Here is a 57,243-nt window from a genome sequence, read left to right as displayed (position 1 = left end):
CTGCCCTTCAGAGACGGCCTCGCCTTCCCCGGAGCCCAGCTGCTCCGGTTGTCCATGGACCTTGCCACGGGGAGTGCCGGAGTGCTGTTCGCACTTGGCGCCGCGCTGCACGACCGGCCGGTGCGCCTCCCCTTCTTCGAGCCCCCCGGACGGAGTCATGCGCAGGGGCCCCTGCGCCGGCCCGCCGGGTCCACCATCCCGACGAGTAGTGGAAGGAGGTGTTCGTAATGGCACTTCTCGACCTTCAGACGCTCGAGACCCCCGGTGGTCACGGCGGCGGTCACGGTGGAGGCGGCGGCAGCAACCTGAGCCTGCTGGCCTGCACCCCGCACGAGAACAGCAGCCTGAGCCTGCTCTGCGGCTGATGACGATTTAGCACGACAGACCTGGGCGGCCCTCGTGGCCGCCCAGGCTCTCGTTTCTCCGGGGGTCCTCCGTCCGAGGCCCCATGCCGGTTCAGGGAGGTTCAGGGAGGAGCCGATGTCCTCACGAGCTGCGGACGCGCTGATCAGCACGGCCGCCAGGCACAGCGGCCGGTGGCTGTGGCTCCTCGCCGCCACCGCGCTCGCCGGCTCCGTCGCGGAGCTGTTCCTCCCGATGGCGCTCGGCCGCACTCTCGACGCCCTCACGGGGGCCACGTCGGACGGCCACGGGTGGCTTCCCGCGACCGTGCTCCTCGTGGTCTTCCTCGTGGCGTGCGACGCGCTCGGCGTGTTGTCGTCGGGCGCGAGCGGGGCGCACGCGGCCCTGTGGCTGCGCCGCCGCGTCGTCGGCCACATCCTCGCCGTCGGGGCGGCCATGACCAGGCGTTTCACGACCGGCGACCTGGTGACCCGCGCGGGAGTGAACGTGGAGGAGGCCGCACGCGCGCCCGAGGCCGTCGTCACCGCCGCGTCACTGGTCATCCCCTCCGCCGGGAGCGTGGTCGCCCTCGCCCTCATCGATCCGTGGCTGGCGGTGACGCTCGTCGTGGGCCTGCTCGCCATCGTCGGCGTCGTCCGGGCGTTCATGCGGAAGACCACGGCCGCCGCGGGCGGCTACCAGCAGGCTCAGGGCGAGATCGCGGCCCGGCTCGTCGGCGCCCTCTCGGGTGCGAGCACCATCACCGCGGCGGGCACCCAGGAGCAGGAGGTGCGCCGCGTCCTCATGCCGCTCCCCCGGCTCCGCTCCCACGGGCTGGCGCTGTGGCGGCTCCATGCGCGGGCGGGCGTGCAGGCAGCCGTGGTGATCCCCCTGCTGGAGACGGCCGTGCTCGCCGTGGGCGGGCTCAGGCTCGCGAGCGGCGCCCTCACCGTCGGCGAACTGCTCGCCGGAGCCCGCTACGCCGTACTCGGCGCGGGTCTCGGCTCCGCGATCGGCTACGCGGGCCGGCTCGCCCGCGCGCGGTCGGCCGCCCACCGCCTCGAACGTCTGCTGGCGGAGCGCCCCCTCGCGTACGGCTCCCGCCCCCCGGCCGGCGGGCGCGGGCGGCTGGAGTTCCGCCGGGTCACCGTCCGGGCGAACGGCACGCCCCTGCTGAGCGACATCGACCTGGTCGTCCCCGGCGGGTGCTGCGTGGCGGTCGTCGGCCGGTCGGGTTCGGGCAAGTCGTCCCTCGCGGCGGTGGCGGGCAGGCTGGTCGACCCTGACTGGGGGTCGGTGCTGCTCGACGGCGTCCCGCTGACGGAGATCGGGCGCGATCAGCTGCGCCGCGCGGTCGGGTACGCGTTCGAGCGCCCGGTCCTGCTCGGCGCGACCGTCGGCGACGCCGTCGCGTTCGGGCAGCGGTGGCCGGACTCCGCCCGGGTCCAGGCCGCGGCGCAGGACGCGTGCGCCGACGTGTTCATCCGCCGCCTTCCCCGGGGATACGCCACCCCGATGACGGAGGCGCCGATGTCGGGCGGCCAGGCCCAGCGCGTCGGGCTCGCCCGGGCATTCGCCCAGGCCGAACGGCTCCTCATCCTCGACGACGCCATGTCCAGCCTCGACACGCTGACCGAGCGCCAGGTCAGCCGCGCGCTCACCGGCAGGCTGGCCGACCGGACGCGCCTGGTCGTGGCCCACCGGGTCGCCACCGCCGCCCGGGCCGACCAGGTCGTCTGGCTGGAGAACGGGCGTGTGCGCGCACACGGCACGCACGAGTCGCTGTGGGCCGACCCGGACTACCGGGCGGTCTTCCAGGGGGCCTCATGAGGGGCGGGCTCGTGTGGCTCTTCCTTCGCCGCTCGTTGTCGCGGGAGCCGTACCGGATCGTCCGGCTGGGCGCCTGGTCGCTGGCCGAGGTGGTGCCCGCGTTCGCCGGGGGTCACGCGGTGGCGCGGGCCGTCGACGACGGGTTCGCGGCCGGGCGTCCCGGGGCCGGGCTCGCCTGGCTGGCCCTGCTGGCCGCCGCCTGGTTGCTGGCGGCCGTCGCGGCCCGCCAGATCCTGCTGAACATCGCCGCGGTGGTCGAGCCCTTCCGCGACGACCTGCTGACCCGCGTGGTCTCCGGCGCGTTGCGGGCGGAACGTGATGGCGACGCCTCGGCGGTTGCCCGGATGAACCATCAGGTCGAGCTCGCCAGGGACGCACTCGGGGCGATCATCACGGTGGTGAGGTCGTTCGTGTTCACGCTGGTCAGCGTCGCGATCGGCATGATGACGCTCGCCCCGGCGGTGGTGCCGCTCGTGTTGCCCCCCGTGTTGCTGGGGCTGGGCCTGTTCCTCGCGTCCCTGCCCGCGCTGGCCCGGCGGCAGCGGGACTTCATCGTGGCCGACGAGCGGACGGCCTCCGCGGTCGCCGTCATGGCGGGCGGCCTGCGCGACGTCGCGGCCTGCGGGGCGGAGGTCCGCGTCGCAGCCGGCGTGGGCCGCCAGATCGGCGACCAGGCCCGGGCCGCCCGCGCGCTGGCCCGGGTCACGGCCACCCGGACGTTGTCGCTCGCCGTGGGCGGCTGGCTGCCGATCCTCCTGCTGCTCGCGGGCACGCCGTGGCTGCTCGACCGGGGCTTGACGGCGGGCGTGGCCCTCGGGGCCCTCACGTACGTCATGCAGTCGCTCACGCCCGCGCTGTCCGGGCTCGTCCAGGGGCTCGGCGTCAGCGGCGTACGACTGGCCGTCACGCTGGAGCGGATCCTCGGCGACCAGGTTCCGCCGGAGTCGTCCGAGCCGCGGAGGCGGCCTGAGAGCACGGGGCTGGAACTGACGGGGGTCTCCTTCGCGTACGGGCCCGAGGCGGAGCCGGTGATCGACGGCCTGGATCTCGTCGTGCCGGAAGGCGACCACCTGGCCGTGGTCGGCCCGAGCGGGATCGGCAAGTCGACCCTCGCCGGGCTCGTCGCCGGGGTGCTCCGCCCCGCTGAGGGCTCGGTGCTGATCGGCGGCGTCCCCGCGAGCGAGGCCCACGAGGCCGTCCGCGCGCTGATCCCGCAGGAGGCCTACGTCTTCCACGGGAGCCTCGCCGACAACCTCACCTACCTCGCCCCGGAGGCGCCGGCCGAGGCCGTCGACGAGGCGGTGGCCGCGTTCGGCCTGGCCGACCTGGTCCAGCGGTTCGACGGCTATCACACCGAGATCGACCCGGCCGAGCTGTCGGCCGGCGAACGGCAGTTGATCGCGCTGGCCAGGACCTATCTGTCGCCCGCGCGGCTGGTCGTGCTCGACGAGGCGACCTGCCATCTGGACCCCGCCGCGGAGGCCAGGGCCGAGGCCGCGTTCGCCGCGCGGGGCGGAACGCTGATCGTCGTCGCCCATCGGATCTCCTCCGCGCTGCGCGCCCGCCGCGTCCTGGTCATGGACGGCACCCGGGTCCTGGCCGGGACGCACGAGGACCTGGTGGGCGCCTCACCGCTGTACGCCGACCTCGTCGGCCTGTGGCTGGACCACCGCCCACCGTCCTTGGCGTGATCATGCACAGGCTCGTGATCATGCCCCCTCAGCTGCCCATTTCGCTTGCGTGATCATGCGCGCATTCACTGCGAGGGACGGCATGCATCGCTTTCCAGGTCGACAAGCAAGCTGCGCGCCGGGTCAGCGTCTGGGGCGCTGACGGAGGATGCCGATCTCACGCCCGTTCGCCGGCCACAACCACCCCGATTCCGAGGCGATCTGAATCGCCTCCACGCGCGATCGGGCGCCGAGCTTGGCGAGAATTCGCGACAGGTAGTTCCGGACCGTTCCATGTGAAAGCGAAAGCCGCTCCGCTATTTCGCCGACCGTTGCTCCGGAGGCGGCGGTCTCCAGGATGTCCAGCTCGCGAGCCGTCAGCGGGTTGCCGTCCGTGTCGAGCGCGGCCGCCGCGAGTTCGGGGTCGACCACACGCTCTCCGGCGTACACACGGCGGATGCAGTCGACGAGATGGCCGGGTTCTGCGTCCTTGACGATGAAGCCCCGTACGTTGGCGTCCAGCGACCGGCGCAGGGCGAGCGGGGTGCCGAGCCCGGTGAGGATCACCGTCTTGCAAGTGGGTAATCGCCGGTGCAGTTCCGAGGCCGCTGTCAGGCCGTCGACCCCGGGCATCCCGATGTCGAGCAGGGCGACGTCCGGCCGGCGTAGACAGGCGAGCCTGACGATCTCCTCGCCTCTCGCGGTCTCGGCGACCACCTCGAGGTCGTCCTCACAGGAGAGAAGCGCGATCAGCGCCTTCCGGATCAGATGCATGTCCTCGGCGAGCAGCAGACGAATCACCAGCGGTTCCCTCACGCTTCCTTGTCCCCGACGCCCGGGACCGTGACGGCCCGAGCTCACTCACTATTGACGCCGGACATCGTTTTCGGTTGCCCTCTCTACCCCACCTATTACCTTTTATTCGCGAGTCTTATCGGCGAAAGCCGTACGGGTCCGGAAATTGCGCGAACAACAGAAGAATGCCCGGCTCCATGGAGGAGCCGGGCACGAATGCACAGCTAGAACAGATCCGTCTGACGCCTATTGTTCAGGATAGACGGCACTTTGTCGCAATTTATGGGTGCTTGTCGGCACTGATCTCACCTGCGTAGTGACCGGTACCGGCGTATTCCGCACGCCAGACGCCGTCACCCATTCCGCGATGCCGGCTGCTGAACCAGCCGTTCTTGTCGGTGACGGCCGTGCCCATCGTGCGCCACGTCCCCGAACCGGAGGGCCGGAAGGCCAGCGCGATCTCCTGCCCCTCGAACGGACGGTAGTCCACCCGGCCGAGCGGGTCGACGCGCAGCAGGGTCCCGGTGATGCGGACCTGGTTGTCGCTGCGGACGACGTTCACCCCTTCGAGCGCGGTCTGCCGCTTGAGAAAGAAGATCGTCCGGTAAGTGACGACGTTCCCCTCCGCGTTCCGAGCCGTGGCCGTGACCGTCCACGGGCCGCTGGGATACCACCTCGACAGCGGCCTCTCCGGCAGGAAGAGCCAGGTCTCCCATTCGGACCGGTCACGACTCGTGCCGGGGACTTGCGCGGCCGTGGCCCGCATGGCTCGGTGCGGAGCGGCGTGGGCGTTCAACGCGGCAGCCGGCGGTGCCGCCGTCGGGGCACCCGCAGCCTGCGTTGGCGCTGGGATCTTGGCCGGTGCCTGCGCCGGCGCAGGTGTCTTCACCTGTGCCGGAACCTGAGCCGAGGCCTGACCCGGAACCTGCGCAGGCACCTTCGCAGGCACCTTCGCCGGGACCTGAGCGGGAACGGCAGGCTTCACCTGCGGGGGAACCTGGGACGGAGTCTGCGCCTGAGCCGGAGGCTTGGCCGGAGCCTGTGGAGGAGCGGATGCCTTCACCGGCGTAGGCACCTGACCGGACGCCTGGGCCGGCGCAGGCGTCTTCACCTGCGCGGGAACCTGGGACGGGGCGTGTGCCTGACTCTGCGGCCGGGCCGGAACCACGGCCTGAGGCGAGGCTGCGGGCGCCTGAGCGGGTACGTGCGCGGGGGTCTGAGCCGGAGCCTGCGCCGGCTGGGCGGGGGCCCCCGGCACCACGTTGCCCGGAGTACTGGGATTGACGGGCGGCTGCTGCACTCCAGGTGACGGTGGAGTCTCGGGGTCGTTCGGGGTCACCGGTCCGGTACGGCCGGGCTCGAGGCGAACGGAGACGGCTGTCGCACCCCGCGCCATCACCTCGACCACGACCTTGACCGAACCCGTGGGCCCCACGACGGGGGTGCCCGGCTTCACGGTGATGGACCTGATGGCCAGTTCGTCGGCGGCCGTCGCGGGGGCCCAGCCGGCTGCCAACGTAACCGCCATTCCGAGGATAGGCGTTGCAATCAAACGTCTCATCATGGCCAGTGACCGTACGCAGCCGGAGGTAATCCCCCCGCCCCTGACACACGCCCCAATGAGCAAAACCCGCCCCGACGCCCGACCTTCAGCCGTGATCATGCACATATTCCGGGTCATGCCCGATGAGCAGCCCAAACACCGTACGTGATCATGCATAGGGTCGGCGAGACCGGCGACGGCCTGCGTCTTCGCGTTTCGTGATCATGCACGACTTCGCACATCCGGTCGCCGACCAGCCTGATTACGTGGCGTAATCAGGTACGGCCACCAGGATGCCCGGCCGTACGTCGTTTGAGGAGGTCAGGGAACGGCCAGCGCGCCATCCGGCCGACGTCTACGACCCCAGTGCATGATCACGAATCACATATCCGCAGGCCAGCCCCCCTTTCGCCGCACCTGTGCATGATCACGGCAAGAGAAGGCGCTGGTCAGGGATCGATTTGCGACTCTGTGCATGATCACGGGACTGGACGGTCTGGTGGTTTGTCACTTTTGGCCCATGAGTAAACACACGGCTCTGCCGTTTACTGCAATTCATTCCCTAAGTGATGATTTGGCATAGAAACCAACTAAAACGCAAAGAACATCCTGTTTGGGGGTAACGTGCTGTGGGCAGTGAATCGGGGGAGAGCGCATGACACAGCCGCCCGTGCGGGGTAAGACCTTTTTCGGCCATCCGCGTGGCCTGGCCACCTTGTTCGGCACAGAGATGTGGGAGCGCTTCAGCTACTACGGCATGCGCTCGATCCTCGTGCTGTTCCTGTCGGCCCCGGCGATCCGCGGCGGCATGGGACTGTCGGAGACGACGGCGGTCGGCGTGTACGGGGTCTACATCGCCTCCGTGTACCTGCTGGCGCTCGCCGGCGGCTGGATGGCAGACCGGCTGTTCGGGCCGCGCAGGACCGTCCTGTACGGCGCGCTCGTCATCATGGGCGGCCATGTCAGCCTGTCGATCCCGTTCGGCGGGGCGTTCGTGTGGCTGGGGCTCGTCCTGGTCGCCCTCGGCAGCGGCATGCTCAAGCCCAACATCGCGGCGCTGGTCGGCGAGCTGTACCGGCACGAGGACGACGCCCGCCGCGACTCGGGCTACACGATCTTCTACCTGGGCATCAACCTCGGCGCCTTCGTGGGGATCATGGCCGTCCCGTGGCTGCAGCAGGGCGACCGCTGGCACCTCGCGTTCGGCACCGCCGCCGTCGGAATGGCCGTCGGCCTCGGCCAGTACATCCTGGGCCGCAGGCACCTGGGGGGCGTGGGCGAGGAGCCCGACCACCGGCTGACGCCCGAGGAACGGCGCCGTTTCCGCGCCATCGTGACGATCTCGCTGCCCTCAGTGGCGGTTGCCCTGGCCCTGTGGGCCCTCAGCGGCACCTTCACGATCGACAGGTTCTCCCTGGTCCTCGCGATCGGCACGGCCCTCGTCCCCGTGTTCTACTTCCTCTTCCTCTTCCGCTCGCGCGAGGTCACGCCGGACGAGCGCACCCGTCTGCACGCCTACGTGTGGCTCTTCCTCGGCGCGGCCGTCTTCTGGTTCATCTACGACCAGTCGGGCAGCGCCCTGACCCTCTTCGCGCAGAACAACACCCAGCTCGACGTCATGGGCTTCCACGTCCCGCCCGGCTGGATCAACAACGTCAACTCCCTCGCCATCATCTTCCTGGCCCCGGTCTTCGCCGAGGCGTTCCTGAAGGCCGGAGACAGGGTCAGCGCCCCGCTCAAGTTCGCCGTCGCGCTGCTGCTCGTCGGGCTGAGCTTCGTCGTCATGTCCGTCGCGTCCGGCATCGCCTCAGGCGGCGTCCGCGTGTCGATCATGTGGCTGATCTCGGTGTACCTGATCCAGACGATCGGCGAGCTGTTCCTGTCCCCCGCCGGGCTCTCGGTCACCAACAAGCTCGCGCCCCGCGCGTTCGAGAACCAGATGATGGGCGTCTGGTACCTCGCGATCTCCTTGGGCGACGCGGTCGGAGGCCAGACCTATCGGCTGACCAAGGTGATCCCCATGCCCGCCTACTACCTCGGCCTCGCCCTGGCCGCCATCGTCGCGGGCATCGCCATGATGCTGTTCGTCCGCCGGATCCGAACGCTCATGGGCGAGGGCGAGTCCCGGCCGGCGCACGTCACAGGGTAGGGGTGAGCGACGTCGCCGGGCGGTAGCCGTACTCGCCCGGCGGGGTGGCGATGCGGCGGATCGCGTCCTCCAGCACCGCGGGCGGCTGGGTGAACGGCAACCGCAGGTAGCGCTCCAGCGTGCCCTCCACGCCGAACCACCCGCCAGGCGCGAGCCGTACGCCGTTGGACGCCGCGGCCTCCACCACGGACGTCGCGACCGGGGCGTCGAGCCGCACCCACAACGAGCCGCCCCCCGCCGGCACCGTGAAGCTCCAGGAGGGCAGTTCCTCACGTAAGGCCGCGATGAGCGCCTCGCGGGAGGCCCCCAGGGTGCGGCGGCGCTCGGCGCGGGTGTCCTCCATGCGGCCGAACAGGCCGGTGACGACGAGCTGCTCGAAGACCGCGCTCGCGATGTCCACCGCGGCCCGCAGGGTGGCGAGGCGGCGCACCAGCGCGGCCGTGCCCCTGATCCAGCCGATCCGCAGGCCGCCCCACCACAGCTTGGACGCGGAGCCGATGCTGATCACCCGGCCGTCGGTGTCGAACGAGGCCAGCGGAGCCCGCGCGCCGACGTCGTCGATGGCGAGCTCCACCCACGTCTCGTCGGCGAGCAGGGTCGTGTCGTACCGGCGGGCGGCCGCCACGAGTTCGGCCCGGTCGCCGTCCGGCATCAGGTGGCCGGTCGGATTGTGGAAGTCCGGGATGACGTACGCGAGCCGGGCGGCCGACTGCCGCATCGCGCTGGTGACCAGGTCCATGTGCCAGCCGTCCGAGAGAAGGCCGACGGGCACCAAGCGGGCGCCGCGCATGCGGGCGACGTCGAGGATGTGCGGGTAGGTCGGCGACTCGATCACCACAGGGTCGCCCGGCCCGGACAGCAGCGTCATGAGCAGGTGGATGGCCTGCTGCGCGCCGGTGGTGACGATGATCTGGTCGGGCCGGGTGGCGAGGCCCCGGCTGCAGTATCTGTCGGCGATGGCCTCCCGCAGCGTGACCAGGCCGACCGGGTCGTAGCCCATCCCGAGGGCGTAGCGGTGATAGGCCTGCCCCGCCTCGGCGATCGCCTCCCCCAGGAACCCGGTCGCCGACGGCGCCGCGCTGTGCAGCGGAAGCAGGCCGTCGTCGTCCGGCGCGACCCACGGGTTCCCGAGCCCGAGCGCGGCCGGCCCGGGCAACGCGGTCCAGCTCCCCGACCCCTGCCGGCTCTCCAGATAGCCCTCCGCGCGCAGCCGGTCGTACGCCGTCGTCACGGTGGTCCGGCTGACTCCGAGGGCCTCGGCGAGGTGCCGCTCCGCGGGGACGCGCACCTTCACCGGCAGCCGCCCGTCCAGGATCAGGCCGCGTACGGCTCCCGCCAGCGCCTTGTAGTACGGCCGGGCACCGGGCGGGACCTCGACGAGTCTCGCCAGCTGGGACGCACTAAGATACCGGTTCATAAGGCCACTTTTCATGATTGGCTCTTTATTTGCAAGCAATTGGCCCGAAAGATGGAAACCACTATGACTGAGATCTCGCTACCGCGGTTTGGTTCCCTCTCGTCCAGGCTCGTCCGCCTGTACGCCGGGCTCGTCGTCTACGGCGCCGGCATCGGGCTGCTCGTGCAGTCCGGGCTCGGCCTCGACCCCTGGGAGGTCTTCCATCAGGGCCTGTCCTTCCGGACCGGCTGGTCGATGGGGTTCTGCATCAACCTGGTCGGCGCCCTCGTGCTGCTCCTGTGGATCCCGTTGCGGCAGCGGCCCGGCCTCGGCACGATCAGCAACGTCCTGATCGTGGGGAGCTGCGCCGACCTCGTGATGTGGCGCGTGTCCCCGCCTTCCCACCTCGTCGGCGAGTGGGCGTTCCTCCTCGGCGGGATCGTCCTGGTCGCCGCGGCGGGCGGTCTCTACATCAACGCCGGCTTCGGCCCGGGTCCTCGCGACGGCCTGATGACCGGGCTGGCCAAACTGGGTCTGTCGGTCCGGGTCGCCCGGACGCTGGTCGAGCTCACCGTGCTCGCGGCCGGTTGGGTGCTCGGCGGGACCGTCGGCATCGGGACCATCGTCTTCGCCGTCACCATCGGGCCTCTCACCCAGGTGTTCATGAAGATGTGGCGGCCCGCCGGGTAGCCTGGCCCGCATGCTGATCGAGGACTACGCCCTCATCGGGGACATGCAGTCAGCCGCCCTCGTCGGCCGCGACGGTTCGATCGACTGGCTCTGCCTCCCCCGCTTCGACTCCCCCGCCTGTTTCGCAAAGCTCGTCGGCGACGATTCCAACGGCTTCTGGCGGCTGGCCCCCTCGAAAGGGGAGACGGCGACCCGCCGGCAGTACGCCAAGGACACGCTCATCCTCGAGACCGTCTGGGAGACCCCCACAGGGACCGTCAAGGTCGTCGACTTCATGCCGCCCCGCCATGCCAACCCCGATCTGGTCCGGATCGTGGAAGGCATCTCGGGCACGGTGGAGATGACCACCGAGATCCGCATCAGGTTCGACTACGGGCGGATCGTCCCGTGGGTCCGCCGCGCCGACGGCGATCTCCACGCCATCGGCGGACCCGACTCCGTCTGGATCCACACCCCTGTCCAGCTGAGGGGCGGCGGATACCGGCACACCGGCACTTTCACGGTCACCGCGGGCGAGCGCGTGCCCTTCGTGTTCACCTGGCACCCGTCCCACCAGCCGCGGCCTGAACCCATCGACGCCGTCGAGGAGCTCGGCGCGACCAGGCTGATCTGGGAGGACTGGGTCTCCAGGTGCGGCTACACGGGCCCCTGGCGCGACGAGGTCGTGCGCTCGCTCATCACCCTCAAGGCGCTCACGTACGGCCCGACCGGCGGCATCGTCGCCGCGCCCACCACGTCGCTGCCCGAGCACATCGGCGGGATCCGCAACTGGGACTACCGCTACTGCTGGCTCCGCGACGCCGCCATGACGCTCGACGCGCTGACCGACTCCGGGTACATCGGCGAGGCCGGGGCCTGGCGCGACTGGTTGCTGCGCGCCGTGGCGGGCCGCCCGGAGGACCTCCAGGTCATGTACGGCGTTGCGGGCGAGAGGCGGCTCCCCGAGCTCACGCTCGGCTGGCTGGGGGGATATGAGGGCTCCAGGCCGGTGCGGATAGGCAACGGGGCGGCCGACCAGCTCCAGCTCGACGTCTACGGCGAGGTCGTCAACTGCCTCTACCAGGCTCGCAAGATGGGCCTGCCGCCCGACGACCACGCGTGGTCCATCGCGCGCAAGCTGCTGGACTTCCTCGATCGCAGCTGGGACCAGCCGGACGAGGGCCTGTGGGAGGTCCGCGGCCCGCGGCGGCACTTCGTCCACTCCAAGGTCATGGCGTGGGTGGCGGCCGACCGCATGGTGCGCGTCGTGGAGGAGCTCGGCCGCACGGGTCCGGTCGACCGCTGGCGGGCCATGCGCGACCGGATCCACGCCGAGGTCTGCGAGAAGGGCTTCGACGCCGAGCGCGGCACCTTCACCCAGTCGTACGGCTCTCGCGAGCTCGACGCCGCGCTGCTCCTGATCCCGATCGTCGGCTTCCTCCCGCCGGAGGACCCCCGGGTGACCGGCACGATCGACGCGATCGAGCGCGAGCTGATGCCCGACGGATTCGTGTTGCGTTATCCGATCGCCGACAGCATCCACGTCGACGGCCTCCCCGGCGCCGAGGGCGCGTTCCTCGCCTGCAGCTTCTGGCTGGCCGAGGCGCTCGCGCTGGTCGGCCGTAAGGACGAGGCCCTGGAGTTGTTCGAGCGGCTCCTGGCGCTGTGCAACGACGTCGGCCTGCTCGCCGAGGAGTACGACCCGGTCGAGGGGCGCCAGCTCGGCAACTTCCCGCAGGCGTTCACCCACATTCACCTGATCCGCACGGCCCAGGCGCTCAGCTGACGCTGTGGCGGGCGTCGGCGTCGCACCGGTGCAAATGGGCGCCGGTGCAGATGGGCGTACCGGGCTTGTAGAGCCCCTCCAAGCGAGATCTCAGACCGTGCGGCTCGCTCGCGGCCCGTCGAGCCCCCAAGTTATGATCTTGGTAGGCGTGACCCTGATGATCTCCCGGGAGAAGTACGGCAGGGGCGGCTCGCGGTCCGTCAGCGCCACCGCGGTGCCGCGGATCTCGATGCCCCGGGGCGCCCACGGATCGACCGTCGCCAGGTCGTCGACGACGAACGCGACCGTGCTGCCCCGCTGGACGTTCCGGAATTTCTTCGACACACCCAGCGCGTGCCCGCCGATGACGATCATGCCGCCGTCGACGAAGAAGTTGGTCGGGCTGTTCTGCACCTGCCCATCAGGCGAGACGGTGGCCAGCCGCCCGATGCGCTGCGTGGCCAGATAGTCGAGTTCTGCCTGGGTGAAGATCATGCACGTCAGTATGAAACCTTGACGCCGACGTCAGGCAAGCTGTGCCCGCCACCGGAAGCATGTAGGCGGACGGCTACCGACCTGGTCCGCTTCGGCCTCATGTGACCGCACACTGCTCCCCCGGGAGCCGGCGCGAGAAGCCCTACGGCCGCAGGCGGCGGACTCCACAGGGCACCGGTCACCCGCGGTCAGCCGGTCGTTCCCGCGATCCTGGCGAGCAGGCGGGCGAACTCCGGCGGCGGCGCCACGACCAGGCGGGTCTGCCCGTCGTGGGTGATCAGATCGGCCTGGATGCGGGTCAGCCTGCCGCGGTGCCACCAGTAGACGTGCGGGCTGATCCCGTCATCCCTGGTCTCGAACTCGCGCTGGGCGAACAGCCGCAGCCGCTCGATGGCCCGCACGACGCCGATGCCCGCCACGGGGTGGACGGCCACCGCCCCCCGGTGCGGGAGCACGGCGAGCGCTCCGTCGGACGGCACGAGCACGTGGTCGGACAGGCGGCGCAGGTGGGCGGCGGCGCTCGGGGCGGTCAGGAGCGACACGCGGGTGCCGCCGAGGTCGAGCCACTCGGTCATCGGCCGCTCGTCCGCCAGCGCGTTGTCCAGTGCGAGATTCAGCGCCTCGCCCGGGGGGATCGGCCAGCAGAACGCCTCCTCGGGGCGGACCGGCCGGGCGCCGATGGTGAGCACCTCGATCAGGTCGGCGCTCAGGTGGCGGCCGATGATCCGCGAGGGGTCGGGGATGGTCGGGTCGTCCGCGGCGTGGACCCTCGTGCGCAGCAACGGCCGGATGGGCGCGAGGTTGCAGGCGTCGAACGGCTCGCCCGACACGGCGTGGGCCAGGTGTTCGGAGACCAGCATCGGCCAGTCCTCGCGGGCACGCCGGGCGGCCTCCCTGCGCAGCCCCACGAGGTTGACCACGCGCCCGCTCTCCGGGGTCTCGTCGGTGGTGCCCAGCGTCAGCGAGGTCCCGTCGTCGGCGAAGACGCAGGTGAACCCCATCGTCTCGGCGACCAGCGCGAGGAGGGAGTCGAGGTCGGCGTCCTCCGCCGATCTCGACGCGGGGAGATCAGGTTGCGTCCGGCCGAGCAGTCGCCGCAAGAGTCGCAATGCACCATCCCTCCACCGCTGCCCGGATGATTCCAGACGGCTTTCAGGGTGCCCTGTCCGGATAGCGGAACATGCCAGTCAGAGAGCACGATTTGGTATCAATAACCCCATCTGTCTCCAGCCACACACCGAACTGTGGTGATCCATGTCCGACGGGAAGGCCCGCGATGACGGGAACGCCGAGGGGCGCGAGCCGTTCCGCCAGCACCGGAAGCGGGTCTCCGCAGTCCACCCACGACCCGAGCACGAAGCCCAGCGCGCCGTCGAGACAGCCCGCCTGGAGCAGCTGCGTCAGCATGCGGTCGATCCGGTAGGGCTCCTCGTCCACGTCCTCGAGCAGGACGATGCGGCCCTGGGCGCTCATGGCGTACGGCGTGCCGGCCAGAGCGGCGAGCAAGGTGAGGTTGCCACCCGTGACGGGTCCCGCGACCCGGCCCTCGGCCCCGATCGACGCGGTCCCGGTCACCGGCCCGGGGGTCGCGTCCTCGAACAGGGTGCTCTTGAGATGGGTGAGCGTCACCGGCTCCGGGCCCGGCTCGTCCGCCATCGTCGCGGAGGCCGGCATGGGGCCGAAGAGGGTGGAGATCCCGAGCCTGCGGGCGAAGGCCCGGTGCAACGCGGTGATGTCGCTGGAGCCGAGGAGGATCTTGGGCTCCGCCTCGCCCATCGCGTCCCAGTCGAGCAGGTCGAGCAGCCGCGTCGCCCCGTAACCGCCCCGGGCGCAGATCACCGCGGCCACGCCGGGGTCGCACCACGCGTCCTGGAGGTCGGCCGCCCGCGTGGCGTCGGGACCGGCCAGATACCCCTGCCTGTCCAGCAGGTGGGGCGGCGTCCGCACCTCGAGGCCGAGCTCGGTCAGGACCCGCGTGCCCCGGGCCAGCCGTCCGGGATCGACGGGGCCTGAGGGCGCCACCAGGACGACGGCGTCGCCCCGCCGCAGCCGCCTGGGGAGCCTAGCCACGGGCGTCCCAGCGGCCCGCACGGAGGACGGCCGGAGATCGGTGTGTTCGCGCAGGCAGGGGCAGGTAACGGACCGTTGTCGAGGCTTCTTCGGCCGCCCTGGCCGGGATGCGTCCTTTCACCCCCCAAAGGGTGTCAGACTTAGCCGTACCTATGCGACCTCCGACGCACATTCTCGTGGTCAACGGCGTGAAGGTCCGCCAGCCGGTGTTCGTGGTCGCCGCCCCGCACTCCGGAGCGGGCCTCCTCGGCCGTGCCCTGAAACGATCACCTGGATTCCACCTGACGATGGGCCGCGGGCCCGTCGCCCGGGTGGTCTACGCGTTCGCCCGCAGGCCCTCGATCGCGCGCAGCGGCGGAGCGCCGACCGTGATCCGCGACGTGCTGGCCGAGGCCTGGCAGGTCGTGCCCGGAGCCTGCACGGAGTGCACCGCGACCTGCCGGGAGGCCGGCGGCGTCATCGGCGCGGGCCCCTGCGTGGGAACGGCGAACATCAACAGGTTCGGGGACGCGAGCCCCGATCTCCTCTACAGCTCCCCCGTGCTGCTCCAGGCCTTCACCGACGCCCGGCTCATCCAGATCATCAGGGACGGCCGTGACGTCGTCGCCGACATGCTCGACGACCCGGCCTCCATGACCTGGTTCAAGCCCCACATGCTCAGCGAGGACGCGGAGTTCCCCAACCCGTTCCTCGGCGTCAAGTCGGCGGAGCATCGCGACCGGTGGAACGCCATGGCCCCCGCGGGCAAGTGCGCCCTGCGCTGGCGCAGCGCCGTACGGCTCAGCGCCGCGCTGCGCCGGGAGGTGCCCAGGGAGCAGCTGCTGACCCTGCGCTACGAGGAGATGCTCGAATCCCCCGCCGAGACGAGCAAGACGGTCTCGGAGTTCCTGGAGACCAGGATCTCCACCATCGCCCTGTACGGCACGGCCGCCCCGAAGCCCGGCAGGTGGCGCACGGTCCTGAACCCCGCGGACGCCGAACTCGTCGAGAAGGTCGCCCGCGAGGAGCTCACGCGCCTGGGCTACCTGTGAGGTCCGGGCTGCCGGTGAACTGGGTGCGGTACAGCTCGGCGTAGGCGCCGCCCCGCTCGAGCAGCGAGTCGTGGTCTCCGCGCTCGACGATCGTCCCGTCCTCGATCACGAGGATGACGTCGGCCTCGCGGATCGTGGACAACCGGTGGGCGATCACCAGGGAGGTCCTCCCGTGGAGGGCCGACTTCAGCGCCTTCTGCACGGCCGCCTCGGACTCGGAGTCGAGGTGGGCGGTGGCCTCGTCGAGGACCACGACCCGGGGCGCCTTCAGCAGGAGCCGGGCCAGGGCGATCCGCTGCTTCTCCCCTCCCGACAACCGGTAGCCCCGGTCGCCCACGACGGTTTCCAGCTCTTCGGGAAGGCCGCCGACCAGGTCGGAGATCTGCGCCGCGCGGAGCGCCTCCCAGATCTCCTCGTCGGTCGCCTCCGGCCGGGCGTACCGCAGATTGCTGGCGATCGTGTCGTGGAACAGGTGGGCGTCCTGCATGACGACGCCCACGGTGTCCCTGATGCTCTCCAGGGTGGCGTCGCGGACGTCCGTGCCGTTGATCCGGACGGAGCCCTCGTCGACGTCGTAGAGCCGGGAGACGAGCGAGGTCAGCGTGGTCTTGCCCGCTCCCGAGTGCCCCACCAGCGCAACGAGCTGACCGGGGCGCGCGGTGAACGTCACACCCTTGAGCACCTCCTGCGAGGGGCCGGTGTCGGGCCGCGCCACCGACTCCAGGGACGCCAGCGACACCTCCGAGGCCGCCGGGTAGCGGAACCGGACGTCGTCGAACTCGATCGTCACCGGCCCGTCCGGGACCGGCTGGGCGCCGGGACGCTCCGCGACCATCGGCTCGAGGTCGAGGACCTCGAAGACCCGGTCGAAGCTCACCAGCGCGGTCATCACGTCCACGTGGACGTTGGACAGGCTGGTCAGCGGACCGTAGAGCCGCATGAGCAGCGACGACATGGCCACCAGCGTGCCGATCGCGAAGAAGCCCGACACCGCCAGCTGGCCGCCGAGGCCGTAGACGAGCGCGGTCGCGAGCGCGGCCACCAGCCCCAGCGCGATCCGGAACACCGCGCCGTACATCGCGACCGTGATGCCCACGTCGCGGACCCGCCCGGCCCGCCGGCCGAAGTGGCCGGCCTCGTCCTCCGGCCTGCCGTACAGCTTGGCGACCATGGCGCCGGCGACGTTGAAGCGCTCGGTCATGACCGAGCTCATCTCCGCGTCGAGCTGCATCTGCTCCCGCGTGAGCGCCGACATCCGCCGGCCGACCCACTTCGCGGGGAAGATGAAGATCGGCAGCAGGACGAGCGCGACCACCGTGATCTGCCACGAGAGCACGATCATGGCGCCGAGCACCATGACCAGGCTCACCACGTTGGAGACCACGGACGACAGCGTGGTCGTGAGCGCCCGCTGGGCCCCGATGACGTCGCTGTTCAGCCGGGAGACCAGAGCGCCGGTCTGGGCGCGCATGAAGAACGCCACCGGCATGCGCTGCACGTGGTCGAAGACCTCGGTGCGCAGGTTGTAGATCAGGCCCTCGCCGATCCGCGCGGAGAACCACCGCTGGACCAGGCCGAGCCCGGCGTCGAGGACGGCGAGTGCGCCGATGGCGCCGGCCAGCCACATCACCACGTCGGCCCGCCTGGGGACGATGCCGTCATCGATGATCGCCTTCATCAGCAACGGGTTGGCGATCACGATCATGGCGTCGACGACGACGAGGACCAGGAAGCCGGCGATCTGCCTCTTGAACGGGCTCGCGTAGCCCGCGATCCGGCGGACCGTCCCCGGGGCGATCCGCTCCTTCACGACCGAGCTGTCACGCCGGAGAGACCGCATCACCTGCGGCCCGTAGCCACCACTCATCGCCATGTGTGTCGTACCTCCCGCTGCTGAAGCACCGGCGAGGTCACCTCCGATTCCCGCATCAGCTGGAGGCGAACAATGCTCTGACGCGCGCCGACTGCTCGGCGCGCTCGGCGGCGGACTGCTCCTCGAGCGTCCGCCCCGACGCCCCCTGCAGGAGCCGCTTGGTCGCCGTCGCGGCCGCGCGGTCGGTCGCCAGCAGCGCCGTCGCCAGATCCTGTACGGCCTGCGCCAGCTCGTCCCCGGGCACGGCCATCTCCGCCAGGCCGAGTTGGACGGCCTCGGCCGCGCCGACGGTGCGCGCGGTCAGGCAGATCTCGATCGCCCGCGGCACGCCGACGAGCTCCACGAGCGGCTTGGTGCCCGTCAGGTCGGGAACCAGCCCGAGAGCGGGTTCCTTCATGCAGAACTTCACGTCGTCCGCGACGATCCTGAGGTCGCACGACAGGGCCAGCTGGAAGCCCGCACCGATGGCGTGGCCCTGGACCGCGGCGATGGACACGATGTCGGGACGGCGCAGCCAGAGAAAACCGCGCTGGTATTCCGCGACCCGCCGCTGGAACCCGTCGTCGCCGAGTGTGGCGACGGTCGCGAGCGAATCCTGTCCGGAGGTTCCCCCCGGCGCGAACATGCTCAGGTCGAGCCCTGCCGAGAAGGACGGCCCCTCACCTCGGACCACGACGACTCTCACCTGTCCCGGAAGGTTCTCCCCGATCCGGGCCAGTGCCGACCACGTTGCGGACGTCTGAGCGTTCCGCTTGCCGGGCCGGTCCAGAACGATCGTCGCGATCTCGCCGTCCACCTCGAAGCGCAGCCCGATCTCAGCCAGCTCAGCCGCCGAAATCGTCTCCGTGCCAGGCGAGCCGCTCCCCCCGGCGATGTCACCGGGATCGAGGACCGTGCCCCGATCGCCGTGCTCCGTCCGGGCCGGCTCCCTGTTCCCCCCAAGATCCGCTTCCGCCATCGCCTGTTCCCTGCTCCCCTCGAGGCGGCTTCGCCTCGCACGGCCGGTCCGGTGCGGCGTCCCGTCCGTGCGTGGCTCGCCCTCTTCTCCCACGGCCGCGTCGAGCTTACCGAACATCATTCGGTCAGCGGACGCGTCCGCTTCGGCTGTGGGAACGAGCGGCTGCGGTCGCGCGTTGTGAGGCGGATCTCTAGCGCTTGGTCTTGCCTCGGGTGGCCCCGCCGCGTCCGCGCAGAGTCACGCCGGACTCGCTGAGGATGCGGTGGATGAACCCGTACGACCGACCGGTCGAAGCGGCCAGGGCGCGGATGCTCTCACCCGCGGAATAGCGCTTCTTGAGATCACCGGCCAGCTTTTCGCGGTCGGCTCCGGTCACCCGGGTGCCTTTCTTCAGAGTCTCAGCCACGAGTACCTCCTGTAGTGCCAGACTTCCGCAGCGTTACTTAGGCCATGATCAGTCATTTCGGCGCGATCGGCTACCTACTCCATGGGAAAAGATCCCTACCCGCTCAAATTAAGATCAGGCAAGTGCCACAAGATCGGAAAATTCGTCGCTCCACGCGTCTTCCACGCCATCGGGGAGCAGGATCACCCGATCCGGGTGCAACGCCTCCACCGCGCCCTCATCGTGCGTGACCAGCACGATCGCCCCCACAAAGGAGCTGAGCGCCTGCAGAACCTGCTCCCGGGAGGCCGGGTCGAGGTTGTTGGTGGGCTCGTCGAGGAGCAGCACGTTGGCGCTCGACAACACCAGCGTCGCCAGCGCCAGACGGGTCTTCTCGCCGCCTGACAACACTCCCGCGGGCTTGTCCACGTCGTCGCCGGTGAACAGGAACGAGCCGAGCACCTTGCGCAGGTCGACATCGGCGAGATCGGGGCCCGCCGAGCGCATGTTCTCCAGGACCGTCCGGTCCCCGTCGAGCGTCTCGTGCTCCTGCGCGTAGTAGCCGACCCGGAGGCCGTGGCCGGGCCGCACCTCGCCGGTGTCCGGCTTCTCGATGCCCCCCAGGATGCGCAGCAGCGTGGTCTTGCCGGCTCCGTTCAGGCCCAGGATGACGACCCGTGAGCCGCGGTCGACGGCCGCGTCGACGTCGGTGAACACCTCGAGCGAGCCGTACGACTTGGACAGGCCCTGCGCGGTCAGCGGGGTCTTGCCGCAGGGGGCGGGCTCGGGGAAGCGCAGCTTGGCCACCCGATCGGTGCGCCGCACGGTCTCGACGCCCGCCAGCATGCGCTTGGCCCTGCGCTCCATGTCCTGCGCCGCCTTGGCCTTGGTGGCCTTGGCCCGCATGCGGTCGGCCTGCGAAAGCAGCACGGACGCCTGCTTCTCCGCGTTGGCCCGCTCCCGCTTGCGGCGCTTCTCGTCGGTCTCCCGCTGGGCCAGATAGGCCTTCCAGCCGACGTTGTAGGTGTCGATGACGCAGCGGTTGGCGTCGAGGTGCAGGACGCGGTTTACCGTCGCTTCAAGAAGGTTGACATCGTGGCTGATGACGACCAAGCCGCCCTGGTGGGAGCGCAAAAAATCACGAAGCCACCCGATCGAGTCCGCATCGAGGTGGTTTGTGGGCTCGTCCAGCAGGAGAGTCTCCGCCCCGCTGAACAGGATGCGGGCCAGCTCGACCCGCCTGCGCTGCCCTCCGGACAGGGTCGACAGAGGCTGTCCGAGCACGCGGTCGGGCAGGCCGAGGCTCGACGCGATCGACGACGCCTCCGCCTCGGCGGCGTAGCCTCCGAGGACGTGCAGGCGGTCCTCCAGCCGTCCGTAGGCGCGCACCGCCTTGTCCCGGACGCGGGTGTCCTCGGCCGCCATCCCCTTCTCGGCCTCGCGGAGCTCGCGGAGCACCTCGTCCAGCCCTCGGGCGGACAGGATGCGGTCGCGGGCGAGCACCTGGATGTCACCGGCACGGGGATCCTGCGGCAGGTAGCCGACGCTGCCGCTGATCGTCACCGAGCCCTCGGCGGGGATGCCCTCGCCGGCGAGCACCTTGGTGAGGGTGGTCTTGCCCGCGCCGTTGCGGCCGACGAGGCCGATCTTGTCTCCGGGGTTCACCCGGAACGATGCGCTTTCGATGAGCAGCCGGGATCCGGCGCGCAGTTCGATATCAGTTGCGATGATCATGATGTGGGGAACACTCCCGGGAAAGATGCGGTCAGGATCGGCGGGATGTCGATCAGTCGGGAGCGCACATACCCGTCATTGTAGGGGCAGGGACGTGGTAGGCATCTGACCCCGACCGTGCACCGGGCCCGGCCCCGGGAACGGGGACCTCAGCCTTCGGGGTCGAGCACCCGGATCCGCACCGCGCGGAACAGCGCGGGCGTGCCTTCGAGGACGGCCAGTTTCGGATCGGGCACCGCCAAGAACGAGCCCGCCTCGAGCGCGAACAGCGGCGCGAGCCGCCTGTCCCCGCGCAACTCGTCGACCGCCCTCCGGTCGCCGCCGAGCACGACGGCGTCGAGATCGTCCGCGCGGGGCACGAGCACGCGGGCCGCCACGTCGGCGGCGGCCGCCAGCGCCTCGGACGACTGCTTCTCCCTGCGCCTGGCGAAGCGCTGCTGCGACCAGCCGCCGGCGGCGCTGCGTCCGTGGACGAGCCGCGATCCCACCTTCGAGGTCACCAGGCGCTCCCCCTCGAACACGCCGGCCGCGTAACCGCCGAGGCGGACGAGCAGGACGCCCACCGTGCGCTCCCTCCGGGCGTGCGCGACGAGCACGTCCGCCGCGTCCTCCGCTTCACCGGCCGGGCTGCTCCCCTCACCCGGGACGTCACCGCGGCCGAGAGGCGGGAAGGGGACGTGGCACTCGGCGGCCGAGCCGTCCGCGGCGGCGAACCGCACCAGCGCGGGACCGGCGGTCGCCTCGACGGCGCCGTGGCGCTCCGCGAAGCCCAGGATCCACCCCGCGAGCCGCTCAGGCGCGACCGTCACCCATCGTCCGCCGCCCGCGGCCGGCCGTGCCGTCATGCCAGCAGAGATTACCCGTCACACCGGGGTCTGCCGCTCCTCACCAGGGGCGACGACTCTCCGTTGCACCGCCAAGTAAAGATCTCAACATATGGGGAAATATGGGTGAATTCTGCTGCTGGTGGCTGATGTGACCGATGAGTAAGGATGACAATCCAATACGTGTCGGTCCCCTCAACTTCGGCGGCGCCGCCTGCCATGCCACAGGCCCAGACCGCTCCAGACGCCTCGACGTCCGGAAGCCACCGTGCGCCCACGCCCGGTGTGGACGCGTCGGCGCCCAGCCGTCCCTACGGCGCGGCCCCTTCCGCACCCGACCCGGCGTCCCGCCCGTACGGCGCGGCTCCTCCCACGGCGAACCCCGGGGCCCGTCCCTACGGCACCGGCCCTTCGCCGTCGGACCCGGCGTCCCGCCCGTACGGCGCGGCCGCGCCCAGCGGGGACACCCCGCCCGCCGGCCGTCCCTCCGGGGCGACCACTCACGGGTTCGAGATGCCGGGATTCGACATCCCCGGCACCCCGGGCCGACCGCACTTCATTCCGATCATCGACCTCGACACCGGCGGCGTCATCGCGGTCGAGGTGATCGCGAGCACAATCGGCGGTCCCGTCGACGGCGTCGCCGCGACAGTCAGCGGCGTGCACGCCGCCGCGCAGGAGGAGGCCCTCCTGCCCCTCCTGCTGCCCATCCCCGTGTCCGCCGTGCTCGGCGGGTCCGCGGGGCTGGCGACGCTCCACGAGGCCCTGCGCGTGACCAACCGCCGCAGCCGTGAGGTGATCCTGGTCATCGAGGGAGACGTCTCCCCCGGCGACCGGCGCTACCTGCTGTCCGGGATCGAAGGCCTGCGGGCCGTCGGCTACCTGATCGCGTTCGGCGGTCTCGGCTCCTCCTACGTCCCGCTCGAACTGGTCGCGGACGCCTCGCCGTACGTGATCCTCATCGCGCCGGACGTGGTCGAGCGCGGGCCGCGCGACCCCCGCCGAAGCGGACTGGCCGAGGCCCTGGTGACGTTCGCCAAGGGCATCGGGGCGCACGTCCTGGCGCCGGGCGTACGCGACGAGACCCAGCTGGGCGCGGTGCGCGGCTGGGGCATCCGGCTGGCGCAGGGCCCGCTGCTCGCCCCCTCCGACTGGCGGCCGTCCCTCGGCCACAGCCGCGTCCACGTGCCGCTGCCGCTCCCGGAGACGACGCCGTCCGCCGCGATGCTGGGCCCGCGGGTCCAGGAGTTCCTGCTCCCCGCCGTGACCCTTCCCATGGAGTCCACGGCCGAGGACGTGATGGCCGCGCTCAGCTCGGAGCCCTCCATCACGAGCATCATCCTCGTCGACGAGTACCAGCGGCCGCAGGGCAGCATCGACCGCAGCCGCTTCCTGCTGTTCATGGCCGGCGCGTACGGCCACGCCCTGCACGCCAGGAAGCCGGCCCACCGTCTGGCCGACGCGGCCAAGGTGGTGCCGAAGACCACACCCGCGATAGCGGCCATGCAGGTGGCGGGTCGTGACAACGCCCGGGTCTACGACGACCTCGTGGTCGTGGACGAGGTAGGCAGGTGCATGGGCATCGTCAGGGTCGGCGACCTGATCCGCCACGTCGCCGACGCGCAGACGGGCCGCTGAGGTCCGCCGCTGAGGGTCCGCCGCCGAGGCGGGGCGGAAAGGTCAGAGCCGGGCCTGAGGTCAGAGCCAGCCCTGGTCCTGGGCCTTCTGCACCGCCTCGATCCGGTTGCGGGCCGACGTCTTCTGGATCGCCGACGACAGATAGTTGCGGACCGTCCCCTCGGACAGGTGCAGCCGCGCGGCGATGTCGTTGATCGTCGAGCCGTCGACGGCGGCGCTCAGGACCTCCCGCTCACGCGGTGACAGCGGATTCGGGCCCGCGCTGAGCGCGGCGGCGGCCAGGCCGGGATCGATCACGCGCTCGCCGGACAGGACACGTCTGATGGCGGCGGCCAGCTCGCGCGCGGGACTGTCCTTGACGAGGAACGCCGACGCGCCCGCTTCCATGGCGCGGCGCAGGTAGCCCGGCCGGGCGAACGTGGTGAGGATCATCACGTGGCACTCGGGGACCTCGCGGCAGATCTCCCCCGCGGCGGTGATGCCGTCCTTGCCGGGCATCTCGATGTCGAGCAGCGCCACGTCGGGCCTCGTGACCGCGGCCACCGCGACGGCCTCGTCGCCGGTCGCGGCCTCCCCGACCACTTCGATGTCGGGCTCGAGGCTCAGCAGGGAGGCGAGCGCCCCCCGGATCATGGTCTGGTCCTCCGCCAGTATCACGCGGATCACGTGCCCAACCTATCGCTCAGACGGCGACGGGCCGGTCGGCCCCCGGCTTCGCCGGCTGGCGTGGCACGACGACCCGCACGCGGAATCCCGCGGCGGACGGGTCCACCTCGACGGAGCCGCCGGCCGCGCCCACCCGCTCGGTCAGGCCCGTCAGGCCGCTGCCGGGCTGGTACGGCCCGGAGACGCCGTTGTCGGCGACCTCCAGCAGCGCGCCGGCCTCGCCGTACGTCAGGGTGATCTCGCAGCGGGTCGCGCGGGCGTGCCGTACGACGTTCGTCACCGCCTCGCGGACGGCCCAGCCGAACAGTCCGTCGAGGGGGTCGGGCAGCGGGGTGCCCGACGTCCGCACCGTCAGCTCGACTCCCGCCGAGGCCAGCGCGGACCTGGCGCCGTCGATCTCCTCGGAGAAGCAGCGCTGCCGGTATCCGGTGACGGCCTCGCGCACCTCGACCAGCGCCTGCCTGGCCACGGACTCGATGTCGGCCATCTCCCCGGCCGCCCGGTCGGAGCCCTGCTCGGCGAGCCTGCGGGCGAGCTCGCTCTTCAGCACGATGAGGGACAGGCTGTGGCCGAGCAGGTCGTGCAGGTCGCGGGCGATCCGCAGGCGCTCCTCGGTGGCCGCCAGCCTGGCGACCTCGCTCTGCGCCTGCCGGACCTGGACGACGAGCACCCTGGTGTTGCGCACTCCCATGAACAGCAGGCCGAGCGTCAGCACCTCCATCACGAGCAGTGACAGCGTGCCTCCGTCGGCCTTCTTGATCAGGCCGTCCACGATCACGATGGCCACCATGCCGCCGACGGCGGGCAGGGCGGCGCGCGGAGGCAGGCCCATGGCGAAGACGACGGTCACGTAGATCGGAAGCGCGAGCCAGCCCGGTCCGAAGAAGAGCGGGTAGGCGGCGGCCATCAGTACGAGGACGCCGAGGAGGGGCAGAGTGATCGGGTTGCGCTCCTCCTCGTCGTCGGACGCGGTCAGCACCGTCGTCACGTAGGTCGCCACGAAGGACACCAGCGCGACGATCTGCCAGCGGGCCTGATCCCACGGCACCTTGCCGCCGACGATGTCGACCACCGGGTAACAGAGGTAGACGAGGCCGAACATGACACCGATCAACCGTCGCCACCGGGCCGACCTCGCGTCCATCGCGCCGAACGTGAAGGTCCGGCTGAACCAGCCCATCCTTCCGCCTCCTGTCCCTGTTCCCACCGCGTCCCCGCCCTCCGGTCAGGCGCGGACCGTCGCCCGGCGGTAGGCGAAGACAGCGAGGGCGCCGAGCCCGACCGCCCAGCCCACGACCCCGAGGACGGAGGAGGCGTCCGGCGCGTCTCCCGCGGCGATCTTCCATCCGATGCTCGCGTAATCGTAGGACGGCAGCACCTGGGCGATCGACTTCATGGCGGACGGCATGACCTCAACAGGGAACCACAGGCCGCCGAGCAGGGCCAGCCCGAACATTCCGATCATGGCGACGGGCTGCGCCGTGTCCGGCGGCAGGAGCGAGCCGATCGTCAGGCCGAGGGCGATGAAGGGGATGGTCCCGATCCACAGGGAGCCGATGAGCCCGGCCCACTCGCCCGCCGGGAGCGACACGCCCTGCGTCAGCACCGCCGCGAGTCCCACCAGCAGCAGGGACGGCAGCACCAGCACCATGGACGCGATCAGCTTGGTGCAGATGATCGCCCAGCCGGGCAGCGGGGTGATCTGAAGCTGGCGCAGCCAGCCGCTGTGCCGCTCCTGCGCCCATGGCACCGCGCTGGACATGATCGACGCGGCGAGCGCCCCGTACGCCGCCATGGAGACCATCAGGACCACGGCGCCCTTGAGCCCGGTCGTCTCGTCGACCTGGTCCCCCCAGAGGTTGGAGTAGAGGAGGTAGAAGACCACAGGGAAGGCGACGACGAAGATGATGTACCGCTTGTTGCGGACCATGCGGAGCAGCTCGATCTTCAGATAGTGCGACACGGTCAGGACTCCTTGGTGAGAGCGAGGAAGGCGTCCTCCAGATCGGCCCCGTGGACCTGGAGATCGCGGACGTCGAGGGTGGTCTTGCGGTAGAGCGCGTCGAGGGTGGCGTCAGGATCCCCGGTCCTGACCGTCACGCGGTCCGCCTGGATCTCCACGGCGGACACCCCGGGCAGCGCGTCGAGCCCGGCGGCCGACTGGAGGCCGAGGCGGAAGCTCACCGTGTGTCCCGCCACCCCCGACTTGATCTCCGCGGCGGTGCCGTCGGCGACGACCTTGCCACGGGCGACGACCACGACCCGGTCGGAGTTCTGGTCCGCCTCCTCCAGGTAGTGGGTGGCGAACACGATCGTCCGGCCCTGCGCCGCGTAGGCCCGCATGTTGTCCCAGAACGACCGGCGCGATTCGACGTCCATCGCGGCCGTCGGCTCGTCCAGCAGGAGCAGCTTGGGGCCCCCGGCGATGGCCAGGGCGAAGCGCACCCGCTGCGTCTGGCCGCCGGACAGCTTGTCCGCCCTCCGTCCCGCGAGGTCGGTCAGCTCGGCCATCCGCAGCACCTCGTCCAGGGGCAGCGGGTCGGGATAGAGCCGGCGGATGAAGTCGACGGACTCCCTGACCGTCAGCTCGGGGATCAGCGCGCCCTCCTGGAGCATCGCGCCGATGTCCCCGCGGGTGACCGCCTCGTCCGGCCCGTTTCCGAACACCTTGATGTCGCCGCTGGTCGGGCGGAGCAGCCCCAGCAGCATGTTGATGGAGGTCGACTTGCCCGCGCCGTTCGGGCCGAGGAGCGCGACCGTACTTCCCGCTGCGATGTCCAGCGTGAGGCCGTCCACGGCGACCACGTCGCCGTACTTCTTGGTGACGCCGTTGAAGGCGATGGCGTTCATGACGTCAACGCTAGGCATGCTTCCGGTAGATCATCAGTGCCACGCATCCGGGCTTCGCGATGACATTTGTCAGGCGGGCCGGCTGCCCGCCTGCCCGCCTGGGAACCGGTCTCAGCGGCCGAGGCGGGCCCTGGCGTCCTCGACGTCCATGCCGTGGAGTCTGAGCAGGTTCTCCCCGAGGATCTTGCGCTTTGCCTGCTCGGTGAGCTGCGGGTAGCCGTACCCGTCGCAGAGGTCCTGCGGGATCTGGAAGTCCTTGAAGGCGCGCAGCGCCCACTGCGGATGGAAGATCGGCGCCTCCGACCCATAGATGATCTTGTCTTCGCCGCACCAGAAGAGCAGCTTGCCCATGATCTCGGCGAACATCCTGGGCGCCCGGACGACGAAGTTGATCGTCGCGGCCAGCGACGCGTACAGGTTGGGATAGCGGATGAGCTGCCAGCAGGTCTCGTCCAGGAACGGCAGGCCGACATGGAAGATGACGAAGTTGATGTCGGGGAAGTTGGCCGCGGCGCCGTCCATGTCCCAGGTCTGGGTGTGCTCGATCGGCTGCGGGCCGAGGGGGACGCCCTTGTGCACGCCGATGAGGTTCACGCCGAGCTCGCGGGCCTTCTCGAAGATCGGGAAGGCGATGCGCGGATCGTCCATCCGCCACGGGTACGGCGAGCCGTAGTCGTAGCGGACGTTGTACAACTTGAACGCCCGGGCGCCGAACTCGCCGACCTGGCGTTCCATCAGGTCGAGCGCCTTGCGGCCCTCGAGGGGGTTGACCGTTCCCCAGAAGACGGTCCTGTCGGGGTCCCGCGCGGCGAGCTCGGCGCACTCCGTCCACGGGGAGAGCCCGTCGTGGTAGAGGTCGGTGAGCGGGAGGGGCATCGCGACGAGCATGTCGGTGTCGGACTCCTCGTACACCATGCGCCGGATGTCCTCGATCGTCCACTGACGCAGGAACTCCTCCGGCGGCAGCTTGGTCTCGCCGTCCGGGGTGAGGGCGTTGTGGAAGGCGTAGAGGTGGTTGGAGAACATCTCGCCCGGTTTGCCGAAGGCGTTCTTCGCCTCGAAGTTGAACACGTGCGCGACACTGTCGAACACGAACGCGTCGTCGATCATGACAGTTCCTCCAGGATGTAGGCCTCCCGGTCCTGGACCTTCGAGGGGGGCGGCAGGAAGCGCAGAATCCGCGCGGCGCGCGGGGAGAGCCGGTCGACCGTCCACGCCTCGTCCCAGACGACCTCGACCTCGGCGTCCTCGACGCCGGGCTGAGCGGCGATCTTCTCGCGCACCTCGGTGAGGACCCGGGCGGCGAAGGGACACCAGCCCGACGTCAGCAGCAACTCGACCCGCGCCCGACCGTCCGCCACCTCAACGGACCTGACCAGGCCCATCTCCACGACCGAGATGCCCTTCTCCTTGCAGCACGGATCGAACACCTCGGCGAGCGCCTCACTGGCCCACGGCGGTATCTGCGACATGGCCCCATCGTGTGACGGGGGCGCGCCGGGCGGTAGCCGGGGTATTTCAGATGGTGCACACCACGGGTATTCCTTGCGCTACCGGCCCGGGACATGCTGTGAGGATGGCCGACACAGCGCCCAGCGATCTGATCCGCAGTGTCTCCCGCGCTCTGCGCGTGCTCGAGCAGGTCACCAGGTCCGACCGGCCGCTGACGGTGAAGGCGCTCGCCCGGCGCTGCGAACTCAACCTGTCCACGACCTATCACCTCGTACGGACGCTCTCCTACGAGGGCTACCTCACCCGGTGCCCGAGCGGCGAGTACACCATCGGCCCGCAGATCGCCGAGCGGTTCCACGAGCTGATCGGCGCCTTCCACCGCCCGCCCCGGGCTCCGTCCGTGCTGCACCATCTGGCCTCGGCCACCGGGCACACGGCCTACCTCGCCCGGCTCTCCCACGGACGGCTCTTCATCCTCGACGTGGCCGAGGGACCCCGCTCTCCCTGGCTGGAGGACCTGCAGGCCGGGCTGGAGACCGCGCCCCACGCGACGGCGCTCGGCAAGGCGCTGCTCCTCACGCTCTCCCCCGGCACACGGCGGCGCGTCCTGGCTGAGTACGGCATGCGCCCGTTCACCTCCACCACGCCGACCAGTCTCGAGGACCTCGAAGCGGAGTTGTCCGGCCTCCATCCGGGTGAGCTCGTGGAGGAGCACGGGCAGTTCCGCGACACCGTGGCATGCGCCGGCGTGGCCGTACCGGACGGCGACAGAGGCACCTGCCTGGCCGTCGGCATCTCCACGCGCGGACTCGACCTTCCCGATCTCGCGGTGTCGCATCTGCGCCAGGCGGCCGCCGACCTGCGGACGGTCGCCACGAGCTGATCAGCCGCCGGTACTGGGAGCGGTGCGAACTCGCCCGGGTCGGGCTGCCGGCCCGATGCACGAGCCGGATCCGCCGGGCGGGCACGGCGCGGGATCCCCCGGCCGATGGACGCCCGTCGGGGCGGGGTAGGGAACCGATGTCACCCCATCGACCCGAGGGTGCCCTGGAGGAGATGGACGACATGGGCGCCGCGTTGCGAGGGCTTCGCCGGCTCGCCGAGCAGACGCCGCCGTCACGGGAGCGGTTCGCGGACCTGCTCCGCGGCTTGTCGATCCTGGCCGTGGTCCTGGGTCACTGGCTGGTGACGGTGGTCGGGTACGACGAACACAGCGAACTGGTCGGCCGGTCGGCACTGCCCGACCTGCCGTGGGCTCATCCGCTCACCTGGCTCTTCCAGGTGGTGCCGGTCTTCTGCTTCGTCGGCGGATACGCCAACGCGGTCTCGCTGACCAGGCACCGCGACCGGGGCGGAGACGCGGCGGGGTGGCTGGTCAACCGGAGCGGGCGGCTGCTCCGGCCGACCACGGCCCTGATCCTGGTCATGGCCGGGGGCGCGTTCGCCGCCCACCTGCTCGGCGCCGATCCAGCCCGGGTTCGCCTGGTGGTGTGGTTCGCCTCGATACCGCTGTGGTTTCTCGTGGTCTACCTGGTCCTGGTCGTGCTGACGCCCTTGATGTACGCCCTGCACCTCCGGTACGGCCTGTGGGTCCCGCCGGCGCTGGTCTGCCTCGTCGCCCTCGGTGACGTCGCCCGGCTCCTCGGCGCGCCGTCCTTGAGTCTGGGCAACTACCTGTTCGGTTGGCTGGCCGTCTACCAAATGGGATTCGCCTGGCGAGACGGGCTGCTGCCCGCCCGCCCCCGGGTGGCGGCGCCGCTGCTGCTCGGCGGGGTCGGCGCGCTGCTGCTGTTCACCCTCGCGGGCCCGTATCCGGTCAGCATGCTCAACGTGCCGGGCGAGCGGCTGCACAACATGTCACCCCCGAGCCTGGCCCTGCTCGCCGTCGCGTCCGCCCAGATCGGGGCGGTGCTCCTGCTGCGCGACCGCGCCGCCCGGTGGCTGCGCGGCACACGGCCGTGGACGGTGGTCGTCGCGGTCAACACCGTGATCCTGACGATCTTCCTCTGGCACGTCACCGCCGCGGTCCTGGTGGTCTTCGCCCTCCACCTCGCCGGCGTCCTTCCCGTGTACGCGGCCGGCTCAGCAGGTTGGTTGGCCTGGCGCATCCCTTTGCTGCTGCTGTGCGGTCTCGCTCTGGCGCCCCTGGTCGCCGTCTTCGGGCGGATCGAGGTCCGCGGCGCACGCCGGGCCGTCGCGGACGCGCCGGGCACGGTCGCTCCCTCAGCCCGGTGTCCCGGACAACGTGCCCCGGCGGCACCCCCGACGACGCGCCTCGGGCTCGCCCTGGTGGCTCGCCCGGTGGCGCGTCTCGGACTCGCTCTCGCAGCCCACCCCGTGGCGCGTCTCGGGGTCGCCCTGGCGGGGTTCGCCGGTGTCGTCGTAGCCCTCCTCGACAACAGCCTGCTGCCCAGCACCGCTCCGGCCGTGTTGGGGTTGCCGACACCCGCCCTGGTCACGTACCTGGCGGGCGCGGCGATCCTGCGGCTCCTGCGGTCGGCGTCGCCCGGCGACGTGGCTCGCCGGAGCCCGGCCGGGTCACGACCCCGCTGACATTGCGGCGAGGTCATCGGCCACAGCAGGGTGTGCACGACGCTGGCAGGTCAGAAGCCGCAGGTGTGACACCGTGCGTCTCCGGGCCGCCCGGTCAGAGCCGCGCGGCGAAGATGGCGGTGATCAGGATGGCCTTCGCCCCGATCTCCCAGAGCTGGTCCATCACCTGCTGGTGACCCTTGCGCGGGATCATGGCGCGGACGGCGACCCAGCCCTCACGGTGGAGCGGGGAAACCGTCGGCCCCTCCATTCCCGGCGTGATCGCGATGGCCTCGTCGATGCGCTCGGCCCGGATGTCGTAGTCGATCATGACGTAGTCGCGGGCGACGAGCACGCCCTGCAGGCGCCGGATCAGCTGCTGGAAGCCGTTCGTCTCCGCGGCTCCGGACTGCTTGATCACGACGGCCTCGGAGTGGGCGATCGGCTCGCCGAAGACCTCCAGCCCGACGTTGCGCAGGGTGGTACCCGTCTCGACCACGTCGGCGACCGCGTCGGCGACGCCCAGCCGGATGGCGGTCTCCACCGCGCCGTCGAGCTTGATCACCCGGGCGTCGACACCCCGGTCTGCGAGGTACTTGCTCAGCAGGCCCGCGTACGACGTCGCGATCCGCAGCCCCGCCAACTCGTCGACGCTGGTGTAGGTCGCGGGAGCCGAGGCGAACCGGAACGTCGACCGGCCGAAGCCCAGCGGCACGACCTCCTCCGCCGGGGCGCCCGAGTCGAACAGCATGTCGCGGCCGGTGATGCCCGCGTCCAGGGTGCCCTCGCCGACGTACACGGCGATGTCGCGGGGGCGCAGGAAGAACAGCTCGATCGAGTTCTCGGGGTCGACGACCACGAGCTCCTTGGAATCCCTCCGCGGCCGGTATCCGGCCTCCTTCAGGATGGTCTGGGCGGCATCGGTGAGTGCGCCCTTGTTGGGTACGGCGAGACGCAGCATGGCGTGCGATGAACCTTTCGGAATCGGGATTGACGAGGTCACGAGCAGGTGGCCGCGATCACGCGGCTACAGATGCTTGTAGACCTGGTCGAGCCCGATGCCCCTCGCCAGCATGAGGACCTGGACGTGGTAGAGCAGCTGCGAGATCTCCTCGGCAGCCCGGTCGGCCGACTCGTGCTCGGCCGCCATCCAGCTCTCGGCGGCCTCCTCCACGATCTTCTTGCCGATGGCATGGACACCGGCGTCCAGGGCGGCGACGGTCCCCGAGCCCGGGGGCCGGGTCCGCGCCTTCTCCGCCAGCTCGGCGTACAGCTCTTCGAACGTCTTCATGATCTCTCTCGGATCGTCGGGCGTGCCCGTCCAGACTATCCGCCGCAGGGGCGCATCCAGGTCAGTCCCGCCCGGGGCGCGTCGCACACCCGCCGCGCGGACCATACCAAGGAACAACCCAGTTCGTGATCATGCGCGGATTCGAGGATCACCCTCTATGCAGCGGAAATGCAAAACGTGATCATGCAGGCCTACTTCACCTGCATGATCACGTTTGGCAAAACCGCAGATCAGGGCCTTAGAACAAGAACCTGTGCATGATCACCACAAGGATCGGGGCAGCTCAGCGACCCGCTTCCCGAACGCCTGCGTGATCACGGCGAGGGGGGCGGCGGTCGCCGCGGGACCCGCCACGGTCACCGCGAGGCCCACCGTGCTCGCCACGGGATGCGCCGCGGTCGCCGCGGGAGTCGTCACGGCGCTCGAAGGGCCGGTCGTCACGCCGCTCGCCGCGGCCCTCAGACGGCCTGTCGCGGAACCGGCCGCGGATCTCGCTCACGCTGCCGGCGGCCGACTCGTCCCGCCGCCGCGGCGGCCTGGCCTCGCCGGGACGGCCGTCCCGGTCGCGGCGGTCGCCGAACCGGCGCGAACGGCGGTCGCCGCCCGCGTGGTCGGCCTTGGGACGCAGCGGCTTGCGCACGTCCGGCTCCCACACGGGGATCGACTCGCCGCTGGGCCGGCGGGCGCCGGCGATCTCCGCCAGCACGGGGTCGCCGGGCGTCACCCGGTGCCGGGACGGATTGATGCCCGCCCGGCGTGCCATCTGCTCGGTCGAACGGCGCTCGTTCGGCATGACCAGCGTCAGGACGCTGCCCCGCTCGCCCGCCCGGGCCGTACGGCCACCGCGGTGCAGGTAGCTCTTGTGGTCGGCCGGCGGGTCGACGTGGAGGACGAGGCTGACGTCGTCCACGTGGATGCCGCGGGCGGCCACGTCGGTGCAGACCAGGACCTTGATGTTGCCCTCGCGGAACTCGCTCAGGATCCGGGTCCGCTGGTTCTGCCGCTTGCCGCCGTGCAGGCCGCCGGCCCGGACGCCGACGCGGGCCAGCTGCTTCACGACCCGGTCGACGCCGTGCTGGGTCCGGACGAACAGGATCGTCCGGCCCTCCCGGCTGGCGATCTCTGCCGTCACGTCGACCTTGTCGTCCCGGTGGACCTGGACCAGATGGTGCTCCATGGTCTCGACCGACGAGGTCGCGGGGTCGAGGGAGTGGGTGATCGGGTCGGTGAGGAACGCCCGCACGAGCTTGTCGACGTCGCCGTCCAGCGTGGCGGAGAACAGCAGCCTCTGGCCGTGGGCGGGGGTCTTGGCCAGGATCGAGCTCACCACGGGGTAGAAACCGAGGTCGCACATGTGGTCGGCCTCGTCGAGGACGCTGACCTCGATGTCCTCGAGGGAGCACTCGCCCTGCTCCATGAGGTCGGTCAGCCGCCCGGGCGTGGCGACGACGATCTCGACGCCGCGGCGCAGCGCCTCGATCTGCCGGCCCATGGACATGCCGCCCACCACCGTCTTGATCCGCAGCGAAAGACCGCGGCCGAGCGGCTCGAGCGAGTCGGCCACCTGGAGGGCCAGCTCACGGGTGGGGACGAGGATGACGGCGCGGGGACGCCTCGGGAGGGCGCGCTCACCGGCGACCCGCGCCATGGTGGGCAGGCCGAAGGCCAGCGTCTTGCCGGAGCCGGTCTGGCCGCGGCCGAGGACGTCGCGCCCCGCGAGGATGTCGGGGATGGCCGCGCTCTGGATGGGGAACGGCGCGGTGATGCCCTGCCGGGCCAGCCCCGCCACGAGCGGCTTGGGCAACCCGAGCTGGGCGAAGTCGGCCGTCGCCTCCTCGGTGTCGAGGGTCGCGGGCAGGCCGGGGTCGAGCATGGTCACGAAATCGTGCCTTTCATCGAAGGTGACGTGTCGGAACACGGGGGCGCGTCACTTCTGCGAAAGGACGAGCCGGGGCAAGCACGGCGGTGCCGTGCCTCGATCAGGACGTGAGGGAGCGAATCCCACTCGGCGGAACTCCGGGAGTCTCTCCCGGGCGGACGTGACGTCCGGCTCTTCCGGTCATCAGTCCTCGGCACATAGGGTCTCGTGCCGTTCGGCAGCGTCACGCGGTCGTCGCGTCTGGTGATCCAACGCTGCGATCTTTCCGCGAGTCTACCCCGGGCGGGGTCTACTCACGATCATCAGTGGTGCCGGTGTCCCCGCAGACGTGCCGGCCCTCCTGCGAGGACCGCACGGACACCCGGTTCCGTCACATCAGGCAGAGAAACCCACGAAAGTAACGGAACCATCAGAAAAGCACCAACTGCTCATCAGCTTACATCATTCCCGGAAGCCTCTGGGGACACGCGGGTTTCCGGGATCCCGCCGGGCCGTCCGGTACTCACCGGACGGCCGGACAGGCCGATCAGACGTTGAACCCCAGCATGCGCAGCTGGTCACGTCCCTCATCGGTGATCTTGTCGGGGCCCCACGGCGGCAGCCACACCCAGTTGATCACAACGCTGGAGACCAGGTCGGCCAGGGCCGAGTTGGCCTGGTCCTCGATCACGTCGGTCAACGGGCAGGCCGCGCTCGTCAGCGTCATGTCGATCGTCGCGATCGGGCGCTCGCCCTCACCCGCGGCGTCGAGGTTCAGCCCGTAGATGAGGCCGAGGTCGACGACGTTGATCCCGAGTTCGGGGTCCACGACGTCCTTCAGCGCCTCCATGACGTCGTCAGGGGAGGTCTCCCCGTCGTACGCCGGAGCGGGGCTCGTCGGCGTCTCTGTCGGCTTGCTCACGTCGTCTCCTCACCTCGCGGCTCCCCCGCACCCCGTGCCGGGCCGCCGCCTTCACAACCTTGGGGAACGTCCGCGCCCTCGCGCCACCCGCCTCGGGTGATGCGACCGGCGACGGTACGGCAGGTCACGCCTGGCTCCTCACCAGGGCGTCCTTGTAGGCCATCCAGGCCAGCAGGGCGCACTTGACCCGCGCGGGGAACTTCGCCACGCCGGCGAACGCCACCGCGTCGCCGAGCACGTCCTCGTCGGCCTCGACCTGACCGCGGCCCTGCATCAGCCGGGTGAACTCGTCGACCACGGACAACGTCTCGACCACGGTCGACCCCGTGGCCAGCTCGTGCAGCACCGACGCCGCGGCCTGGCTGATCGAACAGCCCTGACCGTCGTAGGAGACGTCGAGCACCTTGCCGCCGTCGCCCAGCTTGACCCGCATGGTGACCTCGTCGCCACAGGTCGGGTTCACATGGTGGACTTCCGCGTCGTACGGCTCTCGCAGCCCCCTGCCCTGAGGGTGCTTATAGTGCTCCAGGATCAGCTCCTGGTACATGCTCTCAGCGATCATGGTTCTAGCCGAACACCTTCTGCACGTGGTGGAGGCCGCGGACCAGTGCGTCGATCTCGGCCGTCGTGTTGTACAGGTAGAAAGACGCCCGCGTGGTCGCTGGAATTCCGAACCGGAGATGCAGCGGGCGGGCGCAGTGGTGGCCTACCCGTACCGCGATGCCGTACACGTCGTCGAGGATCTGCCCCACGTCGTGCGGGTGGATGCCCTCCATCGTGAAGGAGACCGTGCCGCCGCGGGCGACCACGGTGCGAGGCCCGATGATCCTGAGCCCGGAAATCTCCTGCAACGCCTCGAGCGCGTAGCCGGTGAGCTCCTTCTCGTGCCGCTTGATCTCCTCCATGCCGATGGAGGTGAGGTAGTCCACCGCCGCACCGAGGCCGACGGCCTCCACGATCGGGGGCGTCCCCGCCTCGAACTTGTGCGGCACGGGCGCGTAGGTCGAGTGGTCCATCCAGACCGCCTCGATCATCTCGCCGCCGCCGAGGAACGGCGGCATCGCGTCGAGCAGCTCCTTGCGGCCCCACAGGACGCCGATGCCGGAGGGCCCGACCATCTTGTGCCCGGTGAAGGCCACGAAGTCGACGCCGAGCTCGGCCACGTCGACCGGCTGATGCGGCACCGACTGCGAGCAGTCGAGCATCATCAGCGCGCCGACCTCGCGGACCCTGGCCAGGATCGGCGACTCCGAGTTGACCGTGCCGAGCACGTTCGACTGGTGCACGATCGACACGATCTTCGTTCGCTCGTTGACCAGCTCGTCGAGACCGCTGATGTCGAGGCGGCCCTCGTCGGTGACGGGGAACCAGCGCAACGTCGCGCCGGTGCGCTGCGCGAGCAGCTGCCACGGCACGATGTTGGAGTGGTGCTCCATCTCGCTGATGACGATCTCGTCGCCGGGGCCGACCTTGAACCGCTCGTCGGTGTTGACCGGGTTGCCGAAGGCGTACGCCACGAGGTTGATGCTCTCGGAGGCGTTCTTGGTGAAGATCACCTCGTCGCGCGACGGCGCGCCGATGAAAGCGGCGATCTTGTCCCGGGCGCCTTCGTACGCGTCGGTGGACTCGCTGCCCAGGACGTGCAGGGCGCGGCCGACGTTGCCGTAGTGCTGCGCCAGGTGCTCACGCATGGTCTCGATGACCTGCGTGGGCTTCTGCGAGCTGTTTCCGGAGTCGAGATAGACCAGCGGGCGGCCGCCGGGCAGCTCACGGGACAGGATCGGGAAGTCCTTCCTGATCCTCTCCACGTCGAAGGGAGCCGCACCGTTCATCAGGCGGACGCCTTCGTGTACGCCTCGTAGCCCTCGTTCTCCAGCTTCTCGGCGAGCTCGGGGCCACCCTCCTCCACGATCCGGCCGGCGGCGAAGACGTGGACGAAGTCCGGCTTCACGTACCGCAGGATGCGGGTGTAGTGGGTGATCAGCAGCACGCCGGTGTCGGCGCCGGAGCCCTCACCCGATCCGTCGAGGCCGCGGAACCGGTTGATGCCCTCGGAGACGACCCGCAGGGCGTCGACGTCGAGGCCGGAGTCGGTCTCGTCGAGGATGGCGATCTTCGGCTTGAGCAGCTCGAGCTGGAGGATCTCGTGGCGCTTCTTCTCACCACCGGAGAAGCCTTCGTTGGTGTTGCGCTGGGCGAACGCGGGATCGATGGACAACGCGTCCATGCCCGTCTTCAGGTCCTTGGCGAACTCGCGCAGCTTGGGCGCCTCGCCGCGGACCGCGGTGATCGCGGACCGCAGGAAGTTCGACACGCTGACGCCCGGCACCTCGACGGGGTACTGCATGGCCAGGAACAGCCCGGCGCGGGCGCGCTCGTCGACCTTCATCTCGAGGAGGTCCTCGCCGTCCAGCAGGACGCTTCCGGACGTGATCGTGTATTTCGGATGACCGGCGAGCGCATAGGCGAGGGTCGACTTGCCGGAGCCGTTGGGCCCCATGATGGCGTGGGTCTCTCCCGAGCTGACGGTCAGGTCGACGCCGCGCAGGATCTCCTTGTCGCCGACGGCGACGTGCAGGTCACGAATCTCAAGGGTGGGCACTTGATTACTCCTTCGAGAGCGAGACGTACACGTCGTCGCCTTCGATCTTTACTCGGTAGACGTTCACGGGCTTTGTGGCAGGAGGGCCGGTGGGCTTGCCGGTCCGCAGGTCGAAGCAGGAGCCGTGGAGCCAGCATTCGAGGGTGTGGTCGTAGACCTCGCCCTCGCTGAGCTTGACCTCGGCGTGCGAGCAGACGTCGTGCAGGGCGAAGACCTCGTCGCCGGTGCGCACGATCGCCACCGGGACATCGTCGATCTCCACGCCGATGGCACCCTCGTCGGGGATGTCGCCGACCTGGCAGACCTTCTCCCACTGCTCGCGGACCTCGGTCATCGCGCCAGCTCCGCCTCGACGGCGGCGAGGACGCGCTCGCGGATCTCCTCGACCTCGATCTTCTCAAGCAGCTGGGCGAAGAATCCGTGGATGACCAGGCGGCGCGCCTCCTCGAACGGGATGCCCCGGGCCTGCAGGTAGAAGATGTGCTCGTCGTCGAGGCGACCCGAGGCCGACGCGTGGCCGGCGCCGGCGACCTCTCCGGTGAGGATCTCCAGGTTCGGCACCGAGTCGGCGCGGGCGCCGTCGGTGAGGATGAGGTTCCGGTTGAGCTCGTAGGTGTCGGTGCCCTCGGCCTCGGCCCGGATGATCACGTCGCCGATCCAGACCGCGTGCGCGTCCTCGCCCTGCAGCGCGCCCTTGTAGGTCACGTTGCTGCGGCAGTTCGGCACCGTGTGCTCGACCAGGAGCCGGTGCTCCAGGTGCTGCCCGGCGTCCACGAAGTAGAGACCGGTCAGGTCGGCGTCGCCGCCCGGGGCGGTGTAGGCCACCGAGGGCGACAGCCGTACGAGGTCGCCTCCGAGGGTCACCACGAACGAGCGGAACGTCGCGTCCTTGGCGAGCTGGGCGTGGTGGTGCGAGACGTGGACGGCGTCGTCGTCCCAGTCCTGCAGGCTGACGACCTTCAGCGTCGCGCCGTCGCCGACGACGAACTCGACGTTGTCGGCGTACACGGCGCTGCCGCTGTGGTCGAGGACCACGACGGCCTCCGCCATCGCCTCGACCTTGACCACGATGTGGCCGTACGCGGCGCCGCCGCCGGAGCCGCGAAGAGTGATCACCGTCGGCCGCGAGGCGACCGCCTCACGCGGGACGGTGACGACCGTCGCCTTCTCGAACGACGCGTAGGCCTGCGCGCTGATCCGGTCGGCGGGCACGTACGCCTTGCCGACCCGGGCGTCGTCGCGGCCCACGGTCTCGACGGTCACCTCGGGGGCCGCGTCGACGGTGACGTCGACGGTGCCCGAGGCGGCCGCCGTGCCGTTGTGCAGGCCCTTGAGACGGGAGAGCGGGGTGAACCGCCACTCCTCCTCACGGCCGGTCGGCACGGCGAAGTCGGCCACGTTGTACGACGACCGCTCGTGCAGCGTCGACAGCGGCTTGGTCTCGAGGCCCATCAGCCGACGGCTCCTTCCATCTGCAGCTCGATCAGGCGGTTCAGCTCAAGCGCGTACTCCATCGGGAGCTCGCGGGCGATCGGCTCGACGAAGCCGCGGACGATCATCGCCATCGCCTCGTCCTCGTTCATGCCGCGGCTCATCAGGTAGAACAGCTGGTCCTCCGACACCTTCGAGACCGTGGCCTCGTGGCCCATCGACACGTCGTCCTCGCGGACGTCGACGTACGGGTAGGTGTCCGACCGGCTGATCTGGTCGACGAGCAGGGCGTCGCACTTGACGGTCGACGCCGAGCCGGCCGCGCCCTCCTCGATCTGCACGAGACCGCGGTAGGACGTCCGGCCGCCGCCGCGGGCGACGGACTTGGAGATGATCGTCGAGGAGGTCTTCGGCGCGAGGTGCACCATCTTGGCGCCCGCGTCCTGGTGCTGGCCCTCACCGGCGAAGGCGACCGACAGGGTCTCGCCCTTGGCGTGCTCGCCCATGAGGTAGACGGCCGGGTACTTCATCGTGACCTTGGAGCCGATGTTGCCGTCGATCCACTCCATGGTCGCGCCCTCGTACGCCACGGCGCGCTTGGTGACCAGGTTGTAGACGTTGTTCGACCAGTTCTGGATGGTCGTGTAACGGCAGCGGGCGCCCTTCTTCACGATGATCTCGACGACCGCCGAGTGCAGCGAGTCGGACGAGTAGATCGGCGCCGTGCAGCCCTCGACGTAGTGGACGTAGGAGTTCTCGTCCACGATGATCAGGGTCCGCTCGAACTGGCCCATGTTCTCGGTGTTGATCCGGAAGTAGGCCTGCAGCGGGATCTCGACGTTCACGTTCGGCGGCACGTAGATGAACGACCCGCCCGACCAGGTGGCGGTGTTCAGCGAGGCGAACTTGTTGTCGCCCACCGGGATCACCGAGCCGAAGTACTCCTTGAAGAGCTCCTCGTGCTCCTTGAGACCCGTGTCGGTGTCGAGGAAGATGACGCCCTTCTCCTCGAGGTCCTCACGGATCTTGTGATAGACGACCTCGGACTCGTACTGGGCCGCGACCCCCGCGATGAGGCGCTGTTTCTCCGCCTCGGGGATGCCGAGCTTGTCGTAGGTGCTCTTGATGTCGGCGGGCAGCTCCTCCCAGGAGGCGGCCTGCTTCTCGGTCGAGCGCACGAAGTACTTGATGTTGTCGAAGTCGATGCCGGTGAGGTCGGAACCCCACGTGGGCATGGGCTTCTTGCCGAACAGCCGAAGGCCCTTGAGGCGAAGGTCGAGCATCCACTCCGGCTCGTTCTTGAGCGCGGAGATGTCGCGGACGACCTCTTCGGACAGGCCGCGCCGGGCCGCGGCGCCCGCCGCGTCCGAGTCGGCCCAGCCGAACTTGTAATTCCCGAGGCCTTCCAGCTGCGGGCGGTCGGTGACAGTCACCTGCCGGACTCCTTGCTCGTCGATGTGCTCGTTATCTGGGTTGGCGCCTGCCGTGCGGCCAGCGCGTGGGAACTCACATGGGTGGTGCAGACGCCGTCGCCGTTCGCGATGGTGGCCAGTCGCTGCACCGGTGTGCCGAGCAGCTGCCCGAAGGCCTCCGTCTCGGCCTCGCACAACTGGGGGAACGCGGCGGCGACGTGCGCCACCGGGCAGTGGTGCTGACAGAGCTGCTCCCCGCCCTGCCCCGTCTTCGTGGACGACGCGGCGTAGCCCTCGGCGGACAGCGCCTCGGCGAGCACGCGTACCCGCTGGTCGTCCGGCACCTCCCGCATCAGCTGCTCCAGCCTGCTGACCAGGCCGGAGAACTGCGCCTGCGCGAACTCCGACACCGCCTCGCCGCCCAGCCGCTCGGCCAGGAAGCGCAGGGCGCTGCCCGCGAGGTCGTCGTAGGCGTGCACGAAGGCGCTGCGTCCCGCGTCGGTGATCGCGAACATCTTCGCGGGCCTGCCGCGGCCCCGCTGGCCGCGCGGCCGTGCCGTACGGGAGTCGATCATGCCGTCGGCGAGCAGCGCGTCGAGGTGGCGGCGGACCGCCGCGGGGGTGAGCCCGAGCCTCTCCCCCAGGGCCGCCGCGGTCACCGGGCCGTGCTCCAGGATCAGCCTCGCGACCCGGGCGCGCGTGCCGCGCTCGGCCGTGATCTGGGCGGACACACCAGGACCCAGGTGGACGGCGCTCCCCGCCCCCACGTTCGCCTCCGGCGAGTCGGGGGTGGAAGTATGGGGCTGCGTACGCGCGGAGGGCACCACGGAAGGCCGCTGCACAGCGGTCTCCTCGGTGTTCATCCTCTCGGGCACGTATTTCACAACATCAGTGTGCCGTAATTCCTTCCCGGACGACAAACCAAGGGGAAGACAAGAAGGATGCAATTTCTCACGCAGGTAAGGCTTACCTAACCTGCGAAGACGTACCGTGGAAGCCGTGCCCGGCAGCCCGTCCGTAGATCATCGGGGGGCGGTACGCGATCACAATGGGGCGGATGTCCACCGGCGGTGTCTCAGCCTTCGGCCGTGTTTCGGCCGTGGGACGGCCATCCCCCGGCCGGACCGGCAGTCTCGCTCCCTAGACTCGTTGGGAATCGGCAGACCGGTTCGAATCGACGACCAGCGCGGGCGGACCGGTTCCCGGCCGGCCCCGATGGTTCATCTCGCTGAGGGGAGGCCCGTGACGTGCGGGCGGGTGGCAGCGCCTCGGGCGCCGGAGCAGCCGTCGAGATCAGTGGGCTGATCAAGCGGTACGGGCGGACGATCGCCGTGGACGGTCTGACCATGGCCTGCGGACGCGGCGAGGTGACGGCGATCCTGGGCCCCAACGGCGCGGGCAAGACCTCCACCATCGAGATCTGCGAGGGATACCGCCGCCTCGACGCGGGGACGGTGCGGGTGCTGGGGCTCGACCCGGCCGATCCCTCGCTCCGGCCGCGCCTCGGCGTGATGCCCCAGGCCGGAGGCGTCCCCCCTGCCGCGCGGGCGGGCGAATGGCTCCGGGTGGTGTCCCGCTTCTACGCCCACCCTCTCGACCCCGGGGCGCTCCTCGACCTTCTGGGCCTCACCGACCACGCGCGCACGCCGTACAGACGGCTGTCCGGCGGGCAGCAGCAGCGGCTCTCGCTCGCCGCGGCCGTCATCGGACGGCCGGAGCTGGTCTTCCTCGACGAGCCGACGGCAGGCCTCGACCCGCAGGCACGGCACGCGTGCTGGGACGTGGTGACGGGGCTTCGCGACGCGGGCGTGTCCGTGGTTCTGACCACCCATCACATGGACGAGGCGGAGAAGCTCTCCGACCACGTGGTGGTCATCGATCACGGACGGGTGGTGGCCGAGGGCAGCCCCGAGACGCTGACCGGCGCCGAACGCCAGCTCCGCTTCCGCGCGCGGCCCGGGCTCAACCTCGACGAGCTGCTCAGCGCGCTGCCGCCCGGGAGCGCCGCCAAGGAGTCGCCCGCGGGGCACTACATCATCGAGGGCCAGGTCGGCCCCCAGCTGCTGGCGACGGTCACCGCCTGGTGCGCCACGGAGGGCGTCACCGCCGAGGACCTGAGCATCGAGCGCCGCACGCTGGAGGACGTCTTCCTCGAGCTCACCGGCAGGGAGCTGCGATGACGTTCCCCGGGCGGGCGGAACGGCCCGAAGGGCGGCGAGAGGGCGGTCGCCGCGAAGGCACGCGACCCGACCTGTGCACCGAGCCTGCTCGCCGGCGGGACGATCTGACGACTGGTGGAACGACCTGATGACGACGCTCGACTTCAGCCCCAGGCCCGGGGCGGCCCCGCTGCCCCGGATGGTCCTCGCCCAAGCGGGCGCCGAGGCCCGGGCGATGCTCCGCAACGGCGAGCAGCTGCTGCTCACGCTGATCATCCCCATCCTGCTCCTGGTGGGCTTCTCCCAGGCCGCGCTCATCGACGTCGAAGGGTCGCGGATCGGCTTCGTCACCCCCGGGATCCTCGCGCTCGCCGTGATGTCCACCGCTTTCACCGGGCAGGCCATCGCGACCGGGTTCGAGCGGCGGTACGGCGTGCTGAAGCGGCTCGGCGCCACTCCCCTGTCCAGGGCGGGGCTGTTGCTCGCCAAGACCTGCGCGGTCATCGCGGTCGAGATCATCCAGGTCGTGGTGATCGGCGCCGTCGCGCTGGCCCTCGGCTGGTCGCCCCACGGCAACCCGCTGTGGGTGATCCTGCTGGTCCTGCTCGGGACGGCCGCGTTCAGCGGGCTCGGCCTGCTCATGGCGGGGACGCTCCGGGCCGAGGCCACCCTGGCGGGGGCGAACCTGGTCTACCTCGTGCTGCTCGGGCTCGGCGGCGTCGTGTTCCCACTGACCAAGTTCCCCAGCGGCATCCAGCCCATCCTGGAGCTGCTCCCGATCACGGCGCTCACGCAGGGCATGCGGTCGGTGCTCGAGAACGGCGCGGGCTTCCCCACGGGGCCCGTGATCGTCCTGCTCTGCTGGACCGTGGCCGGCCTGGGACTGGCCGCCCGCACGTTCCGCTGGGAGTAGTCCCTCCCTGTTGCATGATCACGCCAGGCGTCTGCCCAGGTCAGGGTTGACGTTCTTGAACCAGTGCTTGATCACGACCGGCGTCTGCCCAGGTCAGGGCGCGCCTCGCCGAAGGCGTGCATGATCAACCCCAAAGCTGTCGCCGACTTCCCTGTACGGCTCCCGCACGCCTGTCTCACGCCGAGCGGCGGCCGCGGGGCGGGGGGCATTCCCCGGACGCGATCGAGGGACGGCTGGTCAGGCCCGAGATTGAGGGTCTGGCATAGTGCTGGTTGTCCAATTCTGGGCGGTTAATCGTTTCTGCTCGGGGGAGTTGCCCGCATGACCGCTGAATCCCTGTCCGGGGCCTCCGAGCCGTACCGGATGAGGGCGGGAAGGGCACTCCGCACGACGTCGGACGCCATCCCGCCCTCCGGGCTGGTGCTCCTGGCGATCCTGTCGGTCCAGGTCGGCGCCGGGCTGGCCAAGAACCTGTTCACCCAGCTTTCCCCGTCCGCGGTGGTGTTCCTCCGGATCGGCATCGGCGCGGTCATCCTGCTCACCATGGCCCGGCCCAAGGTGCGTGGGATGACCCGGCGCGACCTCGCCGTCGCGATCTCGTTCGGGGTCAGCCTCGGGCTGATGAACCTCTCGTTCTACGAGGCGCTCGCCCGCCTGCCCATCGGGATCGCGGTCGCCATCGAGTTCCTGGGCCCGCTCACCCTCGCCGTGGTCTCCTCCCGCCGCCTGCTCGACCTGGCCTGGGTCGTCCTGGCCGCGGCAGGTGTGATCCTGCTCGCCCCCTGGGGCCAGGGCGGCGGGGCGAACTGGGCCGGCATCGGCTTCGCCGCGCTCGCCGGCGCGCTATGGGCCGCCTACATCGTCCTGTCCTCGGCCACCGGCGCCAGGTTCCCCGGCGCCAGCGGGCTGTCCTTCGCCATGATCGTGTCCACGATCGTCATCACGCCGATCGGCGTCGCCTCGGGCGGAGCCGACCTGCTCGATCCCCACATCCTGCTCGTGGGCACGGGGGTCGCGCTGTTGTCGTCGGTCATCCCCTACTCGCTGGAACTCGAGGCGCTGCGCCGGATGCCGAAGCAGGTCTTCGGCATCCTGATGAGCCTGGAGCCCGCCGTCGCCGCGCTGGTCGGGCTCTTCGTCCTCGGCGAGGTGCTCCAGGTGCACGAGTGGGCCGCGATCGGCTGCGTCGTCGCGGCGTCGATCGGCGCCACCAGGGCCAGGTCCTGACACCGTCGCAACACGAAAACGATTCAGATCACCTTGCTATAGGAGGATCAGGGTCGAAGGGGACACCGCCCCTGGTGCCGCCTACGATGATTGCCGTGACCCGCCTAGTTGACCGGCTTCGCCCTCTTGCGATCGCCTTCTATCGCTCGTTCTGGTTCTCCACCGCCGCCACGATGCGGCGCTGGGCCTTGGCGGCTGTAGTGGTCAACGCGGGCATCGCCGTCACCGGCGCCGCCGTGCGGCTGACCGGATCCGGCCTCGGCTGCCCCACCTGGCCGCGCTGCACCCCGGACAGCTTCGTCCCGGCACCGCATGACGCGCACTCCCCGGTCAACATGGCCATCGAGTTCGGCAACCGCCTGCTCACCTTCCTGGTGCTGGCCGTCGCAATCGGCTGCTTCCTCGCGGCCGTACGGCTCGCGCGGCCCGGCAGCGACCAGGGCCGCCGGGTCCTCGTAGGGCTGGCCACGCTCCAGCCGCTCGGGGTCGTCGCCCAGGCGCTCTGGGGCGGAGTGGTGGTCCGCAGCGTGCTCAACCCGGTGACGGTCAGCGTGCACTTCCTCCTGTCGGTCGGCATGATCGCCGCGGCGTTCGCCCTGTTCGCCCGGTCCGGGGAGGGCGACGCGCCGCCCCATCGGCTGGTCCACCGGGACATCAGGACGCTGGGCTTCTTCCTCACCGCCGCGGTGTTCGTCCTGATCATCGTCGGCGTCGTGGTCACCGGCACCGGCCCCCACTCGGGCGACCAGAGGGCCTCCCGGTTCGACTTCGACATCGAGAGCGTGGTGCGACTGCACACCGACGTCGTCTGGATCGTGGTCGGGCTGACGTTCGCGCTGCTGTTCGCGCTCCACGTGACCGACTCGCCCGGACGGGCGAGACGCGGCGCGCTGGTGCTGCTCGGTGTCGAACTGGGCCAGGGGGTGATCGGCTACGTGCAGTACTTCCTCGCCGTCCCCGCCCTCATGGTGGGCCTGCACGTGCTGGGCGCGACCCTGGTGTGGATCGCGACCCTGCGGGTGGTGTTCCTGATGCGATCACGCGGGACGCTGGACGCGCCCGCGGCCGAGCAGGCCCTCCCCCACGCCGCGAACGCCTGACCCACCACGCATGATCCGCCTGCCACGCCCCCCGTGGTCTCGTGCCACACTGCGCACGGCCTTCCAGATCGTCGTCGTGCTGAGCCTGCTGCCGTTGGGCCCGATCACCTGGGCGTGGCTGGACAGCGCGTCTCATCGGGTGGTCGCGCGCCCCGGCGCCGACTGGATCGACTCGGTGCCCGTGATGCCCGCGGCGCTCGTGCTCGGCGCGGGCATCGGCGGCGACCGGCCCACGCCGATGTTGCGCAGCAGGCTGGACCTGGCGGCCCGGCTCTACCAGGCCGGGAAGATCAGGGCGATCCTCGTGTCAGGCGACAACAGCCGGGTCGGATACGACGAGCCGACCGTGATGCGCGATTACCTCGTCACTCAGGGGATCCCGGTCACGAAGATCGCCCTCGACTACGCCGGTTTCGACACCTGGGACTCCTGCGTCCGGGCCAACAAGATCTTCGGCGCGACCCGACTCGTCGTGGTGACCCAGGAGTTCCATCTCCCCCGGGCCGTGGCGCTGTGCCGTACGGCGGGGATGGAGACGTTCGGCGTGGGCGACGACTCGAGCCGCGACTGGCCGCTGGAGACGGCCGTGTACGCCGCCAGGGAGATCCCCGCGGCCGCCAAGGCGCTGCTGAACAGCCTGGTCCTGAATTCCTCGCCCCGGTTCCTCGGTCCCCGCGAGACCTCCCTGGACGACGCGATCGCGGGCTGACGGTCGCCTCGGCCCCCTGAAGGCGCCCCGGGTGCCGTCACGCACGGCGCGGGCCGCGGATGAAGGACGCGGCGGCCCTATCCGGCGGCGGTGCCGGGCGGGTAGCCGCCGTGGTCGTATCCGGGCGGGCCCGGAGCATGGCCGCCGTGGTCGTACCCGGGCGGAGACGAAGGGGGGCCGCCGGGACCGTAGCCCGGCGGGCCGTACCCCGAGCCGGGACCGCCGGGCGGGAAACCGCCGGGACCGTAGCCGGGGATCCGCGGCGGATGGCCTGGAGTGGGGGCGCCGGGTGCGTACCCGGGCGGCGGCACTCCCTTCGCCGCGCGGGCCTGATGCCGTTCGGGCATCGGGAAGGACAGGCGGGCGTAGGCCATCAGGTCGGCGAGCGAGCGCTGGGTGCCCCGGAAGGACTCCTCGTCGACGCCGCCGCGGGCCGCGCGCTCGTGGAGCAGCCCGAGCTCGGTGGCGGCGAGCTGGTAGTCGCTCATGGCCCGGGCGCCGGCCTTGCCGCCGAGCGCCCTGGCCCAGGTGCGCGCGTGCCTGCGGCGCCGCAGCGACGACAACATGTAGATGTCCGCCTGGTTGACCAGCCCGTTGCGCTCGTACGGCGGCAGGTAGTGGTGGATCAGGCCGACGATGCGCTTCCTGTCCCTGACGATCACCGTGATCTCGATCACCAGGATGACCATCAGGATCAGGTACGCGATCGCGAGTCCGCCGAGCCCGCCGAAGGAGGCGAAGCCGTTCCAGGTGCCGTGCAGGGCCATGGCCCCGATCCAGCCCGCGATGATCATGATGGTCGCGGGCGCTCCTCTGCGGTTGGCCGCGTACGCCACCGAGATCCCGATCAACGAGGTGAACAGGGGATGCGCGAACGGGGAGAGCACCCCGCGCAGCACCACGGTGGCGGCGAGCCCCTGGGGGCCGTTCTGGTCGAGCGCGGCGAGGTAGTAGCTGACGTTCTCCGACATCGCGAAGCCGAGGCCGACCATGCTCGCGTAGATGATGCCGTCGGTCGGCCCGTCCAGCTCCTGCCGCCGGAACCGCAGCAGCCCCAGCAGCACCAGGCCCTTCAGCGTCTCCTCGACCGGCGGCGCGCCGAACGTGGCGACGAGGTTCCGCGCGCTGTTCGGGTCCCCGAGCGTCCGCTCTAAAGCGAGCAGGTTCAGCGAGTTGAGGATGCCGGCGAGCAGGACGGCGATCCCCGCCCCCCACGCGAACGCGAAGATCAGCGTGGTGCGCGGTTCCGGCTCCATGCGGTCCAGGGCGAGAACACCGGCGAGCAGCAGCGGGACGGGCGCGACCGCCAGCCCGAGCGCGAGGGTGAACTGGACCGGGTCACCGTTCAGGATGTCGAAGGAGAACGACACCAGGGCACAGATCCCCGCGATGACCAGGCCGATGATCAGGCCTGCCGACGGGCGGTCCTTCAGCACCGCGCGGGGATCAAGGCTCGCCATTCCGCGACTGTAACCGAACACGCACGTCCTGTCCCCTCCGGCCCCGGCGGATCCCCGCCCCGGACCGGCTCACGGACCGGCTCACGGACCCGCGCGGCGAGGCCATGCCTTTCCACGAAACGGGTGGACAGCAGACCTCTCGCGCGGCCTCCGCCCCCGGGCTCCACGATATTTTCGCCAGCGCGATGTCGGCTTCGAGCAGGTGGGGATGATGGGCGAGGCACCTCAGGACGGCCTTGGCAGGCGCCGGTTCCTCCGGGTGGCGGGCGCCGCGGCCGTCGCAGGATCCGTCGGCGGGTGCGCCGGCCCGCGGGAGCCCGCCCCGAGACCGTCCGCGGCTCCGTCCGCGCCTGCCGCGCCCGCCACCGCGCAGGCCATGCCGCTCGAGCCGCCGCCTCTGCCCGAGCGGCTCCTGCCGGGCGACCCCGGGTGGCGGCTGACGTCGTACGGCCCGGCGGGCGCCGTCGACGGCTACTGCGACAAGGTGAGCGTGCTCCCCGGGGAGCCGGTCGGCCTCCATGTGTCGACGATCACAGACGGCTTCCGCGTCACGGCCTACCGCATGGGCTGGTACGGCGGAGCCCTCGCACGCAGGGTCTGGAGATCCGGCTGGATCCGCGGCAGGGCCCACGCTCCCGCCGATCTGGACCCGCTCACCCGGACCGTCACCGCCGCCTGGCCGCGATCCGCCACCGTGCCCACGGACGGCTGGCCCGAGGGCGTCTACCTCCTGCGCCTGGACGCGGCCGGAGGGGCACAACGGTACGTCCCCCTGGTCGTCCGCTCGGCGAGCGTGGCGGGCAAGACCCTGCTGGTCCATGCCGCCGCCACCTGGCAGGCCTACAACGGCTGGGGCGGCCACAGCCTCTATCTCGGTGAGGGCGGCGGATACGACACCCGTTCGCTGGCCGTCAGCTTCGACCGGCCCTACGACCCGACGGGCGTGGAGAAGTTCCTCGTCCACGAACGGGCGGTCGTGGCGCTCGCCGAACGGCTCGGCGTCGACCTCGCCTACACCACCGGCGTCGATCTCGACCGCCGTCAGGCCCTGGAAGGCGCCAGGGCGGTCTTCTTCCTCGGCCACGACGAGTACTGGACGCCCGAGATGCGGCGTGGTGTCACGGCCGCCAGGGACGCCGGCACGAACCTCGCGTTCCTCGGGGCCAACACGTGTTACCGCCGCATCCGATTGGAGCGGGACGGCCGCCGGGTGGTCTGCTACAAGACGGACGCGGGGCTCGACCCCGTGTACGGCGTCAGCCCCGAACTGGTGACCGCGGACTACCGGGCCGAGCCGATGCCCGACCCCGAGTCGTCGCTCGTCGGCGTCTACTACGACGGCTTCCCCGCGGACGCGCCCTATGTGGTCGCCACACCACGTCACTGGCTCTTCGCGGGCACGGGGGTCGCGTACGGCGACTCGTTCCCCCATCTGGTGGGCGTGGAGTACGACCGGGTGAACCCGACCGTGCCGACCCCGCGACCGCTGGAGATCCTCGCCCACTCGCCCCTGATGTGCGGCAGGAGGCCGAGTTTCGCCGATTCGGCCTACTACACCGCGCCGAGCGGGGCCGGGGTCTTCGCCTCCGGGACGATGCGATGGGCCGAGGCGCTGATGGCCGGCACCCGCGACAGTCCCGTGACGCACGGCATCGACCAGCGGACGCGGTGCTTCGTCACGACGGTGACGGAGAACCTGCTGCGGTCCTTCGGGCGCGGGCCCGCGGGAGAGCTCGAACCGGCCCCGCGGGACAACGTCGCCGACATGTACGGCTGAGCCGTACGGAGACGCCGTGTGAAGGCGCCGGACCGACCGGACGGAGCCGGACGGTCAGACGAGCAGCGCGTCGACCGCGACCGCGAGGAAGAGCAGCGCCAGGTAGACGTTCGACCAGTGGAAGAACCGCATCGGCCGCAGGTCGACGCCCGTCTTGCCGGCGTTCAGCCGGGAGAGCAGACGGTAGACCTCCCACAGGCACCCGGCACCGAGGACCAGGGCCACCACGGGATAGAGCAGCGTGGTCTTCGCCACAGGCCACAGCAGCAGCGAGCACAGCACGGTCGCCCACGTGTAGGCGATGGTCTGCCGCACGACCTGGCGCTCCGTGGCCACCACGGGCAACATCGGCACATGCGCGGCGGCGTAGTCCTCGCGGTAGCGCATGGCCAGGGTCCACGTGTGCGGCGGCGTCCAGAAGAAGACCACCCCGAACAGCACCAGGGGCGCCCAGGACAGGCCGCCGGTGATCCCGGACCAGCCGATCAGCACCGGCATGCAGCCCGCGATTCCGCCCCACACGATGTTCTGCGACGTCCGCCGCTTGAGGAACATCGAGTACACGAAGACGTAGAACAGGATCGCCGCCAGCGACAGCCCCGCCGCCACCCAGTTCACCGTGAGGCCGAGGCCCGCGGTGGACAGGACGCCGAGGACGATGCCGAAGACGAGCGCCCCCTGCGGGGAGACGTCGGACTTGGCGAGGGGCCTGCGGCGCGTGCGCCGCATGGTCTTGTCGATGTCCCTGTCGATATAACAGTTCAGGACGTTCGCGCTGCCCGCCGAGAGAGTGCCGAAGATCATCGTCGCCGTGGCCGTCCACAGCGGGGGCAGACCCCGCGCCGCGAGGAACATCACCGGCAGGGTCGTGATCAGGAGCAGCTCGATGATCCGGGGCTTCGTGAGCGCCACATACGCCTTGATGACCGCCCCGAGGGTACGGGTGGTCGTGGCGGCGGCGGCCGTCGCGGCGGTTCCCGGCGGGGCCATCGTTTGCTTGTTCGTCAGCAGCGTCAAGGCGCTTCCAACACATGCGGGGTCAACGCGTAACCTCTGATTAGAGCGGATCTCCGGGCAGCACCCCGGCAGTTGAGCAATCACTGTAGTCGGGGAGACCGGTGGTCCAGGAACTGGGGCCGAAAGCCCACCTAGTCCCGGCACCCGGAGGCCTCGCTGCTCAGGTGCCTCGCGGCCGACCGAGGGGCTGCGGAACGGCACTACAGCGGACCCACTAGGGTCCCCGTGTGGGCGGGATTGCCACAACCCAGCGCGAATGACAAGAGGGGAATCGAGCAGTTGAGCAGCGAAAGCCTTGAGTGGAGCGACCTCGATCGGCAGGCTGTCGACGTGGTCCGCGCCCTGGCGATGGACGCGGTGGAGAAGGCGGGCTCGGGCCACCCCGGCACCGCGATGAGCCTCGCCCCCGCCGCCTATCTTCTTTTCCAGCGAGTCATGCGCCACGACCCGTCCGACGCTCAGTGGGCGGGTCGTGACAGGTTCGTCCTGTCCGCCGGGCACAGCAGCCTGACCCTTTACATCCAGCTGTACCTGTCGGGCTACGGCCTGACGCTCGACGACCTGAAGGCCCTGCGCCAGTGGGGCAGCCTGACCCCGGGTCACCCCGAGCACGGCCACACCGTCGGAGTCGAGACCACCACCGGGCCGCTCGGCCAGGGCTTCGGCAACGCCGTGGGCATGGCGATGGCGTCCCGCCGCGAGCGCGGCCTGTTCGACCCGGACGCCCCCGCGACCGAGTCGCCGTTCGACCACATGATCTGGTGCATCGCCTCCGAGGGCGACATCGAGGAGGGCATCAACCACGAGGTCGCCTCGATCGCCGGCCACCAGCGGCTCGGCAACCTCGCGGTGATCTTCGACGCCAACCAGATCTCGATCGAGGACGACACCGACATCGCCCTGTCCGAGGACGTGCTCAAGCGCTACGAGGCGTACGGCTGGCACGTCCAGGACGTCGACTGGCTGAAGACCGGCGACTACAAGGAGGACGTCCCCGCCCTGTACGCGGCTCTCGAGGCCGCCCGCGCGGAGACCGGAAAGCCGTCGATCATCAGGCTGCGCACCATCATCGGCTGGCCCGCGCCGAACAAGCAGAACACCGGCAAGATCCACGGCTCCGCGCTCGGCGCGGCCGAGGTCGCCGCCACCAAGCAGGTCATGGGCATGGACCCGGAGAAGCACTTCGACGTCCCCGCCGAGGTGCTCGAGCACGCCCGCGCGGTCGTCGCCCGGGGCCGCGAGGCCCACGCCGGCTGGGAGAAGGGCTACCAGAGCTGGCGTGAGAACAGCCCCGAGCGCGCCGAGCTGTTCGACCGGATCTCCCACCGCAAGCTGCCCGCCGGCTGGGACGAGGCGCTGCCGTCCTTCGAGGTGGGTTCCTCCGTCGCCACGCGCAAGGCGTCCGGCGAGGTGCTGAACGCGCTGGCGCCGGTCCTCCCCGAGCTCTGGGGCGGTTCGGCCGACCTGGCCGAGTCCAACAACACCACGATGAAGGGCGAGCCGTCCTTCATCCCCTCGGACCGCCAGACCAAGGAGTTCCCCGGCAACCCCTACGGCCGCACGCTGCACTTCGGCATCCGCGAGCACGGCATGGGCGCCATCCTCAACGGCATCGCGCTGCACAACGGCACGCGCCCCTACGGCGGCACGTTCCTGGTCTTCAGCGACTACATGCGCCCCGCCGTACGGCTGGCCGCGCTGATGAAGCTGCCGGTGACCTACGTCTGGACGCACGACTCGATCGGCCTCGGCGAGGACGGCCCGACCCACCAGCCCGTCGAGCACCTGTGGGCGCTTCGCGCGATCCCCGGCCTCGACGTGGTGCGCCCGGCCGACGCCAACGAGACCGCCGCGGCGTGGAAGGTGATCCTGGAGCACGATGACCGCCCCGCGGCCCTCGCGCTCACCCGGCAGAACCTCCCGGTCTACGAGGGCACCGGCGACGCGGACAAGGTCGCGCGCGGCGGGTACGTCCTCCAGGACGCCTCCAACGGGCAGCCGGAGGTCGTCCTGATCGGCACCGGCAGCGAGGTCGAGATCGCCGTCGAGGCCCGGGGCATCCTCGAGTCCGAGGGCATCGCGACGCGCGTCGTCTCGATGCCGTGCGTGGAGTGGTTCCAGGCACAGGACGACGCCTACCGGCAGAGCGTCCTGCCTCCGGCGGTCCGGGCCAGGGCCGCCGTCGAAGCGGGAATCTCGCTGGGCTGGCGCGAGTTCGTCGGTGATGCGGGGGAAGTGCTCAGTTTGGAGCACTTCGGAGCCTCCGCGCCGTACAAGACGATTTATGAGCAGTTCGGCCTGACCGCCGAGCGACTGGTGGCCGCCGCCAAGGCCAGCCTGGCCAAGACCGGGGCTGACAAGGGCGAGACGACCGGAAACTGAGGGAAGAGACACATGAGTGAGAACCTGAAGCGGCTCGTCGACGCCGGCGTCTCCATCTGGCTCGACGACATCAGCCGCGACCGCCTGCGCACGGGCAATCTCGCCGCCCTGATCCGCGACAAGGCCGTGACGGGCGTCACGTCCAACCCGACGATCTTCGCGTCCGCGCTGAGCAAGGGCGACGCCTACAGCGTTCAGCTGCGCGACCTCGCCGCACGCGGGGTTTCGGTCGAAGAGGCGGTGCGCGCCATCACCACCTTCGACATCCGGTGGGCCGCCGACGTGCTGAAGCCGGTCTACGACGCCACCAACGGCGCGGACGGCCGCGTCTCCATCGAGGTCGACCCCCGCCTGGCACGCAAGACCGAGCCGACGATCGCCGAGGCCCGGGCCCTGTGGTGGATGGTCGACCGGCCCAACGTGCACATCAAGATCCCCGCGACGGTCGAGGGCCTACCCGCCATCACCCAGGCCCTGTCGGAGGGCATCAGCGTCAACGTCACGCTGATCTTCTCCCTCGAGCGGTACCGCGCGGTCATGGACGCCTGGCTGACCGGTCTGGAGAAGGCGCGGGCCAACGGGCACAACCTCGCCGGCATCGAGTCGGTCGCGTCGTTCTTCGTCAGCCGGGTCGACACCGAGATCGACGCCCGGCTGGACAAGCTCGGCACGCCGGAGGCGCTCGCGCTGAAGGGCCAGGCGGGCGTCGCCAACGCCCGGCTCGCGTTCGCCGCCTTCGAGGAGATCATGAACTCGCCTCGCTGGCAGGCCCTGCGCGCCGCCGGCGCCCGTCCGCAGCGCCCCCTGTGGGCCTCGACCGGCGTCAAGAACCCGGACTACCCCGACACGCTGTACGTCGACCAGCTCGTCACCGCGGGCATCGTCAACACGATGCCGGAGAAGACGCTGGACTCGGCCGCGGACCACGGCAAGATCTCGGGCGACACGATCCGGCCCTTCTACGAGCAGGCCTGGAACGTCATGGCCGCACTGAAGGACGCCGGCATCGACTACGACGACGTCGTCCGGGTCCTCGAGGACGAGGGCGTCCAGAAGTTCGAGACCTCCTGGAACGAGCTCCTCGAGACGGTCGACTCAGAGCTCCGGAAGGCCTGACCACGCGATGTCCATCGACGTGAGCATCGGCCACGAGGCCGATGCCGTATCGGCGGTCAGCGACGAGCTGGCCGCCGAGGGGGTGCCCGCGGCGCTCGCCGCGGGCGATCCCTCGCTGTGGGGGGCGACGAGCCAGGCCGAGGCGAGGGTTCGGCTCGGCTGGCTCAACCTCCCCCTGACCAGCAGGGAGCTCCTCCCCGAGATAGCGAATCTGGTCGAGCGCGCCCGGGCGCAGGGCCTCGACCACGTCGTCCTGGCGGGCATGGGCGGTTCCTCGCTCGCCCCCGAGGTCATCTGCGCCACCGAGGACGTGCCGCTGACGGTCCTCGACACGACCGACCCGCACCAGGTGCGGCGGGCTCTGGACGACCGGCTGGAGCGGACGCTCCTGGTGGTCTCCAGCAAGAGCGGCGGCACGGTCGAGACCGACAGCCACAGAAGGATCTACGAGCAGGCCTTCCGGGACGCCGGGATCGACCCGGCGGACCGGATCGTCGTGGTCACCGACCCCGGCTCCCCTCTGGAGCAGACGGCGATCGAGTCGGGCTACCAGGTCATCCTCGCCGACCAGAACGTCGGGGGCCGCTACAGCGCCCTGAGCGCCTTCGGCCTGGTCCCCAGCGCGCTCGCCGGCGTGCAGGTCGAGAAGCTGCTCGACGACGCCGCCGCCGTCCGCCCCCTGCTCTCGCGGACGGAGGGCAACCCCGGCCTCGACCTGGGCGCCCTCCTCGGCGCGGAGTACCGGGCGGGCCGCGACAAGCTGATCCTGCTCGACACGCTGTCCGAGATCAACGGACTGCCCGACTGGATCGAGCAGCTGATCGCCGAGTCGACCGGCAAGCAGGGCCGGGGAATCCTCCCCGTGGTCGGAGCCGAGGCGGCCGAGGGCGACGACCAGTACACCGTGAACATCGGCCGTGACGGCGCGCACAGCGTCGACGGGCCGCTCGGCGCCCAGTTCCTCGTGTGGGAGTACGCCACCGCGGTGGCGGGCCGCGTGCTGGGCATCGACCCCTTCGACCAGCCCAACGTGGCCGAGTCGAAGGAGAACACCGCCGCGATCCTCGCGGAGGCCGGGGACGGACCGCTGCCCACCGGGACGCCGATCCTCACGGACGGCCCGGTCGAGGTCTACGGCGACCTGCCGGGCAACCCGAAGGACCTGGCGGACGTGCTGACGTGGGCCCTGCGGGCCGTGCCCGACCGCGGATATCTCGCGATCATGGCCTACCTGGACCGGGAGGCGGCGTTCGACGCGGCCACGGTCGGGGACGCCTCGTTCGAGGAGATGGCCGAACAGTGGGCGAGCGCCGACGTGGCCACCCTCCGCGCTCTGCTCGACTACCGTACGGACCGTCCGGTCACGTTCGGCTGGGGGCCGCGTTTCCTCCACTCGACCGGCCAGTTCCACAAGGGCGGGCCCGGCGTGGGCGCGTTCCTCCAGATCACGGGGGCCGTCACGGACGACATCCAGGTGCCGGACAGGCCGTACACGCTGGGCAGGCTGCAGCTCGCCCAGGCGCTCGGCGACCTTCGCGCGCTGACCTCCCGGAACCGACCCGCCGTACGTCTCCATCTGACCGACCGGATCGCCGGCGTCAGACACCTTCTCTCGGTGGCTGAGGAGCTCTGACCATGCGATGCGCAAGTGGCGAAGGAATCGCCAGGGAGGTGGCTCCATGACCGAGCCGACAGGGCCGGCGGAGACCGCCGAGCCGGAGGTACCAGTGACACCGCAGGCCCCCACGACCAGTCCCGCCGCGCCGGTCGAGCCTTCGACCGCGGTCGCGGCCCAGGTGGCGACGGTCGCCACCACCGAGGAGGCGATCGCCTTCAATCCCCTGCGCGACCCCCGCGACAAGCGGCTCCCCCGCGTGGCCGGGCCGCACGTGCTCGTGCTGTTCGGCGTGACCGGCGACCTCGCGAAGCGCAAGCTGCTCCCCGCGATCTACGACCTGGGCAACCGGGGGCTCCTGCCGCCCGGGTTCTCCCTGGTGGGCTTCGCCCGCCGCGACTGGGCGCACGAGGACTTCGCCCAGGTCACCTATGAGGCGGTCAAGGAGCACGCGCGGACGCCGTTCCGCGAGGAGGTCTGGAAGCAGATCCGCGAGGGCATCCACTTCTGCCCCGGCGAGTTCGACGACGACGGCGCGTTCGACGTGCTGGCGATGATGCTCAAGGAGATCGACCAGACGCGGGGAACGGGCGGCAACTACGCCTTCTACCTGTCCGTGCCGCCGAAGTTCTTCCCCACGGTGATCGAGCAGCTCAAGCGGACCGACCTCGCCAAGGCCCCGGAGGGGTCGTGGCGGCGCGTGGTCATCGAGAAGCCGTTCGGCCACGACCTGCAGAGCGCCCGCGAGCTCAACGCGATCACCAACGCGGTGTTCCCGGAGGAGTCGGTCTTCCGGATCGACCACTACCTGGGCAAGGAGACCGTCCAGAACATCCTGGCGCTCCGGTTCGCCAACACGCTCTACGAGCCGATCTGGAACCGCGGCTACGTCGACCACATCCAGATCACGATGGCCGAGGACATCGGCATCGGCGGCCGCGCGGGCTACTACGACGGCATCGGCGCGGCCCGGGACGTGATCCAGAACCACCTGCTCCAGTTGCTCGCACTGGTCGCGATGGAGGACCCGATCTCCTTCGACGCCGACGCGCTGCGCCGGGAGAAGGAGAAGGTCCTGCGGGCGGTCCAGCTTCCCCCCGACCTCGGCACCGGCACCGCCCGCGGCCAGTACGCGGCGGGCTGGCAGGGCGGCGAGCCCGTCGTGGGTTACCTCGAGGAGGACGGCATCCCGCCGGAGTCCATCACCGAGACCTACGCGGCGATGCGGCTGGAGGTGGCCAACCGCCGCTGGGCGGGCGTGCCGTTCTACCTGCGCACCGGCAAGCGGCTCAGCCGCCGCATGACCGAGGTCGCCGTGGTGTTCCAGCGTGCGCCGCACCTGCCGTTCAGCAAGGACGACACCGAGATCCTCGGGCAGAACGCCCTGGTCATCCGGGTCCAGCCGGACGAGGGCATCACCGTGCGGTTCGGGTCCAAGGTGCCGGGCACCGCGATGGAGGTCAGGGACGTCAGCATGGACTTCGCCTACGGCGAGTCGTTCATGGAGTCCTCTCCCGAGGCCTACGAGCGGCTGCTCCTCGACGTCATGATCGGCGACCCGCCGCTCTTCCCGCACCAGCGGGAG

51 protein-coding genes (2 of these 51 cut by a window edge) are annotated in these 57,243 nt (G+C 70.5%); 21 read left to right on the top strand and 30 right to left on the bottom strand.

Going from position 1 to position 57,243, the window contains the following annotated elements; translation table 11 throughout:
- The 4 genes from lanKC to Pph01_RS33845 form a co-directional block, all read left to right on the top strand.
- A protein-coding gene (lanKC, locus tag Pph01_RS33860) for a class III lanthionine synthetase LanKC (RefSeq protein WP_204077265.1) crosses the window boundary here: on the top strand, positions 1-228 show its 3' portion. Its footprint begins 2,370 nt before the window's first position; the window shows 228 of its 2,598 coding nt (coding positions 2,371-2,598); its start codon lies beyond the left edge, outside the window; it ends in the stop codon at positions 226-228.
- Entirely contained in the window at positions 228-365 is a 138-nt protein-coding gene (locus tag Pph01_RS33855; RefSeq protein WP_203977049.1) for a SapB/AmfS family lanthipeptide, read from the top strand. Before lanKC ends, Pph01_RS33855 begins: the two co-directional genes overlap by 1 nt.
- 115 nt (positions 366-480) lie before the next feature.
- Positions 481-2,172, top strand: a complete 1,692-nt coding sequence (locus Pph01_RS33850) for an ABC transporter ATP-binding protein (RefSeq protein ID WP_204077264.1) — start codon at positions 481-483, stop codon at positions 2,170-2,172.
- Positions 2,169-3,863: an ATP-binding cassette domain-containing protein gene (locus Pph01_RS33845; RefSeq protein ID WP_204077263.1), complete on the top strand. Its 1,695-nt coding sequence runs from the start codon at positions 2,169-2,171 to the stop codon at positions 3,861-3,863. Before Pph01_RS33850 ends, Pph01_RS33845 begins: the two co-directional genes overlap by 4 nt.
- A 123-nt stretch (positions 3,864-3,986) precedes the next feature.
- Here Pph01_RS33845 and Pph01_RS33840 read toward each other — a convergent pair whose 3' ends face one another.
- Positions 3,987-4,643 carry a response regulator transcription factor gene (locus Pph01_RS33840; RefSeq protein WP_204077262.1) on the bottom strand — a complete coding sequence of 219 codons (657 nt, stop codon included), beginning with the start codon at positions 4,641-4,643 and terminating at the stop codon, positions 3,987-3,989.
- Positions 4,644-4,917: 274 nt separating this feature from the next.
- Complete coding sequence (locus Pph01_RS33835) at positions 4,918-6,165, bottom strand: hypothetical protein (protein ID WP_204077261.1); 1,248 nt, start codon at positions 6,163-6,165, stop codon at positions 4,918-4,920.
- Between the two features lie 670 nt (positions 6,166-6,835).
- Here Pph01_RS33835 and Pph01_RS33830 point away from each other — a divergent pair.
- Positions 6,836-8,329, top strand: coding sequence for a peptide MFS transporter (locus Pph01_RS33830; protein WP_204077260.1), 1,494 nt, complete (start codon positions 6,836-6,838; stop codon positions 8,327-8,329).
- On the opposite strand, the gene yczR is transcribed toward Pph01_RS33830, so the two are convergent.
- Positions 8,319-9,746: a MocR-like transcription factor YczR gene (yczR, locus tag Pph01_RS33825; RefSeq protein ID WP_239117219.1), complete on the bottom strand. Its 1,428-nt coding sequence runs from the start codon at positions 9,744-9,746 to the stop codon at positions 8,319-8,321. The two genes, Pph01_RS33830 and yczR, sit on opposite strands and share 11 nt — an antisense overlap.
- A 63-nt stretch (positions 9,747-9,809) precedes the next feature.
- On the opposite strand from yczR, the gene yczE reads away from it, so the two are divergent.
- Together yczE and Pph01_RS33815 are read left to right on the top strand one after the other, a co-directional pair.
- Positions 9,810-10,415 carry a membrane protein YczE gene (gene yczE, locus Pph01_RS33820; RefSeq protein ID WP_204077258.1) on the top strand — a complete coding sequence of 202 codons (606 nt, stop codon included), beginning with the start codon at positions 9,810-9,812 and terminating at the stop codon, positions 10,413-10,415.
- Between the two features lie 10 nt (positions 10,416-10,425).
- Entirely contained in the window at positions 10,426-12,180 is a 1,755-nt protein-coding gene (locus Pph01_RS33815) for a glycoside hydrolase family 15 protein (RefSeq protein WP_204077257.1), read from the top strand.
- Positions 12,181-12,270: 90 nt separating this feature from the next.
- On the opposite strand, the gene Pph01_RS33810 is transcribed toward Pph01_RS33815, so the two are convergent.
- From Pph01_RS33810 to Pph01_RS33800, 3 genes are all read right to left on the bottom strand, one after another.
- The gene (locus tag Pph01_RS33810) at positions 12,271-12,654 is read right to left on the bottom strand and encodes a PPOX class F420-dependent oxidoreductase (protein WP_204077256.1); all 384 of its coding nucleotides are present in this window, start codon (positions 12,652-12,654) and stop codon (positions 12,271-12,273) included.
- Between the two features lie 188 nt (positions 12,655-12,842).
- A complete protein-coding gene (locus Pph01_RS33805; RefSeq protein ID WP_239117218.1) occupies positions 12,843-13,763 on the bottom strand; it encodes a hypothetical protein in 921 nt (306 codons plus the stop codon).
- Positions 13,764-13,806: 43 nt separating this feature from the next.
- Entirely contained in the window at positions 13,807-14,724 is a 918-nt protein-coding gene (locus Pph01_RS33800; RefSeq protein WP_204077255.1) for a S66 peptidase family protein, read from the bottom strand.
- 152 nt (positions 14,725-14,876) lie between these two features.
- On the opposite strand from Pph01_RS33800, the gene Pph01_RS33795 reads away from it, so the two are divergent.
- Entirely contained in the window at positions 14,877-15,755 is an 879-nt protein-coding gene (locus Pph01_RS33795; RefSeq protein WP_204077254.1) for a sulfotransferase family protein, read from the top strand.
- Here Pph01_RS33795 and Pph01_RS33790 read toward each other — a convergent pair.
- The 5 genes from Pph01_RS33790 to Pph01_RS33770 form a co-directional block, all read right to left on the bottom strand.
- Positions 15,733-17,628 (bottom strand): ABC transporter ATP-binding protein, encoded by a 1,896-nt coding sequence (locus tag Pph01_RS33790; protein ID WP_204077253.1) that lies wholly within the window; start codon positions 17,626-17,628, stop codon positions 15,733-15,735. The two genes, Pph01_RS33795 and Pph01_RS33790, sit on opposite strands and share 23 nt — an antisense overlap.
- A gap of 55 nt (positions 17,629-17,683) precedes the next feature.
- Complete coding sequence (locus tag Pph01_RS33785) at positions 17,684-18,451, bottom strand: enoyl-CoA hydratase/isomerase family protein (RefSeq protein WP_239117222.1); 768 nt, start codon at positions 18,449-18,451, stop codon at positions 17,684-17,686.
- Between the two features lie 325 nt (positions 18,452-18,776).
- Positions 18,777-18,992 (bottom strand): helix-turn-helix domain-containing protein, encoded by a 216-nt coding sequence (locus tag Pph01_RS33780; RefSeq protein WP_203942046.1) that lies wholly within the window; start codon positions 18,990-18,992, stop codon positions 18,777-18,779.
- Positions 18,993-19,106: 114 nt separating this feature from the next.
- Entirely contained in the window at positions 19,107-20,705 is a 1,599-nt protein-coding gene (locus Pph01_RS33775) for an ABC-F family ATP-binding cassette domain-containing protein (RefSeq protein ID WP_204077252.1), read from the bottom strand.
- Positions 20,706-20,854: 149 nt separating this feature from the next.
- Positions 20,855-21,550, bottom strand: a complete 696-nt coding sequence (locus tag Pph01_RS33770) for an acVLRF1 family peptidyl-tRNA hydrolase (protein WP_204077251.1) — start codon at positions 21,548-21,550, stop codon at positions 20,855-20,857.
- A gap of 147 nt (positions 21,551-21,697) precedes the next feature.
- On the opposite strand from Pph01_RS33770, the gene Pph01_RS33765 reads away from it, so the two are divergent.
- Complete coding sequence (locus tag Pph01_RS33765; RefSeq protein WP_239117217.1) at positions 21,698-23,167, top strand: EAL domain-containing protein; 1,470 nt, start codon at positions 21,698-21,700, stop codon at positions 23,165-23,167.
- A gap of 60 nt (positions 23,168-23,227) precedes the next feature.
- Here the strand turns inward: Pph01_RS33765 and Pph01_RS33760 are convergent, their stop codons facing one another.
- The 6 genes from Pph01_RS33760 to Pph01_RS33735 all read right to left on the bottom strand — a co-directional run bounded on the left by Pph01_RS33760 (position 23,228) and on the right by Pph01_RS33735 (position 28,155).
- Positions 23,228-23,833 (bottom strand): response regulator transcription factor, encoded by a 606-nt coding sequence (locus Pph01_RS33760; protein WP_204077250.1) that lies wholly within the window; start codon positions 23,831-23,833, stop codon positions 23,228-23,230.
- Positions 23,834-23,849: 16 nt separating this feature from the next.
- A complete protein-coding gene (locus Pph01_RS33755) occupies positions 23,850-25,013 on the bottom strand; it encodes a sensor histidine kinase (protein ID WP_204077249.1) in 1,164 nt (387 codons plus the stop codon).
- 45 nt (positions 25,014-25,058) lie between these two features.
- Complete coding sequence (locus Pph01_RS33750) at positions 25,059-25,796, bottom strand: ABC transporter permease (protein WP_204077248.1); 738 nt, start codon at positions 25,794-25,796, stop codon at positions 25,059-25,061.
- A gap of 2 nt (positions 25,797-25,798) precedes the next feature.
- Positions 25,799-26,683, bottom strand: coding sequence for an ABC transporter ATP-binding protein (locus tag Pph01_RS33745; RefSeq protein ID WP_204077247.1), 885 nt, complete (start codon positions 26,681-26,683; stop codon positions 25,799-25,801).
- Between the two features lie 111 nt (positions 26,684-26,794).
- Positions 26,795-27,793 carry an amidohydrolase family protein gene (locus Pph01_RS33740; protein ID WP_204077246.1) on the bottom strand — a complete coding sequence of 333 codons (999 nt, stop codon included), beginning with the start codon at positions 27,791-27,793 and terminating at the stop codon, positions 26,795-26,797.
- Positions 27,790-28,155 carry a metal-sulfur cluster assembly factor gene (locus Pph01_RS33735; RefSeq protein ID WP_204077245.1) on the bottom strand — a complete coding sequence of 122 codons (366 nt, stop codon included), beginning with the start codon at positions 28,153-28,155 and terminating at the stop codon, positions 27,790-27,792. The genes Pph01_RS33740 and Pph01_RS33735 overlap by 4 nt, the downstream gene beginning before the upstream one ends.
- 104 nt (positions 28,156-28,259) lie before the next feature.
- Between Pph01_RS33735 and Pph01_RS33730 the strand changes: the two genes are divergently transcribed.
- Entirely contained in the window at positions 28,260-29,018 is a 759-nt protein-coding gene (locus Pph01_RS33730; RefSeq protein ID WP_204077244.1) for an IclR family transcriptional regulator, read from the top strand.
- A 137-nt stretch (positions 29,019-29,155) separates the two neighbouring features.
- Positions 29,156-30,688 carry an acyltransferase family protein gene (locus Pph01_RS33725; RefSeq protein WP_239117216.1) on the top strand — a complete coding sequence of 511 codons (1,533 nt, stop codon included), beginning with the start codon at positions 29,156-29,158 and terminating at the stop codon, positions 30,686-30,688.
- Positions 30,689-30,782: 94 nt separating this feature from the next.
- On the opposite strand, the gene hisG is transcribed toward Pph01_RS33725, so the two are convergent.
- From hisG to Pph01_RS33670, 11 genes are all read right to left on the bottom strand, one after another.
- Positions 30,783-31,628, bottom strand: coding sequence for an ATP phosphoribosyltransferase (hisG, locus tag Pph01_RS33720; protein ID WP_204077243.1), 846 nt, complete (start codon positions 31,626-31,628; stop codon positions 30,783-30,785).
- A 66-nt stretch (positions 31,629-31,694) separates the two neighbouring features.
- Entirely contained in the window at positions 31,695-31,958 is a 264-nt protein-coding gene (locus Pph01_RS33715; protein WP_203886168.1) for a phosphoribosyl-ATP diphosphatase, read from the bottom strand.
- Positions 31,959-32,241: 283 nt separating this feature from the next.
- Positions 32,242-33,831, bottom strand: a complete 1,590-nt coding sequence (locus Pph01_RS33710) for a DEAD/DEAH box helicase (RefSeq protein WP_204077302.1) — start codon at positions 33,829-33,831, stop codon at positions 32,242-32,244.
- A 532-nt stretch (positions 33,832-34,363) separates the two neighbouring features.
- The gene (locus Pph01_RS33705) at positions 34,364-34,738 is read right to left on the bottom strand and encodes a metal-sulfur cluster assembly factor (RefSeq protein WP_239117215.1); all 375 of its coding nucleotides are present in this window, start codon (positions 34,736-34,738) and stop codon (positions 34,364-34,366) included.
- 124 nt (positions 34,739-34,862) lie between these two features.
- Positions 34,863-35,300 carry a Fe-S cluster assembly sulfur transfer protein SufU gene (gene sufU / locus Pph01_RS33700; protein WP_204077242.1) on the bottom strand — a complete coding sequence of 146 codons (438 nt, stop codon included), beginning with the start codon at positions 35,298-35,300 and terminating at the stop codon, positions 34,863-34,865.
- 4 nt (positions 35,301-35,304) lie between these two features.
- Positions 35,305-36,570 (bottom strand): cysteine desulfurase, encoded by a 1,266-nt coding sequence (locus tag Pph01_RS33695; protein ID WP_204077241.1) that lies wholly within the window; start codon positions 36,568-36,570, stop codon positions 35,305-35,307.
- Entirely contained in the window at positions 36,570-37,340 is a 771-nt protein-coding gene (gene sufC / locus Pph01_RS33690; protein WP_204077240.1) for a Fe-S cluster assembly ATPase SufC, read from the bottom strand. Before sufC ends, Pph01_RS33695 begins: the two co-directional genes overlap by 1 nt.
- Positions 37,341-37,344: 4 nt before the next feature.
- Entirely contained in the window at positions 37,345-37,674 is a 330-nt protein-coding gene (locus Pph01_RS33685) for a non-heme iron oxygenase ferredoxin subunit (protein ID WP_204077239.1), read from the bottom strand.
- Positions 37,671-38,792 carry a Fe-S cluster assembly protein SufD gene (sufD, locus tag Pph01_RS33680; protein ID WP_204077238.1) on the bottom strand — a complete coding sequence of 374 codons (1,122 nt, stop codon included), beginning with the start codon at positions 38,790-38,792 and terminating at the stop codon, positions 37,671-37,673. Before sufD ends, Pph01_RS33685 begins: the two co-directional genes overlap by 4 nt.
- A complete protein-coding gene (sufB, locus tag Pph01_RS33675; RefSeq protein WP_204077237.1) occupies positions 38,792-40,204 on the bottom strand; it encodes a Fe-S cluster assembly protein SufB in 1,413 nt (470 codons plus the stop codon). Before sufB ends, sufD begins: the two co-directional genes overlap by 1 nt.
- The gene (locus Pph01_RS33670; RefSeq protein WP_239117214.1) at positions 40,201-41,067 is read right to left on the bottom strand and encodes a helix-turn-helix transcriptional regulator; all 867 of its coding nucleotides are present in this window, start codon (positions 41,065-41,067) and stop codon (positions 40,201-40,203) included. Before Pph01_RS33670 ends, sufB begins: the two co-directional genes overlap by 4 nt.
- Positions 41,068-41,430: 363 nt before the next feature.
- Here Pph01_RS33670 and Pph01_RS33665 point away from each other — a divergent pair, with 363 nt between their 5' ends.
- From Pph01_RS33665 to Pph01_RS33645, 5 genes are all read left to right on the top strand, one after another.
- Positions 41,431-42,363, top strand: coding sequence for an ABC transporter ATP-binding protein (locus Pph01_RS33665; RefSeq protein ID WP_204077236.1), 933 nt, complete (start codon positions 41,431-41,433; stop codon positions 42,361-42,363).
- A gap of 127 nt (positions 42,364-42,490) precedes the next feature.
- Complete coding sequence (locus Pph01_RS33660; protein WP_204077235.1) at positions 42,491-43,255, top strand: ABC transporter permease; 765 nt, start codon at positions 42,491-42,493, stop codon at positions 43,253-43,255.
- A 321-nt stretch (positions 43,256-43,576) separates the two neighbouring features.
- The gene (locus Pph01_RS33655) at positions 43,577-44,482 is read left to right on the top strand and encodes an EamA family transporter (protein ID WP_204077234.1); all 906 of its coding nucleotides are present in this window, start codon (positions 43,577-43,579) and stop codon (positions 44,480-44,482) included.
- Positions 44,483-44,577: 95 nt separating this feature from the next.
- The gene (locus tag Pph01_RS33650) at positions 44,578-45,582 is read left to right on the top strand and encodes a COX15/CtaA family protein (protein ID WP_425570083.1); all 1,005 of its coding nucleotides are present in this window, start codon (positions 44,578-44,580) and stop codon (positions 45,580-45,582) included.
- Between the two features lie 10 nt (positions 45,583-45,592).
- Entirely contained in the window at positions 45,593-46,291 is a 699-nt protein-coding gene (locus Pph01_RS33645) for a SanA/YdcF family protein (protein ID WP_204077232.1), read from the top strand.
- Positions 46,292-46,368: 77 nt separating this feature from the next.
- On the opposite strand, the gene Pph01_RS33640 is transcribed toward Pph01_RS33645, so the two are convergent.
- Complete coding sequence (locus Pph01_RS33640; protein ID WP_204077231.1) at positions 46,369-47,751, bottom strand: PrsW family intramembrane metalloprotease; 1,383 nt, start codon at positions 47,749-47,751, stop codon at positions 46,369-46,371.
- 211 nt (positions 47,752-47,962) lie between these two features.
- Here Pph01_RS33640 and Pph01_RS33635 point away from each other — a divergent pair, with 211 nt between their 5' ends.
- Positions 47,963-49,528 (top strand): N,N-dimethylformamidase beta subunit family domain-containing protein, encoded by a 1,566-nt coding sequence (locus Pph01_RS33635; RefSeq protein WP_204077230.1) that lies wholly within the window; start codon positions 47,963-47,965, stop codon positions 49,526-49,528.
- A 54-nt stretch (positions 49,529-49,582) separates the two neighbouring features.
- On the opposite strand, the gene Pph01_RS33630 is transcribed toward Pph01_RS33635, so the two are convergent.
- Positions 49,583-50,545 carry a heme o synthase gene (locus Pph01_RS33630; protein WP_373315702.1) on the bottom strand — a complete coding sequence of 321 codons (963 nt, stop codon included), beginning with the start codon at positions 50,543-50,545 and terminating at the stop codon, positions 49,583-49,585.
- 279 nt (positions 50,546-50,824) lie between these two features.
- Here Pph01_RS33630 and tkt point away from each other — a divergent pair, with 279 nt between their 5' ends.
- The 4 genes in view from tkt to zwf are tightly spaced (at most 46 nt apart) and all read left to right on the top strand, a layout consistent with a single transcriptional unit that may run on beyond the window.
- Positions 50,825-52,927: a transketolase gene (gene tkt / locus Pph01_RS33625; protein ID WP_373315701.1), complete on the top strand. Its 2,103-nt coding sequence runs from the start codon at positions 50,825-50,827 to the stop codon at positions 52,925-52,927.
- Between the two features lie 12 nt (positions 52,928-52,939).
- On the top strand, positions 52,940-54,043 hold the full coding sequence (gene tal, locus Pph01_RS33620) for a transaldolase (protein ID WP_204077229.1): 1,104 nt from the start codon (positions 52,940-52,942) through the stop codon (positions 54,041-54,043).
- Between the two features lie 7 nt (positions 54,044-54,050).
- Positions 54,051-55,676, top strand: coding sequence for a phosphoglucose isomerase-related protein (locus tag Pph01_RS33615; protein WP_204077228.1), 1,626 nt, complete (start codon positions 54,051-54,053; stop codon positions 55,674-55,676).
- A 46-nt stretch (positions 55,677-55,722) separates the two neighbouring features.
- Positions 55,723-57,243 carry the 5' portion of a glucose-6-phosphate dehydrogenase gene (gene zwf / locus Pph01_RS33610; protein ID WP_204077227.1) on the top strand. The gene runs 147 nt beyond the window's last position, so the window shows 1,521 of its 1,668 coding nt (coding positions 1-1,521); its start codon is at positions 55,723-55,725; the stop codon falls past the right edge of the window.

The organism is Planotetraspora phitsanulokensis (assembly GCF_016863295.1).
GTDB classification, from domain to species: Bacteria; Actinomycetota; Actinomycetes; order Streptosporangiales; family Streptosporangiaceae; genus Planotetraspora; species Planotetraspora phitsanulokensis.
This window is presented reverse-complemented; position numbering and strand designations above follow the sequence as displayed.

Bases quoted from the DNA above. Each gene is read 5' to 3' on its own strand.
- Pph01_RS33640 (WP_204077231.1), bottom strand. From the start codon at position 47,751: ATGGCGAGCCTTGATCCCCGCGCGGTGCTGAAGGACCGCCCGTCGGCA.
- sufD (WP_204077238.1), bottom strand. From the start codon at position 38,792: ATGGGCCTCGAGACCAAGCCGCTGTCGACGCTGCACGAGCGGTCGTCG.
- Pph01_RS33710 (WP_204077302.1), bottom strand. From the start codon at position 33,831: ATGCTCGACCCCGGCCTGCCCGCGACCCTCGACACCGAGGAGGCGACG.
- yczR (WP_239117219.1), bottom strand. From the start codon at position 9,746: ATGAACCGGTATCTTAGTGCGTCCCAGCTGGCGAGACTCGTCGAGGTC.
- Pph01_RS33655 (WP_204077234.1), top strand. From the start codon at position 43,577: ATGACCGCTGAATCCCTGTCCGGGGCCTCCGAGCCGTACCGGATGAGG.
- Pph01_RS33835 (WP_204077261.1), bottom strand. From the start codon at position 6,165: ATGGCGGTTACGTTGGCAGCCGGCTGGGCCCCCGCGACGGCCGCCGAC.
- sufU (WP_204077242.1), bottom strand. From the start codon at position 35,300: ATGATCGCTGAGAGCATGTACCAGGAGCTGATCCTGGAGCACTATAAG.
- Pph01_RS33855 (WP_203977049.1), top strand. From the start codon at position 228: ATGGCACTTCTCGACCTTCAGACGCTCGAGACCCCCGGTGGTCACGGC.
- Pph01_RS33645 (WP_204077232.1), top strand. From the start codon at position 45,593: ATGATCCGCCTGCCACGCCCCCCGTGGTCTCGTGCCACACTGCGCACG.
- Pph01_RS33830 (WP_204077260.1), top strand. From the start codon at position 6,836: ATGACACAGCCGCCCGTGCGGGGTAAGACCTTTTTCGGCCATCCGCGT.
- Pph01_RS33790 (WP_204077253.1), bottom strand. From the start codon at position 17,628: ATGGCGATGAGTGGTGGCTACGGGCCGCAGGTGATGCGGTCTCTCCGG.
- hisG (WP_204077243.1), bottom strand. From the start codon at position 31,628: ATGCTGCGTCTCGCCGTACCCAACAAGGGCGCACTCACCGATGCCGCC.
- tal (WP_204077229.1), top strand. From the start codon at position 52,940: ATGAGTGAGAACCTGAAGCGGCTCGTCGACGCCGGCGTCTCCATCTGG.
- Pph01_RS33725 (WP_239117216.1), top strand. From the start codon at position 29,156: ATGTCACCCCATCGACCCGAGGGTGCCCTGGAGGAGATGGACGACATG.
- yczE (WP_204077258.1), top strand. From the start codon at position 9,810: ATGACTGAGATCTCGCTACCGCGGTTTGGTTCCCTCTCGTCCAGGCTC.
- Pph01_RS33735 (WP_204077245.1), bottom strand. From the start codon at position 28,155: ATGTCGCAGATACCGCCGTGGGCCAGTGAGGCGCTCGCCGAGGTGTTC.
- Pph01_RS33755 (WP_204077249.1), bottom strand. From the start codon at position 25,013: ATGGGCTGGTTCAGCCGGACCTTCACGTTCGGCGCGATGGACGCGAGG.
- Pph01_RS33695 (WP_204077241.1), bottom strand. From the start codon at position 36,570: ATGAACGGTGCGGCTCCCTTCGACGTGGAGAGGATCAGGAAGGACTTC.
- Pph01_RS33730 (WP_204077244.1), top strand. From the start codon at position 28,260: ATGGCCGACACAGCGCCCAGCGATCTGATCCGCAGTGTCTCCCGCGCT.
- Pph01_RS33660 (WP_204077235.1), top strand. From the start codon at position 42,491: ATGACGACGCTCGACTTCAGCCCCAGGCCCGGGGCGGCCCCGCTGCCC.
- Pph01_RS33685 (WP_204077239.1), bottom strand. From the start codon at position 37,674: ATGACCGAGGTCCGCGAGCAGTGGGAGAAGGTCTGCCAGGTCGGCGAC.
- Pph01_RS33770 (WP_204077251.1), bottom strand. From the start codon at position 21,550: ATGACGGCACGGCCGGCCGCGGGCGGCGGACGATGGGTGACGGTCGCG.
- Pph01_RS33845 (WP_204077263.1), top strand. From the start codon at position 2,169: ATGAGGGGCGGGCTCGTGTGGCTCTTCCTTCGCCGCTCGTTGTCGCGG.
- Pph01_RS33765 (WP_239117217.1), top strand. From the start codon at position 21,698: ATGACAATCCAATACGTGTCGGTCCCCTCAACTTCGGCGGCGCCGCCT.
- Pph01_RS33635 (WP_204077230.1), top strand. From the start codon at position 47,963: ATGGGCGAGGCACCTCAGGACGGCCTTGGCAGGCGCCGGTTCCTCCGG.
- Pph01_RS33815 (WP_204077257.1), top strand. From the start codon at position 10,426: ATGCTGATCGAGGACTACGCCCTCATCGGGGACATGCAGTCAGCCGCC.
- Pph01_RS33850 (WP_204077264.1), top strand. From the start codon at position 481: ATGTCCTCACGAGCTGCGGACGCGCTGATCAGCACGGCCGCCAGGCAC.
- Pph01_RS33740 (WP_204077246.1), bottom strand. From the start codon at position 27,793: ATGATCGACGACGCGTTCGTGTTCGACAGTGTCGCGCACGTGTTCAAC.
- Pph01_RS33775 (WP_204077252.1), bottom strand. From the start codon at position 20,705: ATGATCATCGCAACTGATATCGAACTGCGCGCCGGATCCCGGCTGCTC.
- Pph01_RS33715 (WP_203886168.1), bottom strand. From the start codon at position 31,958: ATGAAGACGTTCGAAGAGCTGTACGCCGAGCTGGCGGAGAAGGCGCGG.
- Pph01_RS33810 (WP_204077256.1), bottom strand. From the start codon at position 12,654: ATGATCTTCACCCAGGCAGAACTCGACTATCTGGCCACGCAGCGCATC.
- Pph01_RS33745 (WP_204077247.1), bottom strand. From the start codon at position 26,683: ATGAACGCCATCGCCTTCAACGGCGTCACCAAGAAGTACGGCGACGTG.
- Pph01_RS33615 (WP_204077228.1), top strand. From the start codon at position 54,051: ATGTCCATCGACGTGAGCATCGGCCACGAGGCCGATGCCGTATCGGCG.
- Pph01_RS33795 (WP_204077254.1), top strand. From the start codon at position 14,877: ATGCGACCTCCGACGCACATTCTCGTGGTCAACGGCGTGAAGGTCCGC.